At 69.4% G+C, this 55,996-nt stretch carries 49 protein-coding genes (2 of these 49 only partly in view); 35 read left to right on the forward strand and 14 right to left on the reverse strand.

The genetic code is table 11. The annotated features are described in order from the left end of the window. The 3 genes from ASF94_RS01180 to ASF94_RS01190 form a co-directional block, all read left to right on the forward strand. Positions 1 to 306, forward strand: partial view of an HPP family protein gene (locus tag ASF94_RS01180; protein WP_056660298.1) — the end only. 843 nt of this gene lie to the left of the window's left edge; the window shows 306 of its 1,149 coding nt (coding positions 844-1,149); its start codon lies beyond the left edge, outside the window; it ends in the stop codon at positions 304 to 306. Between the two features lie 63 nt (positions 307 to 369). Beyond that, positions 370 to 1,254, forward strand: coding sequence for an EamA family transporter RarD (rarD, locus tag ASF94_RS01185; RefSeq protein WP_056660300.1), 885 nt, complete (start codon positions 370 to 372; stop codon positions 1,252 to 1,254). Between the two features lie 320 nt (positions 1,255 to 1,574). Then, positions 1,575 to 2,933 (forward strand): carbohydrate porin, encoded by a 1,359-nt coding sequence (locus ASF94_RS01190; protein ID WP_082492883.1) that lies wholly within the window; start codon positions 1,575 to 1,577, stop codon positions 2,931 to 2,933. A gap of 93 nt (positions 2,934 to 3,026) precedes the next feature. On the opposite strand, the gene ASF94_RS01195 is transcribed toward ASF94_RS01190, so the two are convergent. Beyond that, the gene (locus ASF94_RS01195; RefSeq protein WP_056660304.1) at positions 3,027 to 3,509 is read right to left on the reverse strand and encodes a YqaA family protein; all 483 of its coding nucleotides are present in this window, start codon (positions 3,507 to 3,509) and stop codon (positions 3,027 to 3,029) included. A gap of 188 nt (positions 3,510 to 3,697) precedes the next feature. On the opposite strand from ASF94_RS01195, the gene dusB reads away from it, so the two are divergent. From dusB to ASF94_RS01230, 7 genes are all read left to right on the forward strand, one after another. Further along, a complete protein-coding gene (gene dusB, locus ASF94_RS01200; protein ID WP_056660779.1) occupies positions 3,698 to 4,750 on the forward strand; it encodes a tRNA dihydrouridine synthase DusB in 1,053 nt (350 codons plus the stop codon). Beyond that, a complete protein-coding gene (locus tag ASF94_RS01205) occupies positions 4,731 to 4,964 on the forward strand; it encodes a helix-turn-helix domain-containing protein (RefSeq protein ID WP_056660307.1) in 234 nt (77 codons plus the stop codon). Before dusB ends, ASF94_RS01205 begins: the two co-directional genes overlap by 20 nt. Positions 4,965 to 5,062: 98 nt before the next feature. Next, positions 5,063 to 6,664: a bifunctional phosphoribosylaminoimidazolecarboxamide formyltransferase/IMP cyclohydrolase gene (gene purH / locus ASF94_RS01210; RefSeq protein WP_056660310.1), complete on the forward strand. Its 1,602-nt coding sequence runs from the start codon at positions 5,063 to 5,065 to the stop codon at positions 6,662 to 6,664. A gap of 222 nt (positions 6,665 to 6,886) precedes the next feature. Then, positions 6,887 to 8,149, forward strand: a complete 1,263-nt coding sequence (locus tag ASF94_RS01215; protein ID WP_162244621.1) for a sigma-70 family RNA polymerase sigma factor — start codon at positions 6,887 to 6,889, stop codon at positions 8,147 to 8,149. Positions 8,150 to 8,226: 77 nt separating this feature from the next. After that, complete coding sequence (locus ASF94_RS01220; RefSeq protein WP_082492885.1) at positions 8,227 to 10,581, forward strand: TonB-dependent siderophore receptor; 2,355 nt, start codon at positions 8,227 to 8,229, stop codon at positions 10,579 to 10,581. Continuing rightward, the gene (locus ASF94_RS01225; protein WP_056660316.1) at positions 10,575 to 11,798 is read left to right on the forward strand and encodes a hypothetical protein; all 1,224 of its coding nucleotides are present in this window, start codon (positions 10,575 to 10,577) and stop codon (positions 11,796 to 11,798) included. The genes ASF94_RS01220 and ASF94_RS01225 overlap by 7 nt, the downstream gene beginning before the upstream one ends. Further along, entirely contained in the window at positions 11,798 to 12,220 is a 423-nt protein-coding gene (locus ASF94_RS01230) for a hypothetical protein (RefSeq protein ID WP_056660319.1), read from the forward strand. Before ASF94_RS01225 ends, ASF94_RS01230 begins: the two co-directional genes overlap by 1 nt. A 163-nt stretch (positions 12,221 to 12,383) precedes the next feature. Here ASF94_RS01230 and ASF94_RS01235 read toward each other — a convergent pair whose 3' ends face one another. The 3 genes from ASF94_RS01235 to ASF94_RS01245 are packed head-to-tail and all read right to left on the reverse strand — an operon-like array spanning position 12,384 to position 15,518. Beyond that, positions 12,384 to 13,277: an acyltransferase gene (locus ASF94_RS01235; protein WP_056660322.1), complete on the reverse strand. Its 894-nt coding sequence runs from the start codon at positions 13,275 to 13,277 to the stop codon at positions 12,384 to 12,386. 2 nt (positions 13,278 to 13,279) lie between these two features. After that, on the reverse strand, positions 13,280 to 14,593 hold the full coding sequence (gene hemL / locus ASF94_RS01240; protein WP_056660325.1) for a glutamate-1-semialdehyde 2,1-aminomutase: 1,314 nt from the start codon (positions 14,591 to 14,593) through the stop codon (positions 13,280 to 13,282). Further along, positions 14,577 to 15,518 (reverse strand): bifunctional hydroxymethylpyrimidine kinase/phosphomethylpyrimidine kinase, encoded by a 942-nt coding sequence (locus tag ASF94_RS01245; protein WP_056660328.1) that lies wholly within the window; start codon positions 15,516 to 15,518, stop codon positions 14,577 to 14,579. Before ASF94_RS01245 ends, hemL begins: the two co-directional genes overlap by 17 nt. 316 nt (positions 15,519 to 15,834) lie before the next feature. On the opposite strand from ASF94_RS01245, the gene ASF94_RS01250 reads away from it, so the two are divergent. The 5 genes from ASF94_RS01250 to ASF94_RS01270 are packed head-to-tail and all read left to right on the forward strand — an operon-like array spanning position 15,835 to position 26,347. Continuing rightward, entirely contained in the window at positions 15,835 to 16,233 is a 399-nt protein-coding gene (locus ASF94_RS01250; protein ID WP_056660331.1) for a PleD family two-component system response regulator, read from the forward strand. After that, a complete protein-coding gene (locus ASF94_RS01255; protein WP_056660334.1) occupies positions 16,233 to 16,598 on the forward strand; it encodes a PleD family two-component system response regulator in 366 nt (121 codons plus the stop codon). Before ASF94_RS01250 ends, ASF94_RS01255 begins: the two co-directional genes overlap by 1 nt. 19 nt (positions 16,599 to 16,617) lie before the next feature. Next, entirely contained in the window at positions 16,618 to 17,145 is a 528-nt protein-coding gene (locus ASF94_RS01260) for a chemotaxis protein CheW (protein WP_056660336.1), read from the forward strand. 21 nt (positions 17,146 to 17,166) lie between these two features. Beyond that, on the forward strand, positions 17,167 to 19,476 hold the full coding sequence (locus tag ASF94_RS01265) for a methyl-accepting chemotaxis protein (protein WP_056660339.1): 2,310 nt from the start codon (positions 17,167 to 17,169) through the stop codon (positions 19,474 to 19,476). Between the two features lie 52 nt (positions 19,477 to 19,528). Continuing rightward, positions 19,529 to 26,347, forward strand: a complete 6,819-nt coding sequence (locus ASF94_RS01270) for an Hpt domain-containing protein (RefSeq protein WP_056660342.1) — start codon at positions 19,529 to 19,531, stop codon at positions 26,345 to 26,347. A 162-nt stretch (positions 26,348 to 26,509) separates the two neighbouring features. Here ASF94_RS01270 and ASF94_RS01275 read toward each other — a convergent pair whose 3' ends face one another. Then, positions 26,510 to 27,976 carry a deoxyribodipyrimidine photo-lyase gene (locus ASF94_RS01275; protein ID WP_056660346.1) on the reverse strand — a complete coding sequence of 489 codons (1,467 nt, stop codon included), beginning with the start codon at positions 27,974 to 27,976 and terminating at the stop codon, positions 26,510 to 26,512. A gap of 21 nt (positions 27,977 to 27,997) precedes the next feature. Here ASF94_RS01275 and ASF94_RS01280 point away from each other — a divergent pair, with 21 nt between their 5' ends. The 6 genes from ASF94_RS01280 (at position 27,998) to ASF94_RS01305 (ending at position 32,944) form a co-directional block, all read left to right on the forward strand. After that, positions 27,998 to 28,615 (forward strand): YqgE/AlgH family protein, encoded by a 618-nt coding sequence (locus ASF94_RS01280; RefSeq protein WP_056660349.1) that lies wholly within the window; start codon positions 27,998 to 28,000, stop codon positions 28,613 to 28,615. Further along, positions 28,612 to 29,046 (forward strand): Holliday junction resolvase RuvX, encoded by a 435-nt coding sequence (gene ruvX, locus ASF94_RS01285; RefSeq protein ID WP_056660352.1) that lies wholly within the window; start codon positions 28,612 to 28,614, stop codon positions 29,044 to 29,046. The genes ASF94_RS01280 and ruvX overlap by 4 nt, the downstream gene beginning before the upstream one ends. After that, positions 29,043 to 29,594: a bifunctional pyr operon transcriptional regulator/uracil phosphoribosyltransferase PyrR gene (pyrR, locus tag ASF94_RS01290; RefSeq protein WP_056660355.1), complete on the forward strand. Its 552-nt coding sequence runs from the start codon at positions 29,043 to 29,045 to the stop codon at positions 29,592 to 29,594. Before ruvX ends, pyrR begins: the two co-directional genes overlap by 4 nt. A 2-nt stretch (positions 29,595 to 29,596) precedes the next feature. After that, on the forward strand, positions 29,597 to 30,559 hold the full coding sequence (locus ASF94_RS01295) for an aspartate carbamoyltransferase catalytic subunit (RefSeq protein WP_056660358.1): 963 nt from the start codon (positions 29,597 to 29,599) through the stop codon (positions 30,557 to 30,559). Positions 30,560 to 30,771: 212 nt separating this feature from the next. After that, positions 30,772 to 32,073, forward strand: coding sequence for a dihydroorotase (locus tag ASF94_RS01300; RefSeq protein ID WP_056660361.1), 1,302 nt, complete (start codon positions 30,772 to 30,774; stop codon positions 32,071 to 32,073). Positions 32,074 to 32,203: 130 nt separating this feature from the next. Continuing rightward, the gene (locus ASF94_RS01305; protein WP_056660364.1) at positions 32,204 to 32,944 is read left to right on the forward strand and encodes a 1-acyl-sn-glycerol-3-phosphate acyltransferase; all 741 of its coding nucleotides are present in this window, start codon (positions 32,204 to 32,206) and stop codon (positions 32,942 to 32,944) included. A gap of 244 nt (positions 32,945 to 33,188) precedes the next feature. Here the strand turns inward: ASF94_RS01305 and ASF94_RS01310 are convergent, their stop codons facing one another. Beyond that, a complete protein-coding gene (locus ASF94_RS01310; protein ID WP_056660367.1) occupies positions 33,189 to 34,256 on the reverse strand; it encodes an ABC transporter ATP-binding protein in 1,068 nt (355 codons plus the stop codon). 82 nt (positions 34,257 to 34,338) lie between these two features. Here ASF94_RS01310 and ASF94_RS01315 point away from each other — a divergent pair, with 82 nt between their 5' ends. From ASF94_RS01315 to mdtD, 8 genes are all read left to right on the forward strand, one after another. Beyond that, positions 34,339 to 36,081 (forward strand): iron ABC transporter permease, encoded by a 1,743-nt coding sequence (locus ASF94_RS01315; protein WP_082492917.1) that lies wholly within the window; start codon positions 34,339 to 34,341, stop codon positions 36,079 to 36,081. A gap of 55 nt (positions 36,082 to 36,136) precedes the next feature. Continuing rightward, positions 36,137 to 36,496, forward strand: a complete 360-nt coding sequence (gene arsC, locus ASF94_RS01320; protein WP_056660369.1) for an arsenate reductase (glutaredoxin) — start codon at positions 36,137 to 36,139, stop codon at positions 36,494 to 36,496. A gap of 192 nt (positions 36,497 to 36,688) precedes the next feature. After that, positions 36,689 to 37,120 carry a 50S ribosomal protein L13 gene (gene rplM, locus ASF94_RS01325; protein WP_056414298.1) on the forward strand — a complete coding sequence of 144 codons (432 nt, stop codon included), beginning with the start codon at positions 36,689 to 36,691 and terminating at the stop codon, positions 37,118 to 37,120. Positions 37,121 to 37,130: 10 nt separating this feature from the next. Next, on the forward strand, positions 37,131 to 37,523 hold the full coding sequence (gene rpsI, locus ASF94_RS01330; protein ID WP_056660372.1) for a 30S ribosomal protein S9: 393 nt from the start codon (positions 37,131 to 37,133) through the stop codon (positions 37,521 to 37,523). Between the two features lie 137 nt (positions 37,524 to 37,660). Further along, positions 37,661 to 38,371, forward strand: a complete 711-nt coding sequence (locus tag ASF94_RS01335; protein WP_056660375.1) for a DUF6776 family protein — start codon at positions 37,661 to 37,663, stop codon at positions 38,369 to 38,371. Between the two features lie 80 nt (positions 38,372 to 38,451). Beyond that, positions 38,452 to 38,853: a polymer-forming cytoskeletal protein gene (locus ASF94_RS01340; RefSeq protein WP_056660378.1), complete on the forward strand. Its 402-nt coding sequence runs from the start codon at positions 38,452 to 38,454 to the stop codon at positions 38,851 to 38,853. Positions 38,854 to 38,913: 60 nt separating this feature from the next. Continuing rightward, the gene (gene erpA, locus ASF94_RS01345) at positions 38,914 to 39,279 is read left to right on the forward strand and encodes an iron-sulfur cluster insertion protein ErpA (protein ID WP_056660381.1); all 366 of its coding nucleotides are present in this window, start codon (positions 38,914 to 38,916) and stop codon (positions 39,277 to 39,279) included. Between the two features lie 61 nt (positions 39,280 to 39,340). Then, a complete protein-coding gene (mdtD, locus tag ASF94_RS01350) occupies positions 39,341 to 40,795 on the forward strand; it encodes a multidrug transporter subunit MdtD (RefSeq protein WP_156382376.1) in 1,455 nt (484 codons plus the stop codon). Between the two features lie 50 nt (positions 40,796 to 40,845). On the opposite strand, the gene ASF94_RS01355 is transcribed toward mdtD, so the two are convergent. Both ASF94_RS01355 and ASF94_RS01360 read right to left on the reverse strand, forming a co-directional pair. Beyond that, on the reverse strand, positions 40,846 to 41,970 hold the full coding sequence (locus ASF94_RS01355; protein WP_056660388.1) for an anhydro-N-acetylmuramic acid kinase: 1,125 nt from the start codon (positions 41,968 to 41,970) through the stop codon (positions 40,846 to 40,848). A gap of 221 nt (positions 41,971 to 42,191) precedes the next feature. Further along, positions 42,192 to 43,559 (reverse strand): M23 family metallopeptidase, encoded by a 1,368-nt coding sequence (locus ASF94_RS01360; RefSeq protein ID WP_056660391.1) that lies wholly within the window; start codon positions 43,557 to 43,559, stop codon positions 42,192 to 42,194. A gap of 187 nt (positions 43,560 to 43,746) precedes the next feature. On the opposite strand from ASF94_RS01360, the gene tyrS reads away from it, so the two are divergent. Continuing rightward, entirely contained in the window at positions 43,747 to 44,982 is a 1,236-nt protein-coding gene (tyrS, locus tag ASF94_RS01365; protein ID WP_056660394.1) for a tyrosine--tRNA ligase, read from the forward strand. Between the two features lie 154 nt (positions 44,983 to 45,136). On the opposite strand, the gene ASF94_RS01370 is transcribed toward tyrS, so the two are convergent. After that, positions 45,137 to 46,147, reverse strand: coding sequence for a LysR substrate-binding domain-containing protein (locus ASF94_RS01370; RefSeq protein WP_056660397.1), 1,011 nt, complete (start codon positions 46,145 to 46,147; stop codon positions 45,137 to 45,139). Positions 46,148 to 46,379: 232 nt separating this feature from the next. Between ASF94_RS01370 and ASF94_RS01375 the strand changes: the two genes are divergently transcribed. Next, positions 46,380 to 46,766 carry a DUF2917 domain-containing protein gene (locus tag ASF94_RS01375; protein WP_082492886.1) on the forward strand — a complete coding sequence of 129 codons (387 nt, stop codon included), beginning with the start codon at positions 46,380 to 46,382 and terminating at the stop codon, positions 46,764 to 46,766. 160 nt (positions 46,767 to 46,926) lie between these two features. On the opposite strand, the gene ASF94_RS01380 is transcribed toward ASF94_RS01375, so the two are convergent. Continuing rightward, positions 46,927 to 47,334: a BLUF domain-containing protein gene (locus tag ASF94_RS01380; RefSeq protein ID WP_056660400.1), complete on the reverse strand. Its 408-nt coding sequence runs from the start codon at positions 47,332 to 47,334 to the stop codon at positions 46,927 to 46,929. Positions 47,335 to 47,412: 78 nt separating this feature from the next. Here ASF94_RS01380 and ASF94_RS01385 point away from each other — a divergent pair, with 78 nt between their 5' ends. The 3 genes from ASF94_RS01385 (at position 47,413) to ASF94_RS01395 (ending at position 50,671) form a co-directional block, all read left to right on the forward strand. Then, on the forward strand, positions 47,413 to 48,171 hold the full coding sequence (locus ASF94_RS01385; protein WP_056660403.1) for a Crp/Fnr family transcriptional regulator: 759 nt from the start codon (positions 47,413 to 47,415) through the stop codon (positions 48,169 to 48,171). A 191-nt stretch (positions 48,172 to 48,362) separates the two neighbouring features. Next, positions 48,363 to 49,778, forward strand: coding sequence for a bifunctional UDP-N-acetylglucosamine diphosphorylase/glucosamine-1-phosphate N-acetyltransferase GlmU (gene glmU, locus ASF94_RS01390; protein ID WP_056660787.1), 1,416 nt, complete (start codon positions 48,363 to 48,365; stop codon positions 49,776 to 49,778). Next, the gene (locus ASF94_RS01395; RefSeq protein WP_082492888.1) at positions 49,775 to 50,671 is read left to right on the forward strand and encodes an ATP-binding protein; all 897 of its coding nucleotides are present in this window, start codon (positions 49,775 to 49,777) and stop codon (positions 50,669 to 50,671) included. Before glmU ends, ASF94_RS01395 begins: the two co-directional genes overlap by 4 nt. A 134-nt stretch (positions 50,672 to 50,805) precedes the next feature. On the opposite strand, the gene ASF94_RS01400 is transcribed toward ASF94_RS01395, so the two are convergent. Both ASF94_RS01400 and ASF94_RS01405 read right to left on the reverse strand, forming a co-directional pair. Then, positions 50,806 to 51,903, reverse strand: a complete 1,098-nt coding sequence (locus ASF94_RS01400) for a diguanylate cyclase AdrA (RefSeq protein ID WP_056660405.1) — start codon at positions 51,901 to 51,903, stop codon at positions 50,806 to 50,808. A gap of 139 nt (positions 51,904 to 52,042) precedes the next feature. Beyond that, on the reverse strand, positions 52,043 to 52,534 hold the full coding sequence (locus ASF94_RS01405; protein ID WP_056660407.1) for an Lrp/AsnC family transcriptional regulator: 492 nt from the start codon (positions 52,532 to 52,534) through the stop codon (positions 52,043 to 52,045). A 155-nt stretch (positions 52,535 to 52,689) separates the two neighbouring features. Here ASF94_RS01405 and glmS point away from each other — a divergent pair, with 155 nt between their 5' ends. Next, the gene (gene glmS / locus ASF94_RS01410) at positions 52,690 to 54,612 is read left to right on the forward strand and encodes a glutamine--fructose-6-phosphate transaminase (isomerizing) (RefSeq protein WP_056660410.1); all 1,923 of its coding nucleotides are present in this window, start codon (positions 52,690 to 52,692) and stop codon (positions 54,610 to 54,612) included. Between the two features lie 158 nt (positions 54,613 to 54,770). Here the strand turns inward: glmS and ASF94_RS01415 are convergent, their stop codons facing one another. Both ASF94_RS01415 and ASF94_RS01420 read right to left on the reverse strand, forming a co-directional pair. After that, on the reverse strand, positions 54,771 to 55,070 hold the full coding sequence (locus tag ASF94_RS01415) for a hypothetical protein (protein ID WP_056660413.1): 300 nt from the start codon (positions 55,068 to 55,070) through the stop codon (positions 54,771 to 54,773). Between the two features lie 331 nt (positions 55,071 to 55,401). Further along, a protein-coding gene (locus tag ASF94_RS01420; RefSeq protein ID WP_056660416.1) for an alpha/beta fold hydrolase crosses the window boundary here: on the reverse strand, positions 55,402 to 55,996 show its 3' portion. Its footprint extends 281 nt past the window's final position; 595 of the gene's 876 nt are visible here — the last part of the coding sequence; the start codon falls outside the window, past its right edge; the stop codon is at positions 55,402 to 55,404.

Genomic DNA, 55,996 nt, shown 5'->3' on the forward strand with positions numbered 1-55,996 from the left:
GGCATCGTCACCACGGCCGACTTCATGCGGCAGATCGATCTGGACGTGCACCAGGGCATCGGCGAGCAGTTGCGCGCGCTGGTGCGCCGGGTGGGCGCGGTGCATTCCACCAAGCCCGAAGTGGTGGGCCAGATCATGACCCGGCAGGTTCGGGTGGTGAGCGAACACCGGCCGGCGCTCGACCTGGTGCCGCTCTTCACCGACGACGGCCACCACCACATCCCGGTGATCGATGCCGAGCGCCGGCTGGTCGGCATCATCACCCAGTCGGACCTGGTGCGCGCGCTGCACCGGGCCGTGCGCTAGCATCGCCGGGCCGCGTCCCGCGGCACGTCCCTCTCCCCACCCGCTTTTCTCTTTCCCCCTCTCATGCAGATCGGCATCCTCTACGCCACGCTCGCCTATGTGGCGTGGGGCATCTTCCCCCTGTACTTTCATCAGGTGGCCTCGGTGCCGGCGCTCGAGGTGGTGCTGCACCGCACGCTCTGGTCGATGGTGCTGCTGGCCGTGGTGCTGGCGGCGCGGCGGCAACTGGCCTGGGTGCTGGCGCTGCGCCGGCAGCCGCGGGTGGTGGCGGCCTTTCTGCTCTCCGCCTTGCTGCTGTCGGCCAACTGGGTGATCTATGTCTGGGCGGTGCACAACCAGCACGTCGTGGACGCCAGCCTGGGGTACTTCATCCTGCCGCTGGTGAATGTGGCCCTGGGCCTGGTGTTCCTGGGCGAGCGGCCCCGTCGCGGGCAGTGGATGGCGCTGGCCGTGGCTGCGGCCGGCGTGCTGTGGCTCACCGTGCAGACCGGGCGGCTGCCGTGGATCGCCCTGGTGCTGGCGCTCACCTTCGGCTTCTATGGACTGCTGCGCAAGACGGCGGTGCTGGGCGCCATCGAGGGGCTGGCGCTGGAAACCGCCTTGCTTGCGCCACTGGCCGCCGGCCTGCTGGCGTGGCTCACGCTGACCGGCCGGGCGGCCTGGCCCGAGGCCGACGCCGCCACCCAGGCCTGGCTGCTGGTGGCCGGGCCCATCACCGCCGTACCGCTGCTGCTCTTCGCCGCGGGTGCCCGGCGCATTCCGCTGGCGACCATGGGGGTGCTGCAGTACATCTCGCCCACGCTGCAGTTCGCGCTGGGCATCTGGCTGTTTGGCGAAACCGTGCAGCCCGCGCGGCTGGCGGGCTTTGCGGTGATCTGGGTGGCACTGGCGCTCTACACCGTGGAAGGCGCCTGGCAGCGCCGGCCCACGTCCTGGGCCCGCTCCTGAAGAAATATTGGAGCCAAAAGTGGCTCTAGCGCTTGATTTATAAGGGTATTGTGCTATATATTCGATAGCAATGCATGCGCCGCAGGCGTTGCACACGGTTTGTCATAAAGCCGGGCCAGAATGCGGTGCAGCCTGCACCCGATCCACCGGGCGGATGGGGCAGCACAGGGTGCGGGACAGCGGGCGTCAGCCCCCGGCCCGCGGGAGAGTGTGCCGCGCACGTCGGGGCACAGGGCGATTCGCCGTGTTTCATGGGGGCTGAGGGCACCCGGCGGCGGCAGAGGCAGGGCGTGCGGTGTGCGCGCCCGCCAGGAGATCACATGCGTTGGAATGGTTGGTTGGCGCGCCGCTGGGCGCTGGGGCAGGGGGCGGCGGCGCTGGCCGCCATGGCGTTCGCTCCCACCTGGGCGCAGGCCCAGGCGGCCGAAAGCGTGCAGGCGGAAGACTGGAACGCCCGCTTCCAGTCCACCTATGTCTGGCAGGGCAAGCGCCCCTTCCGGGCGGCGTATTCCGGGCCCAACAGCCTGTCGCCGGACAAGGAGCGCAGCTACTCGTTCACGGCGACCGCCTTTCTCGGCTGGCGCCCCTGGACGGGCGGCGAGCTCTACTTCAACCCCGAAGCCGCGCAAGGCGTGCCGCTGTCCGGCCTGACCGGGCTGGGGGGCCTAACGAACGGCGAGATGGCACGCACGTCCGGGGCGCAGCTGAAGGCCTACCGGGCCCGGCTCTTCCTGCGCCAGACCTGGGGAATGGGCGGCGAGCAGGAGGCCGTGGAATCGGGCCCCAACCAGCTGGCCGGCATGCAGGACAAGCGCCGGCTGGTGCTCACGGCCGGCAACCTGTCGGTCACCGACATCTTCGATGCGAACGCCTACAGCCACGACCCGCGCACGCAGTTCCTTAACTGGTCGGTGATGACGCACGGCGCCTACGACTTCGCGGCCGATGCGCGCGGATATACCTGGGGCGCCGCGCTGGAGTGGCACCACGACGACTGGGCCCTGCGCGCCGGCCGCTTCATCCAGCCACGGGAGCCCAACCAGCAGCAGCTGGGCCACGACATCTTCCGCCACTACGGCGACCAGATCGAGCTGGAGCACGCGCACACGCTGGCCGGCCAGCCGGGCACGGTGCGGCTGCTGGCGTTCCACAACCGGGCACGCATGTCGCGCTTTCAGGATGCGCTGGACCTGGCCGCACGCACCAGCGCCGTGCCGGACATCAACGCCGTGCGTACCGGCGTGCAGGGCAAGAGCGGCTTCGGCGTCAACATCGAGCAGGCGGCGACGGACGATGTGGGCGTCTTCCTGCGCGCCAGCCGGGCCGACGGCAAGACCGAAACCTACGCCTTCACCGAGATCGAGCGGTCGCTCTCGGGCGGGGTGCTGCTCAAGGGCACGGCCTGGGGCCGCGGCGGCGACACGCTGGGCGCGGCCTTCGCCCGCAACAGCCTTTCCGGCGTGCACCGCCGATATCTTTCGGCCGGCGGCACAGGCTTCTTCATCGGCGACGGGCGCCTGAACTACCGGCCCGAGACCATCTACGAGGCCTTCTACAACGTGCAATTGGCCAAGGCCGCCTGGGTCACGCTGGACTGGCAGTACATCCGTAACCCGGCCTACAACGCGGACCGCGGGCCGGTGAAGGTGGGGTCGGTGCGGCTGCACACCGAGTTCTGAGCTCGGACCTGTCCCATTCCTGCCAAAAATGACCTGCGGCGCCGACGGAGTCAGCGCGGGACGCTATTTTTTCAATAGCAATCCGCGCGGCGCTCAGTGCGGCACGGCGCCCGGCCAGAAATAGAGCAGGCCGGCCGTCATCACCAGGTAGCGGGCGAACTTCCCCACCGCCATGTAGGCCATGCAGGGCCAGAACGGCAGCTTGAGCCAGCCGGCCACCGCGCAGAGCGGGTCGCCCACCACCGGCAGCCAGCTCAGCAGGCAGGCCTTGGGGCCGAAGCGTTCCAGCCACTTGAGCGCGCGCGGTTCCTTGTGGAAGCCCCGGGCCTTGTCCACCGCCTTGTGCGCGCCCAGGCCCATCCACCAGCTCACCCCGCCGCCCAGCGTGTTGCCGGCGGTGGCGACCAGCACGGCGGGCCAGAACAACTCGGGGTTGAGCTTGATGAGGCCGAACACCGCCGGCTCCGAGCCCAGCGGCAGCAGCGTCGCCGAGATGAAGGACACCACGAAAACCGTGCTGAGGCCGAACTGGGGCAGGGCCAGCACGTCCATGAGGTGATTCATCCAGAGTTCCATAGCTGGGCGGGAGTGTAGGGCGGCCCGGTGGCCCGGCCGTGTAGCCCGGCGCCCCGTGCGGTGGTGCGCCGACCTCCGGCCGGCTGCGATGGCGCGGGGCTGGCTGCCATCCGGCGGCCGACATGGCGGGCGGCTACAATCCTGCCTCCTTTTTCAGCACGCGCTGCCTCCCCCTTCCCCCCGACCCCATGCACATCGGCCATATTCCTTTGGCGAATCGTCTGTTCGTCGCGCCCATGGCGGGTGTGACGGACCGGCCTTTCCGCCAGCTGTGCAAGGCGCTGGGGGCGGGCTATGCGGTCAGCGAGATGGTGACCTCGCGCAAGGATCTGTGGAACAGCCTCAAGACCTCGCGCCGGGCCAACCACGAGGGCGAGCCGGGTCCCATCGCCGTGCAGATCGCCGGCACCGACGCCGCCATGATGGCCGAGGCCGCGCTCTACAACGTGGATCGCGGCGCCGAGATCATCGACATCAACATGGGCTGCCCGGCCAAGAAGGTGTGCAACAAGTGGGCCGGTTCGGCGCTGATGCAGAACGAGGCGCTGGCCGTCGAGATCGCGCAGGCGGTGGTCGAGGCCTGCGCACCGCGCAACGTGCCGGTCACCCTGAAGATGCGCACCGGCTGGTGCCAGCAGCACAAGAATGCGGTGCAGCTCGCGCGCGCGTTCGAGGGCGTGGGCATCCAGATGCTGACCGTGCATGGCCGCACGCGCGAGCAGGGCTACAAAGGCCAGGCCGAGTACGACACCATCGCCGCCGTCAAGGCTGCGGTGGGCGTGCCGGTGGTGGCCAATGGCGACATCACCTCGCCCGAGAAGGCGAAGGCGGTGCTGGCCGCAACCGGTGCCGATGCGGTGATGATCGGCCGCGCCGCCCAGGGCCGGCCGTGGATCTTCCGCGAGATCGGCCACTACCTGGCCACCGGCGAGCACCTGGCGCCACCCCTGGTGGCCGAGGTGCGGCGCCTGCTGCTGGACCACCTGCACGACCACTACGGCCTCTACGGCGAGCCCACCGGCGTGCGCAGCGCGCGCAAGCACATCGCCTGGTACGTGCGGGCGCTGCCCGGCGGCGAGGCCTTCAGACAACACATCAACACGATCGAGGACTGCGCGGCCCAGTGGCAGGCGGTGGCCGACTATTTCGATGCCCTGGGCGCATCGATGGACCGGCTCCCCCCAGCCAGCGACGCCGACGCGGACCCGAGAGAGCGAATGCATGAGCAACAAACACATTGAGGAATGCGTGCGCGAGAACCTGCAGGGGTACTTTCGCGACCTGGGGGGCGAGGCGCCGGACGGCATGTACGACATGCTGGTGCGGCTGGTCGAGAAGCCGCTGCTGGAAGTGGTGATGACCCACGCCGAGAACAACCAGTCCCGCGCGGCCGAATGGCTGGGGCTGAACCGCAACACGCTGCGCAAGAAGCTGGTGGAGCACAAGCTGCTCTGACGCATCCCTCTGCTCGATTGCTATAAAAATAGTAGCTACCAGCGCCCATGCATCAAGCGCTGGAGCCCGATTTGATTCCAAAAACCTCCGTTGAATCCATGAACGCACTTCTTTCCGTCTCCGACAAGACCGGCATCGTCGAATTCGCGCAGGCGCTGCATGCCCTGGGCATCCGCCTGCTGTCCACTGGCGGCACCGCCAAGCTGCTGGCCGACAAGGGCCTGCCCGTCACCGAGGTGGCCGAGGTGACGCAGTTCCCCGAGATGCTCGACGGCCGCGTGAAGACGCTGCACCCCAAGGTGCACGGCGGCCTGCTGGCGCGGCGCGATGTGCCCCAGCACATGGCGGCGCTCAAGGAACACGGCATCGACACCATCGACCTGCTGGTGGTGAACCTCTACCCCTTCGAAGCCACCGTCGCCAAGCCTGGCTGCACGCTGGCCGACGCCATCGAGAACATCGACATCGGCGGCCCGGCCATGGTGCGCAGCGCCGCCAAGAACTGGCAGGACGTGGGTGTGGTCACCTCGGCCGACCAATATGGCGCCGTGCTGGACGAGCTGAAAGCCGCCGGCAAGCTCAGCGACAAGCTGCGCTTTCAGCTCTCGGTGGCCGCGTTCAACCGCATCGCGCAGTACGACGGCGCGATCAGCGACTATCTCTCGTCCGTCAGCTTCGACGCGGAAAAGCTGTCCGACACCTATGTGCCCGAGCGCAGCCAGTTCCCCGGCCAGAGCAACGGCCAGTTCGTCAAGGTGCAGGACCTGCGCTACGGCGAGAACAGCCACCAGCAGGCGGCGCTCTACCGCGACCTGCATCCCGCGCCGGGCTCCATCGTCACCGGCGAGCAGCTGCAGGGCAAGGAGCTGAGCTACAACAACATCGCCGACGCCGACGCCGCCTGGGAATGCGTCAAGAGCTTCGACGCGCCGGCCTGCGTGATCGTCAAGCACGCCAACCCCTGCGGCGTGGCCGTGGGCCTGGATGCCGCCAGCGCCTACGGCAAGGCCTTCCAGACCGACCCGACCAGCGCGTTCGGCGGCATCATCGCCTTCAACCGCCCGGTGGATGCCGCTGCGGCGCAACTGGTCGTCAAGCAGTTCGTCGAAGTGCTGATGGCGCCGGGCTTCACGCCCGAAGCGCTGGAAATCTTCCGCCCCAAGGCCAACGTGCGGCTGATGCAGATCGCGCTGCCCGGTCCACAGGGCTCGACCGCCTGGAGCCGTGGCCGCAACGCCATGGACGCCAAGCGCATCGGCTCCGGCATGCTGCTGCAGTCGGCCGACAACCACGAGCTGGCGCTGACCGACCTGAAGGTGGTCACCCGAAAGCAGCCCACGCTGGAAGAGATGGAAGACCTGCTCTTCGCCTGGAAGGTCGCCAAGTACGTCAAGAGCAACGCCATCGTCTTCTGCAAGGGCGGCATGACCATGGGCGTGGGCGCCGGCCAGATGAGCCGCCTCGACTCCGCCCGCATCGCCAGCATCAAGGCCGAGCACGCGAAGCTGTCGCTGCAGGGCACGGTGGTGGCGAGCGACGCCTTCTTCCCGTTCCGCGATGGCCTCGACGTGGTGGTGGATGCCGGCGCGACCTGCGTCATCCAGCCCGGCGGCTCGATGCGCGACCAGGAAGTGATCGATGCGGCCAACGAGCGCGGCGTGGCCATGGTGTTCAGCGGCGTGCGCCACTTCCGGCATTGACATCGTTCGGGGCGAAGGCTTGGCCGCCGCTCGACGACGGCCTCGTCTTGGCGGCGGAGCACCTCGCGGCCGCAGGCGCTTGTCTGGCAAGCACTGCCAGCTCTTTTTCAATGGCATCAGGCGCCTGGTGAGGGAGGCAGTAGGAGTCGGAGGGGGTAGGTCTGTCAGAAGGTGATGCGGTTAATGAGATTTATTATCATTTGTCCGCTATCCTTGGCGGTCATGTCCACGCCGCATCTCCTGCATGAATTCCCGCTGCACTACGAATCCCTGGTGCGTTTTCTGCGCCGCCGTCTTGGCTGCGACGAGCAGGCGCGCGATGTGGCGCATGACACCTGGATGCGCCTGGCCGAGCACCCGGCGACGGACGCCGAATCCATCGGCGATGCGCGCAGCTACTTCTGCACCGTGGCGGCCAATCTGCACCTGGACCAGCACCGGCGCGCGCAGTGGCTGCAACGCTATCTGGCCCAGTCGGTAGACACCGGGGCAGGGGCAGCCCACGTGCCCGACGTGGCAGATGGCGTGATGTACCGCCAGGCGCTGGCGGCCCTCGATGCCGTGCTGGCGGCCTTGCCTGCCCGGGCGCGCACGGTGTTCGAGGACCACCGCATCCACGGCGAATGCCAGGGGAGCATCGCTGCGCGGCTGGACGTGTCGCTGGCAACCGTCGAGCGCGACCTGGCCGTGGCGGGCGACCGGGTCGAGGCCGCCTTGCGGCACTGGCGCGGCGACAAGGGCGTGCCCGCCGCTGCCAGGGGGCGGCGCAAGAGTCTGGCATCGCTGCTGGGTCTCGGCGCGGTGGCCATGATGGGTTGGAAGGGCTGGCGCCACTGGCAGGCACAGGCGCTGCAATGGCAGGCTGCCTTCGCCACCCAGCGCGGCCAGCGCGTGAACCAGGCGTTGCCGGATGGCTCGCTCCTCGCCCTCGATGCGGCCAGCCGTGCCGAAGTGGCTTTCGACGCCCGCCGGCGTGCCGTGCTTCTGCTGCAGGGGGCGGCCTTCTTCCAGGTACGTGCGGAAGCGGCGCGCCCCTTCGTCGTCGATGCAGGCGACGTCACCGTCACCGTGCTGGGCACGCGCTTCAGCGTAGAGCTGGAACCGGCGGGCGGCGTGCTCGTGCAGGTGGAATCGGGCCATGTGCGCGTCGAGCGCGGCGGTCGGGTGCTGGCGGCTGAGCTCACCGCAGGCCAGGGGTTGGCCGTGCCGCTGGGCGGGGCTGCGGCACGCGCAATCAGCGGCCCGGTGGCCCCGTGGCGCGATGGCCGCCTGCACTTCGACGCCATGCCGCTCGCCGAGGCCGCGCAGCGCTTGTCGCGCTACAGCCGCATGGACCTGCGTGCAGACGCCCGCGCTGCCTTGCTGCGCGTGAGCGGCACGGTGGAAATCGCCCATGCCCACGACTGGCTCCAGGCCCTGCCTGCCGCGCTGCCCGTGCGCCTCGTGCGCGAGTCCGACGGCAGCCTGCTGCTCGCGGGCCGATAAAAAAGACGAGGGATTCCAGCACCCGGTTCGTCCTACAGAAGAAAGCCTTTCTTTCTTCCGCACAAGGACGCACCCGCATGCAACGTTCCACACTTCTCCGCGCCGCCATGGCCCTGGGCCTGGCGTTCCAGATCCATGCCGCCAGCGCGCAGTCCGTCCACTTCGACATTCCGGCGCAGCCGCTGGCGCCCGCGCTCGCTGCCCTGGCGAGCCAGGCACGCCTGCAACTGGCCTTCGCCGGCGAGTTGGCACAGGGCCGCTCGGCTCCCACTTTGCAAGGCACTCACGACTTGGCCGATGCCCTGCGCATCCTGCTTGCGGGAAGCGGCCTGCAGGGGCGCGTGCAGGGGCGCACGCTGGTGGTGGAGCGCGTCGCTTCGCCGGGCGCTGCTTCCACGCTACCCGTAGTGACAGTGAGCGCCTCCGCCCAGGCCGAGGCCGCCACGGGCCCCGTGACGGGCTACGTGGCCCGCCGCAGCGCCACGGCGGGCAAGGTGGACATGGCCATCATGGAGACGCCTGTGTCCATCCATGTCGTCGGTCGCGAGCAGATCGAGGCGCAGGGTGCCCAGCGCATCCAGCAGGCGCTGCGCTACGTCCCGGGCATGTCCGCAGACATCCGCGGCGACATCTCGCGCTTCGATCAGATGGCGTTCCGCGGCACCGGCTGGGTGCTGGACACCTTCCAGTATCTGGACGGCTTGCGCTTGCCGCGCGGCTCCTCGTACCTGATTCCGCAGATCGATCCCTACTTCCTGGAGCGTGTCGAGGTGCTCAAGGGGCCAGCCTCGGTGGTCTTCGGCCAGGCACCGTTGGGCGGTATTGTCAGCCTGGTGGGCAAGCGCCCGACGCAGGAGCGGTTCCATGAGGTGAACCTCGCCGTGGGCAGCCACAGCCGCGTCCAGACAGGGTTCGAGAGCGGTGGCCCGCTGGGGGACGACGGCACGCTTACCTACCGCCTCACCGCCCTGGCCCGCAAGGCGGATACGTCGGTGCAGATGACGAAGGAAGAGCGCATCGCCATCGCGCCCTCGGTCACCTGGCGCCCCGATGCCGATACCGCGCTCACGTTGCTGGCCTCATGGCAGCACGATCCGACCGGGGGCTACTACGGCGTGCTGCCCTCCAGCGGCACCATCCTGCCGAACCCCTATGGGCCGATACGGCGTGACTTCTTCGATGGCTCGCCCGATTTCAACCAGTACGACCGCATCCAGGCCAGCGCCGGCTACGAGCTGAGCCACCGCTTTGCCAGCGGCTGGCGCCTGCAGCAGAACATGCGTTACTGGCACATGGAGATGGACCAGAGCATGGCAGGCACTCTGCGGTTGCAGCCTGACCACCGGACGCTGACGCGGTTCGCCACCTGGTCTCAGGAGCGCATGAACGCCGTCAACCTGGATACCCGCATCGAGGGCGAGTCGGCCACAGGCCCCCTCGCGCATCGCATGGTGTTCGGTTTGGACCTGCAGCGCGACCGTTGGACGCAGCTACAGGCCATGGCGGGGGCGCCGTCGCTCGACCTCCTCAATCCCGACTACACCCAGCCCATCCCGCGCCCAGCAGCCAACAACAGCCCGGACCGGGTGCAGCGGCTGGCGGGCCTCTATGCGCAGGATCACATCCGCTGGGGCGCCTGGGGCCTGCTGCTCGGCCTGCGCGCCGACCACGCGGACATCAGCATTGACAACGCACTCACCCGTCGCGACACCCGGCAGAACTTCACCAAGTACACCGGCCGAGCGGGCCTGATGCACAACTTCAGCAACGGCGTGGCACCCTATGCCAGCTACTCCACATCATTCGATCCGGCGGTCGTCGTCAATCCCTATGGCGATCCGTTCAAGCCGACGACCGGCCGGCAGTACGAGCTCGGTATCAAGTACCAGCCACCAGGCACCCAGCAGCTTTACACGCTGGCTGCGTTCGACCTGACCCAGCGCAACGTGCTGACGCGCGACCCCAACTCGTCGCTGCCCAATGCGATGGTGCAGACCGGCGAGGTGAATTCGCGCGGCGTGGAGTTCGAGGCCAAGTTCAACCTAGCCCGGGGGCTGAACCTGGTGGGCGGCCTCTCCGTTCTCGATCCGAAGATCACCCGCAGCAACGGCGTGGACCTGAACCAGCGGCCCATCGCGGTAGCGCGCACCACGGCCTCGTTGTGGGCCGACTACCGCCTGCCCGCAGGCGTGACGCTGGGCGGTGGTGTGCGCCATGTCGGCGCGGCGTACGCAAACGCGGCGAACACCCAGCGCATCCCTGCCTACACGGTGGCTGACGCGATGCTGCGCTACGAACTGATCGCAGGCACCGCACTGTCCCTCAACGTAAGCAACCTGTTTGACAAGACCTATTTCACCTGCAACGCGGCCGACTTCTGCAACTATGGACAGAGCCGCACCTTGCTGGCCACGCTGAACGTCAAATGGTGAGCGTCGGTCTGGACGCGGGTGTGCGCCGGTGGCGCGTGTTCGCAGGCATCGGCGCGCTGTACCTGGGCTTCGGTGTCATCGTGGCGCTGCTGCAGGGCGGCCTGCCCCCCGTCCTGCGCGCGCGCGGCATGCCGGTGGCGCAGATGGTCTGGGTCTTCGCGCTGTATCTGCCGATCGGTCTGTCCTTCATTTGGGCGCCGCTGGTGGACCGGCTGCGGCTGCCGTTCCTTTCGCCGCGCATCGGCTGGATCGTGGCTGCCCAGGCTGTCGCCATGGCCGCGCTGGCAACGGTTGCGCTGATGGAACACGCTGCGCTGCCGCTGCTGTTCGCGCTGGGCCTGGTGGTGGCGCTGGCGGTGGCCACGATGGACCTGGCGCTTGATGCGTTGGCCGTGGAGGCGACCGGTGAGCAGGCCAAGCCCCTGGCTGCCGCGCTCAAGCTGGCAGCGCTGTCGCTGGGTGCGCTGATCGGCGGCGGCGTGTTCGTCGGCCTGCTGGCGCGCATCGGCTGGTCGTTCACCTTTGCGCTGGTGGTGCTGCTACTGGCACTGACGCTGGTGCCGGTGTTCGGCCTCGTGGATGTGGACCGCGCCGCGGGCGTCAGGCGCCCTGCCGCCGGCGGCGCGCGGCCCTATGGAGCGCTGCGCCTGGGTGTCATGCGGCGGCGGCTGGGCCTGCTGGTGCTCGTCGCCAGCGTCGTCTTTCCGCTGACGGCGCTCAACCGCGTGATGCTGGTCGACCTGGGCGTGACACTGGAGCGCATTGCCTGGCTGGTCGGCACCGCGCAGCCGGTGGGCATGCTGTTCGCTTCGGCCGTGGCTGGCTCTCTGATCCGCCGGCTGGGCAATGCCGGCGCATTCTCCGCCTTTGCCGTGCTGGGGCTGGGGTGCCTGGCCCTGCTGTGCTGGGGCGTCCGCATGCAGGTACAGGCCTCGGCGATCGCGGGCGCCATCGGCATGGCCGCGGTGGTGGGCGGGCTGATGGTGGTCTGCGCCTCGCTCACGCTGTCGTGGTCGGTGGGCGCGCAGGCAGCCACCAGTTATGCCGTGCTGTTCTGCGGCGCGCGGCTGGCCGGCATCCTCGCCACGATGGGCGCGAGCAGGCTCGCCGCGCTGATCGACTGGCCCACGTTCTACACCGCCGGCGCGGCTGCACTGGTGGCCGTCACGGCGTTGCTGCTGCTGTGGCTACCCTCCTTGGAAACGAGAGAACCCTGATGACAACCATTGAATTCGTCCCACCCCTACCCGATGCCGCACTGTTCGATATCGGTGAATGGCCCATCGTCTACGCGCGCTTCCCGGAGTTGGATGAAGTCGACCGCGTGCCACGCACCCTGCGCTCGCTCGACGCCGTCCTGGCACAGCGCCAGCGCTTCGTGATCGTCTGGACGCCTGCCCGTCACGACCACGACGACGAGCCGCACGAGGACGAACGGCAGTCCATGGTCTGGCTCAAGGCCCGCAAGGGCGACCTGCGCGAGTGGTGTGCGGGCTACGTCTATGTGACCACCGACCCGGCGTTGCGCACGCTGCTCACGTCACGCTTCGTCACCGTGAGCAAGCTGCTTCCATTTCCCAAGCTGTTGGCGGATGACCGGGACGATGCGCGGCGCCAGGCGCTCGAACTGCTGGTTTGACGCGGGACAGTCGCCGCATCTTCCGGGAACCCCTTGACGCTCTTGCGAGTGGAAGCCTCGAGAAAGCCATGGGGGAACGGCAGGCAGGTGCCGAGCAGCCGCTCGCTAGTCTTCCACAGTCCGCCATGCCGCGCCGCATCGGGGGGGGGCGTCAGGCGTCGGCCTAATCGTGTGAACTTCTCGACACGTTCTGAGGCTGCGTGGAGAGGGTTGGCTCTCTCAGCCACATGTCCAGCCGCGCGTCTTTTTCGCGCCAGAGGCCGTCCAGCCATTCCTGCATCGCATTGCGCGCGCCGGCCCGCGCAACGGCCGCCGGCACTGGGCGCCGCTCAACGTGCACGACGACGCGGCCCAGCCGGCCGGCCAGGGCGTCCGTGAAGCTGGGCACGCCGTCGGGATAGGCGATGGTCACGTCCAGCACGGAATCCAGCTCGCCCTGCAAGGTCTGCAGGGCGGTCGCCATGCCGCCGTACTTGGGTACCAGCAGGTGGCGATAGGGTGAGCCCTGCTCGGCCTGCTTCTCGGGGGTGAAGCGCGTGCCTTCCGAGAAGTTCATCACGGCGGTGGGCATGCGGCGGAATTTCTCGCAGGCGGCCTTGGCCGCGCGCAGGTCCTGCCGGGCGCTGGCGCCGCCGCTGCTGCGCCGCATGAAGGGAAAGTCCAGCGCCCACCAGGCCAGGCCGATCACCGGCACGTAGATCAGTTCGCGCTTCAGGAAGAACTTCAGGAGCGGAATGCGCCGGTTGAAGACGCGCTGCAGCACCACGATGTCCACCCAGGTCTGGTGGTTGCAGGTGACGAGGTACCAGTGGCGCGGACTCAAGCCCTCCAGGCCCGAGACCTGCCAGGGCGCGCGGTTGGCGGCACCGATCCAGAGGTTGTTGATGCCGATCCACAGCTCGGCCAGGGCGGCCAGGGCCCGGTCGGTCACCCGCCGCACGGGCGTGAACGGCAGCACCAGCTTGGCCAGTGCGAAAGGCATCATCAGGGAGAAGCAGCCCACGGTATTGAGCGCCAGCACCAGGCCACACGCCACCATCTTCAACAACGCGAACATCTTCAGCGGGCAGCCCAGGTCTGGAACACCTCGGCCGCGGCGGCCACCGTGGCCGCGATGTCGTCATCGGTGTGGGCCGCGCTCACGAAGCCGGCTTCATACAGTGCGGGTGCGATGTAGACGCCGCGATCCAGCAGGCCGTGGAAGAGGGCGTTGAAGCGCGCGCCGTCGGTGGTCATCACCGTGGGGTAGTTCTGCGGCAGCTCGGGCATCAGGAAGAAGCCGAACATGCCGCCTTCGCTGTCGGCGCTGAAGGGCACACCCGCCGCCCGCGCAGCACCGGCCAGGCCTTCGACCAGGCTGCGCGTGCGGGCCGCGAGCGTGTCGTAGAAGCCGGGGCGGCTGATCTCCTGCAGCGTGGCCAGGCCGCAGGCGGTGGCCACCGGGTTGCCCGACAGCGTGCCGGCCTGGTACACCGGGCCCAGCGGCGCCAGCTGTTCCATGATGGCGCGCGGGCCGCCGAACGCCGCCAGCGGCATGCCGCCGCCGATCACCTTGCCCAGCACGGTGATGTCGGGCCGGAAGCCGGGAATGTCGCGGGCGTAGAGGCTTTGCGCACTGCCCAGGGCCACGCGGAAGCCGGTCATCACCTCGTCGAACACCAGCAGCGCGCCGTGCTGCGTGCACAGCTCGCGGCAGCGGCGCATGAAGGGCACGCTCGCGCGCACGAAGTTCATGTTGCCGGCGATGGGCTCGATCATCAGCCCGGCGATCTCGCTGCCATGCAGCGCGAAGGCTTCTTCCAGCTGGGTGACGTCGTTGTATTCGAGCACCAGCGTGTGCTGCACCACCTCGGGCGGCACGCCGGCGCTGGTGGCATGGCCGAAGGTGGCCAGGCCCGAGCCGGCCTTGACCAGCAGCGCGTCGGCATGGCCGTGGTAGCAGCCATTGAACTTGATGATCCTGCTGCGCCCCGTGGCGCCGCGCGCCAGGCGGATGGCGCTCATGCCGGCCTCGGTGCCGGAGCTGACCAGGCGGATCATCTCCATCGACGGCACATGGCTGAGGATGGCTTCGGCCAGGTCGACCTCGCGCTCGGTGGGCGCGCCGAAGCTGAAGCCGTCGAGCGCGGCCTTCTGCACGGCCTCCAGCACGGCGGGGTGACCGTGGCCCAGGATCATCGGCCCCCAGGAGCCGATGTAGTCGATGAAGCGCTGGCCGTTGGCGTCCCAGAAATAGGCGCCCTGCGCGCGCTGCACGAAGCGCGGGGTGCCGCCGACCGCCTTGAAGGCGCGCACGGGCGAATTGACGCCGCCGGGAATGAGCGCCTTGGCGCGTTCGAAAAGGGGAAGATTCAGGTCAGTGCTGGGTGTCATGGGGAGGCATCACGAAGCCGTCGACGGCCGTGGGGTCTTGCGGGGTCTCGTCGTCGTCGGCTTCGTCGTCGTCGGGCTGCGCCCAGAACAGGCGGTCAGGCACCACATGGCCCATGCCCGGCCGAAAGCCGCCGTCCAGGCAGCTGTCCAGGTAGGTCAGCGCTTCCTTGGCGGCGTCGGCCAGGTCATCGCCGCTGGCCACCAGGGCCGTGAGCGCGGCCGACAGGGTTTCGCCCGCACCCGCGAAGGTCGCCTCGAACCGCTCGAAACGGGAGGAGCTCAGCACGGTCTGCGGCGAGGCCAGCACGTTGTCGATGAACTGGTCGGGCGCGGGAATGCCCGTCACCAGCACATAGGGCACGCCCATGCCGGACGCGGCCTGGGCGATGTCGCGCGCGGAAGGCGCCTTGTCGCTGCTCCAGTCGGGCAGCAGCCAGCGGCGCAGCGTGCTGTAGTTGCCGATCAGCACCGAGGTCTGCGGCAGCAGCAGCTCCTGGCAGGCGTCGAGGTACTGGTCGATCAGGTCGTCGCGCCACCAGGAGAGGTCGGGCATGTAGGCGATCACGGGCACGTCGCCGTAGTCGGAGGCCACGCTGGCCACCGCGCCGAGGTTTTCCGGCGTGCCGACGAAGCCGACCTTGATCGCCTGGACAGGCATGTCCTCCAGCACCGCGCGGGCCTGCTCGGCGACGGCTTCGTCATCCAGGGCGTAGTGGTCGAACACCTCGGCCGTGTCCCGGGCGTAGGCGCCGGTGACGATGGCGACCGGATGGCCGCCGACGGAGGCGATGGTGGCGATGTCGGCGGTGAGGCCGCCGGCGCCGCTGGGGTCGCTGGCGTTGAACACCATCACGCACACCGGGGCGGCGTCTTCAGCGTCCGCCGCTTCTTCGATTTCGGGGGGAAGGGAGGTAGGGAGAGTCATGGGCAGATGCGAGCCTAAACCGTGGCACGGAAGCTGCATCCCGCTGAGATGCCTGGATACAATCGTTGCATTCTATGTGAACGCACCTTAAGCTGCGATGGAGCTGGAACCCCCGAAGCGCCCGATGCGCGAACGGGTTCCGGACGCCTTGCGGAGCGCCCACCCACCCGGCTTGCCATGCCGTCCGTGTGGCGCCGTGCCCATGCGCCGAACAGGCTTCGGTGCGGGCGAGCGCAAGGCAGACTTCGAGATGGTCCGGATCTGACACGCGGCTTGCGCCAGCGTGGTTTCAACCAATCCCCCAGGAGCAGCAACATTGACTACGACGGGTGCAACCTTCAAGGTGCTGGTGGTGGACGACAGCAACACCATCCGGCGAAGCGCCGAGATTTTTCTCAAGCAGGGCGGCCACGAGGTTCTGTTGGCCGATGACGGCTTCGACGCCCTCGCCAAAGTCAATGACTATCAGCCGCAGCTGATCTTTTGCGACATCCTAATGCCAAAACTCGATGGTTACCAGACCTGCGCCATCATCAAGCGCAATGCGCGCTTCGCCGACACGCCGGTCGTGATGCTCTCCTCCAAGGACGGCGTCTTCGACAAGGCCCGCGGCCGCATGGTGGGCTGCCAGGAATACCTCACCAAACCCTTCACCAAAGACCAACTGCTGCAGGCCGTGCAGCAGTTTGGCAGTGCCCCCCAAGGAGCTATCTGATGCCGATCCGGAAAGTGCTGGTCGTTGACGATTCCAAGACCGAACTGATGTTCCTGACCGATCTGCTGCAGAAAAAAGGCATGCAGGTGCGCACCGCCGAGAACGCGGAAGAGGCCTTTCGACGTCTGGCCGAAGAAAAGCCCGACCTGATCCTGATGGATGTGGTCATGCCCGGCCAGAACGGCTTCCAGCTCACGCGGTCCATCTCGCGCGACCCGCAGTACGCCGACGTGCCGATCATCATGTGCACCAGCAAGAACCAGGAAACCGACCGGGTGTGGGGCATGCGCCAGGGCGCGCGCGGCTACATCACCAAGCCGGTCGACCCCGCAGAGCTGCAGGCCAAGATCAACGCCTTGAATTGAAGAAACGGTTGCGACGCCCATGGCCAATCGCGAAGCCCTGAGGGAGCTACAGACCCGTCTCGCGGCACGCCTGCAGGCGGCGCGGGGCGAAGGCTCGAACGTGTCGTCGTGGCTGGCGGTCGAGTCGGCGGGACACCGGTTTCTGCTGCCGCTCGAACAGTCCGGGGAGATCTTCTCCTGGCGTGGCGTGCAGCCCGTGCCCTACACCCAGCCCTGGTTCCTCGGCGTGGCCAACCTGCGCGGCGCGCTGATCGGCGTGGTCGACGTGGCGGGGCTGCTGGGCGAGACGCCGGCGCGCAGCGAAGCCGCGCTGGCCGAGTCCAGCCTGCTCGCGCTGAACGCGGCGCTCGACGTCAACGTCGCCCTGCTGGTGGATCGGCTGGCCGGCCTGCGGGGCACCGAGGCCTTCGTCGCATCCGAGCCTCCTGCCGAGGACGCACCGCCGTTCTTCGGCACCTCCTACCAGGACGCCCACGGCGCCCGCTGGCAGGAGCTCAATCTGCAGACCCTCTCGCAGGACCCTGCCTTCCTCAGCATCAGTGCTTGAATCTTTCTTCAAGGCCGCACCATGTCAGTCGTCAACCCTTTCGGAAAACTGTTCAACCGCAAGCCCGCTCCGCCGGATGCCGACCTGAACCTGTCTTCGGCGCAATCGGGGCCGGGCAGCATGGGGCGGGACAGCGATGCGCTGCTGAGCGAAGGCTACGCCGGCGACGGCCTGAGCAGCGTGCAGGGCGACCCGGGCGCCCCGGCCTATTCCGCGGCGTCGTCCTCCGGCGCGGCGGCGCATGAACTGGACGATGCGGGCGACGACCTCATCACGCTGCCGCTGCTCGGGCGGGCCACGGCGGCGCAGCACCAGCGGCGCCTGCTGATCCTGCTGGCCGCCGGCCTGGTGGTGCTGGCCACCATCGCCGGCTGGGTGCTGCAGCAGGCGGACCGCTCCGCGCAGCAACTGGCTGCCACCGGGCAGTCGCTGATGCAGTCGCAGCGCCTGGCCAAGTCGGTGTCGCAGGCGCTGGTGGGCAGCCCGCAGGCCTTTCCCGACGTGGTGGAAAGCTCGGGCGTGCTGGCGCGCAACGTGCGCGCCCTCAACGGCGGCGACCGTGAACTGGGCGTGCAGGCACTGGGTGAGGCCTACCGCCCCGAGCTGGAAGCCGTGACCCCGCTGGTGGACCGCGCCGAGCGCAACGCCGCGGTGGTGATGGGCCAGCAGAAGATCCTGACGCAGGTGGGCGACGCGCTGCGCACCATCAACCGCCAATCGTCCGATCTGCTGGAGATTGCCGAAACCGTGTCGTCGCTGAAGCTGCAGCAGAACGCGGGCGCGGCCGAGATCTCCGCCGCCGGCCAGCTGGTGATGCTGACCCAGCGCATCGGCAAGTCCGCCAACGAATTCCAGACCATGGAAGGCGTGAGCCCCGAGGCCGTGTTCCTGCTGGGCAAGGACTTGAACTCGTTCAAGGAAATTGCCCAGGGCATGCTGGACGGCAGCACCGATCTGCGCCTGGCCGCCACGCGCGACCCGCAGACGCGTGAGCAGCTCGGCAACCTGATCCAGCTGTATGAGCAGACCCGCACGCAGGCCGGCGCCATTCTGGGCAACCTGCAGGGCCTGGTGTCGGCACGTGAGGCGCAGACCGCGATCATCGTGGACAGCGAGCCGATGCGCCGCCAGCTGGAAGCGCTGCAAGAGCGCCTCTCCGCCCAGACCGGTCTGGGCGCCGGGCAGTTCGCGGCCCTGGCCGTGGCCGGCCTGTTCGTGCTGCTGTGCGGCGTCGGCATTTCGCGGGTGCAGCTGATGGACAGCCGCACGCGCCAGACGGCGGCCGAGACGCTGCAGCAGGACGCCAAGCGCCAGGAACAGGAAGCCAAGCGCGTAAACGATGCCAACCAGGCGGCCATTCTGCGGCTGATGAACGAATTGCAGTCGGTGGCCGAAGGCGACCTGACGCAGGAAGCCACCGTGACCGAAGACATCACCGGCGCCATCGCCGACTCGGTGAACTACACGGTGGAAGAGCTGCGCCAGCTGGTGGGCAGCGTGCAGAACACGGCGGCCCGCGTGGCGCAGACGACGGCCCAGGTGGACAGCACCTCCACCGAACTGCTGGCCGCATCAACCGAACAGCTGCGCGAGATCCGCGAAACCGGCCGCTCGGTGCTGGACATGGCGACCCGCATCAACGACGTCTCCACCCAGGCGCAGGAATCGGCGTCGGTGGCGCGCCAGTCGCTGCAGGCGGCGGATTCCGGCCTGCAGGCCGTGCAGAACGCCATCGGCGGCATGAACTCGATCCGCGACCAGATCCAGGACACCTCCAAGCGCATCAAGCGCCTGGGCGAGTCGTCGCAGGAGATCGGCGAAATCACCGAGCTGATTTCCGACATTACCGAACAGACCAACGTGCTGGCGCTGAACGCTGCCATCCAGGCCGCGTCGGCCGGTGAAGCGGGCCGGGGCTTTTCCGTCGTGGCGGAAGAAGTGCAGCGGCTCGCCGAGCGCTCCGCCGACGCGACGCGCCAGATCTCGGCGCTGGTGAAGGCCATTCAGACCGACACGCAGGACGCCGTGGCCGCCATGGAGCGCTCCACGCAGGGGGTGGTCGAAGGTGCCCGCCTGTCCGACTCCGCCGGTACCGCGCTGACCGAGATCGACCGCGTGTCGCGCCGCCTGGCCGAGCTGATCGAGCAGATCTCGTCATCCACCTCGCGCGAAGCCGAGCTGGCCAACGAAGTGGCCGGCAACATCCAGCACATCTTCGCCGTGACCGAGCAGACGGGGGAGGGCACCCGCACGACCGCCCAGCAGGTGCGCGAGCTCTCGCACATCGCCGAAGAACTGCGGCAGTCCGTGTCGCGCTTCAAGATCGCCTGACGCGCCTTTTTCTCCGATCAAACACTGGCTGGAGGCAGCCGGGGACGAACTCATGCCATCTTTGGACGCCGCAATCGCAACAGCCGCCGATGGCACGCATGGCGAGCAGGACCTGGGGCCGCTCGCGTGGGTGCTCGACGAGCTGCGCAAGTCGCTCGATGGTGCCGTCAAGTCGCTGCGCCGCTTCGTGCGCGAAGCCGACCTGGCACGCGATTCCGACCTGGCTTCGCTCGATGCCGGCGCCCTGCGGGTCGCGCGCCAGCAGCTGCACCAGGCCAGCGGTGCGCTGGAGATGGTGGGCATGGCGCCCGCGGCGCTGGTGCTGCGCTCGATGGAGGCGGCCGTCCAGCGCTTCGTGCAGCGCCCCGAACACTGCGGCGACGACGCCGTATCGGTGCTGGAGCGCGCCAGCTTCGCCCTGATCGAATACCTCGACAACGTGCTCGCGGGCAAGAAAACCTCGCCCGTGGCGCTCTTCCCCCAGTACCGCGAGGTGCAGGCGCTGACCGGCGCCGAGCGCGTGCACCCGGCGGACCTCTGGCCCACCGAGCGCCGCCTGCGCGAGCCCGAGCTGGCCGTGGAGGCCGCGCCCCTGCCTTACGGCCCGCAAGCGCGCGCACGGCTCGACCAGGCCGTGCTGCGCATCGTCAAGCTCGGCGACCAGGCAGCGGCGGGCCAGTTGCGCGACGCCTGCCTGGGGTTCGTCGCCTCCCAGGCCGATCCGCAGGCGCGCTCCTTCTGGAAGATCGCGGCCGGGTTCTTCGATGCGTTCGCGCACGGCCTGCTCACGCCCGACGTGTATGTGAAGCGGGTGGCCTCGCGCGTGCTGATGCAGTACGCCACGCTGGCCAAGGGCAACCCGGCCATCGCCGACCGGCTGCTGCAGGATCTGCTGTTCTTCTGCGCCCAGGCCCGTGAAGCGGCCAGCCCGGAGGGTGCCGCCCCCGCCGCGCCGGCGCTGCAGGCCGTGCGCCAGACCTTCGATCTGGGCCGCTTCAAGCCGGTGGATTACGAAACCCCGCGCTACGGCCTCTACGACCCCGCAGTACTGGCGCAGGCCCGCAGGCGCATCGCGGCGGCCGCCGAAACCTGGTCGGCCCTCGCCGGGGGCGACCGCAACAAGCTCAAGCCCTCGGCCGACCAGTTCAGCCTGGTCTGCGATTCGCTGGGCCGGCTGCACCCGGGCAGCGACGTGCTGGCCCGCGCCTTGACGCGCGCCGTGGAGACCACCGTGGCCTCGGGCGAGCCGCCTTCGCCGGCGCTGGCGATGGAAGTCGCCACGTCGGTGCTTTATCTGCAGGCGGCGTTCGAGGAGCTGGATACCGCGCAGGACTACATGGCCGAGCGCGCCGCGCGCCTGGCCGAGCGGCTGGACCGCGTGGTCGCAGGCAGCGATCCGGAGCCTCTCGAACACTGGATGGAGGAGCTGTACCGCCGCGTCAGCGACCACCAGACCATGGGCAGCGTGGTGGGCGAGCTGCGCGCCACGCTGGGCGAAGCCGAGAAGGCCATGGACCAGTTCTTCCGCAACCCGGAAGATCTCTCGGTGTTGATGCCCGTGCCGCACCGGCTCGCCCAGATGCGCGGCGTGCTGTCGGTGCTGGGGCTGGAGCAGGCGTCGCTCGCCGTGCTGCGCATGCGGGACACCGTGGAGCGGCTGCTGACGAACGACGTCGATCCGGCAGACCGCCAGGCCGTGTTCGAGAAGCTGGGCAACAGCCTGGGCGCGCTCGGTTTCCTGATCGACATGCTCAGCTACCAGCGCAGCATGGCCCGCAAGCTGTTCGTGTACGACGAGGACGCAGGCGAGCTGCGCCTGCTGACCGGCCGCGCCCGCAGCCGCGCCGACGATGCGCCGGACGAGGCCGCCCACTGGCCTGCCGCTGGCGCTGCGGGGGCCGGTGGCGCGCCCGCTGCCGACGAGCCGCCCGTGTCCCTGCCGGCGCCGGTGCCGGCCCTGGCTGACGAGCTGCCGCAGCCCGCTCCGGTGCTCGATCCGGAGGCGGCCCTGGACGCCGAGCCCTCCGGCCTTCCGCAAGAGCGCTCCAAGGTCGATGCCGATTTCGACTTCGATTTCGATGTGGATGCCGATGCCGATGCCGGGCAGGGCGCCACGCCGGCCCGGGTGCCCGCCGCCGAACCGATCTTCGATTTCGACCTGGATCTGACACCGCAGGAACTGCATCCCGCCGAGTCGCTGGCTGCCGCCGTGCCGCCCGAGCCCGTCGCCCTGCCGGCCGCCGTGCCGTTGCCGGCGCCCGATGACGAAGACCAGGAACTGCTGGACATCTTCCTGGAAGAAGCCCGCGAGGTCGTGGGCAGCGGCACCGCCGCCGTGCAGGCGCTGCGGGCCTCGCCGGGCGATCTGAGCGAGCAGACGACCCTGCGCCGCGCGTTCCACACGCTCAAGGGCAGCTCCCGCATGGTGGGCCTCAACCCCTTCGGCGACGCTGCCTGGGCGATGGAGCAGGCGCTCAATGCCTGGCTGGCCGAGCAAAAGCCCATGCCGCCCGCGTTGCTGGATCTGTCCGAGCAGTCGTTGCAGGCGTTCGGCCGCTGGGGCGACGCCATCGCCCGCGGCGACGACGGCGCGTGGAGCCCGCAGCCCTTCCAGCAGGCGGCCGAGGAAGCCCGCTCCGGCACGTGGACCGGCCCGCTGCGGGTGCCAGACGACCCAGCCCCAGCCCCAGCCCCTGCACCGGTGCAGGCAGACGACGCTCTGGTCGAGGCCGTCGATGGGCCGCTGGACGACACGGCGGAAGCGTCGCCGGCATTGCTCCCGGAAGACAGCGCGCAAGGGCGCGAGCTGCCTGAGGAGGCCGCCGACTTTGCCGACACCACCCTGTCCGACGATTTTGCCGATTGGCCTGTGGCACTGGATGCCGAAGGCGCCGTGCCGATGGCGGCCCCCGAGATGGCGGAAGACATCGACTTCGCCGCCTTCGCCCGCGCGCTGGAGGATGCCGATGCGGCGGCCAAGAGCCGGCTGGCCGGCGGTGAGCGTGATCCGATCCAGGGCGACGATGACCGGGCGCTGCATTCCTTGCCGGCGGAATCCGCCACGCCGCCGGAGGTGCAGACCATCGACGCGCTGCCGCTCGATGCCTGGCCCGACATGGTGCTGGATCTGCCTGGAACCGACCCCGGCACCGCGCCGGAGGCCGAAGCGGATGGTGAACCGGCAACGCAGCCGCACGCAGAAGCAGAGGCCGAGCCGGACGCCCGGCCTGCGCTGGGCACCGTCCTGCCCGCAGCCGCAGCTGCAGCCGCCGCCGATGCAGAGACCGACGCAGAAGCAGCTGCACCCGCTGTCGCTGGGCCGAAGACGGATGAGCCTCCGGCCGGCGCCGCAATGGATGAGCCCTTGGCGGCAATAGAGCCCGAGCCCGAGCCCAAACCCGAGCCCGACGCCAGCGACACCCTCGAAGGCTTTGACGACCTCGGCGCCTCGCCGGAGGCAGCGGGTGATACCGACGGCCAGCTCCCTGCCGATGCGGCCGAATCTTCGGGGGACGTCGTCGAGGCGGAGGCGGAGGCCGAAGCCGAAGCCGACCCAGGCGCCGATGCGGATCCGGGCGCGGCGCAGCCCGACCCGATCGGTGCGTTGGAGCGCGCCGATGCCGACGGTGCCGACGCCGATGCCGCCGATGAACCGGCCGCGCTTTCCGCGTCTGCCTCCGCCTCGGCCGACGAAGCGGTCAAGGTGATCGACACCCTGCGTATCGGCATTCCGCTCTACAACGTCTACCTGAACGAAGCGGACGAATGGTCGCGCCGCCTCGCCACCACGCTGCAGGAATGGGCGCTGGAGCTGCATGAGCCGCTGCCCGATGTGGCGGTGGCGCTGGCGCACTCGCTGGCGGGCAGCTCCGCCACCGTGGGCTTCACGGCGCTGTCGGAAATGGCGCGCACGCTGGAACATGCGCTGCAGCACGTGCAACTGCAGCGGCACGGCATCGTGGAGCAGGCGGCCGTGTTCAATGCGGCGGCGGACGACATCCGCCGCCTGCTGCACCAGTTCGCGGCCGGGTTCCTGAAAGAGCCGAACGCCCAGGTGCTCGAGCAACTGCGCGCCATCCTGCAGACCGAGGTGGAAACCGGCAGCGCGCCGCTCGGCCACAGCGAGGCCGCTGACGGGGAGGACCCGTTCGCCGATGCCTTCGGCCATCCCGACGCGATGGAGCCGACCGAGTTCCTGCCCCTGTCCGATCTGCCCGCCCCTGCGACGGAACGGTTCGGGTTCCACGAAACTGCGGAGCCTGCGGACAGCGTCCCTCCTTCCGATCTGGAGGCCCCGGAGCCCGAAGCGCCCGCCGAGGCCGCTATCCCCGGCATCCCCGGCACCCCCGGCATGTCCGGCCCCGTCGCGCCCGCGCTGTCGGTACCCGCCGGCCTGGACCAGGCTGATCCTGCGGACGGCGCTGCGCCCACCCTGCTGCCCCACGGCAGCGACATCGACGACGACATCGACGCGCTCGACGTCATCGATCCGGACCTGTTCCCGATCTTCGAGGAAGAAGCCATCGAACTGCTGCCCGGCCTGGGCGGCGCGTTGCGGCAGTGGGTGGCGCGGCCCGACAACCTGGGTGCCCGCAGCGAACTGCTGCGCGGCCTGCACACGCTCAAGGGGAGTGCGCGGCTGGCGGGGGCCATGCGCCTGGGCGAAATGGCGCACCGCATGGAATCCGCCGTCGAGCAGATCGACACGGAGGCGCCGCGCAGCCAGGACATCGAGCCCCTGCTGGCGCACCTGGACGGGCTGCAGGCCAACTTCGCCGCGCTGCGCGCCATTGGCGCCCAGCCGCTGACCGAACCCGTTGCCGTGGTGCCCGGCACCGTGGCGCTGGCGGAGGACACCTCCGCCGACGCCGCGGCGCCGGACGGCGTGGATGCCGCCGCGCTCTCGGCCGTGCCCGCTGCGCAGCCGGTACGCCGCGTGCCGTTGTCGACCGGGCCGCTGTCGGCGCGCGGGTCTGCCGCCGGGCAGTCGGTGCGGGTGCGCGCGCAGCTGCTCGACCGGCTGGTGAACCAGGCGGGCGAGGTGATGATCGCGCGGTCCCGGCTGGATGTGCGGGTGGGGCAGATGCGCACCTCGCTGGACGAGCTGTCGGGCAACCTGGAGCGGCTGCGCCAGCAGCTGCGCGACATCGAGGTCCAGGCCGAGTCGCAGATGCAGTCGCGGCTGGCGCTGTCCAAGGACAGTGGCGCGGGCTTCGATCCGCTCGAATTCGACCGCTTCACCCGCGTGCAGGAGCTGACCCGCATGATGGCCGAGTCGGTCAACGACGTGGCTACCGTGCAGCGCAACCTGCAGCGCACCGTCGAGTCGGCCGAGGACGACCTGATCGCCCAGGGCCGGCAGGCGCGCGAACTGCAGCGTGACCTGCTGCGCACCCGCATGGTGGAGTTCGAGGGCATCGCGGAGCGGCTCTACGCCGTGGTGCGCCAGGCCTCCAAGGACACCGGCAAGCAGATCAAGCTCGACATCGCCGGGGGCTCCATCGAAATGGACCGCGGCGTTCTCGACCGCATGACGCCCGCCTTCGAACACCTGCTGCGCAACTGCGTGGCGCACGGCATCGAAGGGCCGGAGCAGCGAGCGGCCGCCGGCAAGCCCGCGGCGGGCACCATCACCGTCGCGCTGCGCCAGGAAGGCAACGACGTGTCGGTGGACTTCCGCGACGACGGCGCCGGCCTGGACCTGGACCGCATCCGCCAGCGCGCCGTGGCGCAGGGCCTGGTGCCGGACGCTGCCGAGATCGGCCCCGACGAAGCGGCCCAGCTCATCTTCCTGCCGGGTTTCTCCACGGCCGGCGAGGTGACCGAGCTGGCGGGTCGCGGCATCGGCATGGACGTGGTGCGTGCCGAGGTGCAGGCGCTGGGCGGACGCATCGAAACCGCATCGGAGCCTGGCCGGGGCACGTCGTTCCGCATGGTGCTGCCGCTGACCACCGCCGTCACGCAGGTGGTGATGCTGCGGGCGGGCCACCAGTCGATCGGTGTGCCGGCCAACCTGGTGGAGATCGTGCGCCGCACCACCGTGGCCGAACTGGACGAGTGCTACCGCAGCGGCCAGTTCAAGGACGGCGCCGAAAGCATCCCGTTCTTCTGGTCGGGCGCGCTGCTGCAGTCATCCGCTGCCAGCAACGAGCCGGCCAGCCGCATGCGGCCCGTGGTGGTGCTGCGCAGCGCCGCGCAGCGCATCGCCCTGCATGTGGACGAAGTGCTGGGCAACCAGGAAGTGGTGGTGAAGAACCTCGGGCCGCAGCTGTCGCGGCTGCCCGGGCTGGCCGGCATGTCCGTGCTGGCCTCCGGCGCCGTGGTGCTGATCTACAACCCGGTGGCGCTGGCCACGGTGTACGGCGATCAGGTGCGGGCCGCGACGCAGGCCCGCCTGGAGGCGCCGGTGCCCCTGCAGGGCGCAGTCGCCCGGGGGGGCGGGACTTCCGGCGCTGCCGCGCTGCCCGCAGCGGAAGCGCACAGCGTGCCCCTGGTGCTGGTGGTGGACGATTCCATCACCGTGCGTCGGGTCACACAGCGGCTGCTGCAACGCGAAGGCTACCGGGTGGCCCTGGCCGCCGACGGCCTGCAGGCGCTGGAGCGGCTGCAGGAGGAGCGGCCGACCCTGGTGCTGTCCGACATCGAGATGCCGCGCATGGACGGCTTCGATCTGGCGCGCAACATCCGGGGCGACGCCGCGCTGCGCGATCTGCCGATCGTGATGATCACTTCGCGCATCGCGCAGAAGCACCGCGACCACGCCATGGAGCTGGGCGTGAACCACTACCTGGGCAAGCCGTATTCCGACGAGGAACTGCTGAGCCTGGTGAAGCACTACGCGCAAAAGGCCGCGCAGGCGCAGGAAGCCTGATCGCCCCGCTGCGCGCCCCGCCGCAGGCCGCCGTGTGCGGCCTGTGTTTTTCTTGCGGTTGAAAGCGGGCTGCAACTCGCGAGGGCGGGCGGCAGAGCCTGAAGGGATGGGGCGAGGAACCCGAGCCCGCGGAATGGCGAACCCCGGTTTCGCCCCGCCTGATCAACCGCCCTTGACCACTGCGTAGCGCTTCAGTGTCCGCTCACGCGCCGCGTCATGCTCCACCAGCGGTTCCGGGTAGTCCCGTCCCAGCACCACGCCTGCGGCTGCCAGCTCGATCGGCTTGGCCAGCCAGGGCGCATGCAGGGCCGCATTCGGCAGGCGTGCCAGTTGCGGCAGGTAGCGGCGGATGAAGCTGCCGTCCGGGTCGAACTTCTTGCTCTGGCTGACCGGGTTGAAGATGCGGAAGTAGGGCTGGGCGTCGCAGCCGCTGGAACTGGCCCACTGCCAGCCGCCGTTGTTCGCCGACAGGTCGTAGTCGTTGAGTTTTTCGGCGAAGTAGCGCTCGCCCCAGCGCCAGTCGATTCCCAGGTCTTTCATCAGGAAGCTGGCCACCACCATGCGCAGCCGGTTGTGCATGTAGCCCGTCTGGTTGATCTGGGCCATGGCGGCATCCACCAGCGGGTAGCCGGTGCGGCCCTCGCACCAGGCGGCGAAGTGCTCGTCGGCCTTCTTGCCTTCTTCCCAGGCGATGGCGTCGTAGGCGGGCCTGAAGCTCGAGCCTGCCACGTGCGGGTGGTGCGCCAGCACCTGGAAGTAGAAGTCGCGCCAGATCAGCTCGCTCAGCCACGTCGCGGCGCCGGTGCTGCCCTGGCGGCTGCGCTCGTGCGCGAGGCGCGCCGCGTGCCGGATCGACAGCGTGCCGAAGCGCAGATGCACGCTGAGGTAGCTCGGCCCCTTGATGGCCGGGAAGTTGCGCGCGTCGTCGTATGCGTCGATGCGCTCCAGGAAGTCCTTCAGCAACTGCTGCGCGCCGCTCATGCCGGTGGGAATGCGCAGTTGCGCCAGCGCGGTCTTCTCGAAGCCGATGGCTTGCAGCGACGGCACCGGGCCGCGCATGCCCTCGGGCCGGGGCGCCAGCCGGCGGGCGTGCCGCTCCACCGGATAGGCGCTCAGGTAGAAGTCGTCGACCTTGCGCAGCCACGCGTTCTTGTAGGGCGTGAAGACGGTGTAGGGCGTGCCGGACTGGGTCAGCACCTCGGCGCGCTCGAACACCGTATGGTCCTTGAAGGTCAGGAAGCGGATGCCGAGCGCCAGCAGCAACGCGCGCACCTGGTGGTCGCGCTCCAGCGCCTGCGGCTCGTCGTCGTGGTTGGTGAAGACGGCCTGCACGCCCAGGGAGCGGGCCAGGGCGGGGACGTCGTCGCGCGCGACGGCATGGCGCACGATCAGCCCGCCATGTTCGTCGCCGGAGAGCCGGTGCAGGGAGTCGTGCAGTTCCACCAGCGATTCCCGGATGAACTCCACGCGCTGGTCGGCGCGGGGCAGGGGGTCGAGGATCTCGCGGTCGAAAACGAACACGCAGTGCACCTGGCGGCACTGCCGCAGCGCGTGGTAGAGCGCGGCATGGTCGTCCGACCGCAGGTCGCGCCGGAACCAGACCAGCCCGGAAGAAAAAGTGGAGTCCATGTTCACCGTTAAAATTGCGGAATGCCTGCCGATTCTGCGCCCATGAACCTGACGCACCACTTCCTGATCGCCATGCCGGGGGTGGAAGACGCGTCTTTCTCGCGCAGCGTGGTCTACGTGTGCGAGCACAGCGAACGCGGCGCCCTCGGCCTCATCATCAACAAGCCTTCCGACATCAGCCTGAGCGGCCTTTTCGACAAGGTCGATCTGTCGCTGCGGCGCGACGACCTCACCGAAGAGCCGGTCTACCAGGGTGGCCCGGTGCAGACCGAACGCGGCTTCGTGCTGCACGAGCCCATGGTGGCGGCCTCGGCCGACACGGGCACGCCCATCGATCCGGACGAGTCGATCTACGCCTCCACCATGACCATCCCGGGCGGCCTGGAAATGACCACCTCCAAGGACGTGCTGGAAGCCATGGCCACGGGCGCGGGCCCGCGCCGGGTGCTGGTCACGCTGGGTTATTCCTCCTGGGCGCAGGGCCAGCTCGAATCCGAGGTGGCCGAGAACAGCTGGCTCACCGTGGGGGCCGATCTGTCCGTCATCTTCGACACGCCGGTGGGCCAGCGCTACGACCGCGCCCTGGGCCTGCTGGGCCTGCAGGCGTGGACCCTGTCGCCCGAGGCCGGGCGCGCATGAGCAGCACGCCTGCTCCAGCCCCCGCCGTTACTGCTGCCGTTCCCGCGCATTTCCAGTCGTTCCTGGCGATCGACCTGGGGCTCAAGCGCACGGGGGTGGCCGTCGGCAACCGCATGCTGGGCACCGCCACGCCGCAGCCCACCATCCGCGCCGAGGGCGATGCCCGCTTCGCCCAGGTGGCCGAGCGCATCCGCGAGTGGCAACCCGACGCCTTGGTGATCGGCGTGCCTTACCACCCCGACGGCGCCAGCCACGAGAACACGGCCCGCGCCTTGAAGTTCGCCCGCCAGCTGCGGGGCCGCTTCGGCCTCTCGGTGTTCGAGGTGGACGAGCGCTACAGCACCACCGAAGCCCATGCCGCCGGCGCGCGCGATGCCGACGCCGCCTCCGCCTGCATCATCCTGGAACAGTTTTTGAGGAATCTTCCATGAGCGCTCCCCCATCGCCTTCCACCGCCTCGCGTGCCCCGGGCACGCTGTCGCTCGACGCCGAGGCGCTCTATGCCGAGCTGCTGCGCGGGGTGCGCTCCCTGCGCAGCGGGCAGACGCAGCTGGCGGGCATCGCCTCGGGCGGCGCCTGGCTGGCCGAGCGGCTGCAGAACGACCTGGGCCTGCCGGGCGACGCCGCAGTGCTGTCGTCGGCCATGCACCGCGACGACTTCTCGCAGCGGGGCCTCGCGCAGAGCGCGCAGACCACGCTGCCTTTCGAGGTGAACGGCGCCGACATCCTGCTGCTGGACGACGTGCTCTACACCGGCCGCACCATCCGCGCCGTGCTGAACGAGCTGTTCGACTACGGCCGCCCCGCCAGCGTGCGGCTGGCCGTGCTGGTGGACCGGGGCGGGCGCGAATTGCCGGTGCAGGCGGACTTCGCCGCCGCCCGCGTGGCGCTGCCGGCCAGCCAGTCGCTGGCGCTGGCCCGCACCGACGCGGGCGCGTTCCATTTCGACGTGAAAGACGTGAACATCCAAGAGGCCTGACGGTGCTGTACAAGCGCAACCCCCAACTCAATGCCAACGGCGAGCTGATCCACCTGCTCTCCATCGAGGGCCTGCCCAAGAGCATCCTCACCCACATCCTCGACACCGCCGGCAACTTCGTCAGCGTGAACGACCGCGAGGTGAAGAAGGTGCCCCTCCTGCGCGGCAAGAGCGTGTTCAACCTGTTCTTCGAGAACAGCACCCGCACGCGCACCACCTTCGAGATCGCGGCCAAGCGTCTCTCGGCCGACGTCATCAACCTGGACATCGCGCGCAGCTCCGCCAGCAAGGGCGAATCGCTGCTCGACACCATCGCCAACCTGTCGGCCATGGCGGCCGACCTCTTCGTGGTGCGGCACAGCGAATCGGGCGCGCCCTACCTGATCGCGCAGCACGTGGCGCCGCATGTGCACGTCATCAACGCGGGCGACGGCCGGCATGCGCACCCCACGCAGGGGCTGCTCGACATGTACACCATCCGCCACTACAAGAAGGATTTCTCCAACCTGACGGTGGCGATCGTGGGCGACGTGCTGCATTCGCGCGTGGCACGCTCGGACATCCACGGCCTGACCACCCTGGGCTGCCCCGAGGTGCGCGTGGTCGGCCCGCGCACGCTGGTGCCCGGCGACCTGTCGCAGATGGGCGTGCGCGTCTGCCACACGCTGGAAGAGGGCATCAAGGACGCCGACGTGGTCATCATGCTGCGGCTGCAGAACGAACGCATGAGCGGCGCGCTGCTGCCCTCCAGCCAGGAATACTTCAAGAGCTTCGGCCTCACGCCCGAGAAGCTGCAGCTGGCCAAGCCCGACGCCATCGTCATGCACCCCGGCCCGATCAACCGCGGCGTGGAGATCGACTCCGCCGTGGTGGACGGCAAGCAGAGCGTGATCCTGCCGCAGGTGACCTTCGGCATCGCCGTGCGCATGGCCGTCATGTCCATCGTTGCCGGGAATGAGGCGTGACCCCCCTGAGTCGCTTCGCGCCATCCCCCCAGGGGGACGCCACCAGTGGCCCGGCAAAGCCGGTTCCACGGTGTCTGCTGGCTTGGGCCGCTCCCAGGTCAACGGTGTTTGGCGGTAGCGAAGCAGCGGACGTGCACTCTCTGAGTTGCTCTGATTTTGATAGCTTCAGGCGCTTATAAATCAAGCGCTGGAGGCATATTGGGCTTGAAACCATGAAGATACTGATCCAGAACGGCCGCGTGATCGATCCGGCCAGCGGCTTCGACCAGACCTGCGACATCGCCCTGGCGGCCGGCCGCATCATCGCGCTGGGCAGCGCGCCGCGCGACTTCGCGCCCACCCGCGTGATCGACGCCGCCGGCTGCCTGGTGCTGCCGGGCCTGGTGGACCTGGCGGCGCGCCTGCGCGAGCCCGGCCACGAGCACGAGGGCATGCTCGAATCCGAGATGGCCGCGGCCGTGGCCGGCGGCGTGACCAGCCTGGTCTGCCCGCCCGACACCGACCCGGTGCTGGACGAGCCCGGCCTGGTCGAGATGCTGAAGTTCCGCGCCGAGAAGCTGCACCAGTCGCGGCTCTTTCCCCTGGGCGCGCTCACGCGGGGCCTGGCCGGCGAGGTGCTGACCGAGATGGCCGAACTCACCGAGTCGGGTTGCGTGGGTTTCAGCCAGGCCGAGGTCGCGCTGCAGAGCACTCAGGTGCTGCAGCGCGCCCTGCAGTACGCCGCCACCTTCGGCTACACGGTGTGGCTGCGCCCGCAGGAGATGTACCTGGGCCGGGGCGTGGCCGCCAGCGGGCCGCTGGCCACGCGGCTGGGCCTGTCGGGCATTCCCGTGGCGGCCGAGACCATCGCGCTGCACACCATCTTCGAGCTGCTCAAGACCACCGGGGCGCGCGTGCACCTGTGCCGCCTGTCCAGCGCGGCCGGCGTCGATCTGGTCCGCCAGGCCAAGGCGGCCGGCCTGAAGGTGACGGCCGACGTGAGCATCAACTCGCTGATGTTCACCGACACCGACATCGGCTTCTTCGACAGCCGCGCGCGCCTCTCGCCCCCCTTGCGCCAGCAGCGCGACCGCGATGCGCTGATGGCCGCGCTGGCCGACGGCACCATCGACGCGCTGGTGTCCGACCATACGCCGGTCGATGAAGACGAGAAGGTGCTGCCGTTCGCCGAGGCCGAGCCCGGCGCCACCGGCCTGGAGCTGCTGCTGAGCGTGGCGCTCAAGTGGTCGCAGGACGCCGGCGTGCCGTTGGCGCGCGCCCTGGGCGTGGTGACCGCCGAGCCCGCCCGCGTGCTGGGCAGCGCCCTGGGCACGCTGCAGGCCAGCGTCGGCCAGATCGTCGAAGGCGGCGTGGCCGACCTCTGCGTGGTCGATGCGCAAGGCGCCTGGACGGTGGAAGCCGCCGCGCTGCGCAGCCAGGGCAAGCACACGCCGTTCTCGTCCTATGAACTGCCGGGCCGCGTGCGCTGCACGCTGGTGGGCGGGCAGGTCGCGTTCGAGCGGCAGGCCGGCTGAGAGGCGCAACCGACCCCCGTCTTCAGCGCCGCTGCTGCAACTGCTGCTGCGCCTGACCCGGCCCGGGGCTGGCGGCAGCGCACCGTCTCCCTTCCGACTGCTCCGATTCCCTTTCTTCGAGCCGCCCACCATGAGACGCCAAGTCCGAGCCTGCCTGCGCCTGGCGCGCATGCTGGCCCACATCGCCACCGGCCTGGGCACCGTGCTGCTGCGGTTTCGCGGCCTGTCCGTCGAGGAGCAGCACGCCCGCGTGCAGGCCTGGGCGCGCCAGATGCTGCGCCATGCCGGGGTCGAACTGCAGGTGCGCGGCACGCCGCCCGCGCACGGGCCGGTGCTGCTGGTGGCCAACCACATCTCCTGGCTCGACATTCCGGTGATGCACGCGGCGCGCCACTGCCGCTTCATCTCCAAGTCCGACGTCAAGGCCTGGCCCGTGCTGGGCCGGCTGGCCACTGCGGCGGGCACCCTCTACATCGAACGCGCCTCGCGCCGCGACGCGTTGCGCGTGGTCCAGACCATGCGTGAAAGCCTGGAGCGCGGTGAGATCCTGGGGGTGTTCCCCGAGGGCACGACCAGCAACGGCATCGCGCTGCTGCCCTTCCACGCCAACTTGCTGCAGGCGGCCATCAGCGCCGATGCGCCCGTGCAGCCGGTGGGCCTGCGCTTCATCGACCCCCGCACCGGCGCGCCCAGCCAGGCCGCGAGCTACGTGGGCGACGAGACGCTGGTCGGCTCGCTCTGGCGCACGCTCTGCGCCGACGGCCTGGTGGCCGTGGTGCATTACGGCCTGCCGCAGCGCGCCGACGGGCGCGACCGCCGCACCTGGGCGGATGACCTGCGGGGCGTGGTGGACGGCCTGCGGCGCGGCTGACGCGGGCGCACTGCCCGCCCCGCGCGCCGGGTGAGCGAAGAGCGGCATCCGTTCGGGTGGGGGGCTGGCCGAAGCCGGGGCAGGGGGCAGCAAAGCCACGGGGCCGGCTGATGAAGGGCGAATGCGCCGCCCTTTGCCGACGGGGGAGGCAACCCGTTCACGTCGCCGTTTGCTATTAAATTAATAGCATAAAACCCTTGCATTACGGGCGCTCGTGGGCGAAATGGCTTGAGTTTTTGGTGCCTCAGGCCCTCGGAAACGTCACCACGTGCTGCACCTGCGGCCGGATGCCGATCCAGTCGCCCACCGCATGGTCGTGGTGGCTGGGGACATGGGCCATCACCGTGAGGCCGTTCGCCAGCTGCAGGGTGTAGAGGAATTCCGATCCCCTAAAGGCCTTGCGCACGATGCGCGCCTGCACCGGCGCATCGTCGTCGTGCACCACGTCGTCGGCGCGCAGCAGCACGTCGCATTCCCCGCCGGGGTAGGCGCCGGGCAGCGAGCATTCCTCCAGATCGGTCAGGTCGCCCAGGGGGGTGCGGGCGACCACTCCGCCGCCGGGCTGGTGCTGCAGCGTGGCCGGGGCGAACACGCCGTGGCCGATGAAGTCCGCCACGAAGCGCGTGGCGGGCCGGTGGTAGAGCGCATAGGCGGCGTCCCACTGGTGCAGGGTGCCCGATTCCACCACGCCGATGCGGTCGCCGATGGCAAAGGCCTCCAGCTGGTCGTGGGTGACGAAAAGCGCCGTGGCGCCAGCCGCCTTCAAGATGCCGCGCACCTCGTGCGCGAGGCGTTCGCGCAGATCCACGTCCAGATTGGAAAACGGCTCGTCCAGCAGCATCAGCTGCGGGCGCGGGGCCAGCGCCCGGGCCAGCGCCACGCGCTGCTGCTGGCCGCCCGAGAGTTCGTGCGGAAAGCGCCCGGCGCTGCCTTCCAGCCCCACCAGCGCCAGCACCTCGGCCACGCGGGCAGCCTGCTCGGATCGGGGCGCGGAATGGATGCCGAAGGCCACGTTGCGGCCGACGGTGAGGTGCGGGAACAGGGCGTAGTCCTGGAACACCATGCCGATGCGGCGGCGCTCGGGCGGCACGCTGCGGCCCACGCCGCCGACCACCGCGCCATCGAGCCGGATCTCGCCGCCCGTCACCGGCTCCAACCCGGCCACGGCGCGCAGCAGCGTGGTCTTGCCGCAGCCCGACGGGCCTATGAGCACGCCGATCTCGCCGGCTGCCAAGCCCAGGCTCACGCCGCGCACGGCCGGTTGCGGGCGCCCGGCGTAGCGCACTTCCAGTTCGGAGACTTCAAGAAACATGGTCGGATTCTAGAAGGCGCGGATGCGTAGAATTCGCATTTGCATTGCAGCTGTCCGGGGTCGCCCCGCTGCGATGGTGCCGATGGCGGTCGTCCCGCCGGGGCCAGGCAGGTCCGCAGGGCCGCCGCCGGCCGGCTGCGCGCCCCTTTCGTTGGCTGTTCCTCTTTCTACGGGTTCCCCTTTCTTGTCCTCGCCCCGCATCGCCCGCTCCGTCCTGCGTTCCCTGCCGCTGATCGCCCTGGCCGCCCTGCTCACGCTGCCCGTGCTGGCCGTGCTGGGCTCATGGCTGCCCTGGGGGCCGGGCGGCGAGGCGGCAGGCGCCATCCTGCGCGAGATGGCGTCCACCGCGCTGCCCGGCTACCTGGGCACCACCGTGTGGCTGGGGCTCGCCGTGGCCCTGGGTGCCGCGGCGGTGGGCACGGCCACGGCGGCGGCTGTCACGCTGTTCGACTTCCGCGGCCGGCGCACCATGGAATGGCTGCTGCTGCTGCCCCTCGCCATGCCGGCCTATGTCACGGCCTATGCGTACACCGACTTCCTGCAGTTCAGCGGCCCGCTGCAGGTATGGCTGCGCGCCACCTACGGGCTGGAGGGCCGGCTGCTGCCCGAGGTGCGCAGCCTGGGCGGCGCGGTCGGCGTGTTCATCTTCTCGCTCTATCCCTACGTCTATCTGCTGGCGCGCACCGCGCTGGGCGAGCGCGCCGCGCACCTGATGGAAGCCGCGCGGCTGCTCGGCGCACCCCTCTCGCGGCGCATCCGCACCGTGGCGTTGCCGCTGGCGCGCCCGGCGGTCGCAGCCGGCGTGGCCCTGGTGCTGATGGAGACGCTGGCCGACTTCGGCGTGGCCAGCTACTTCGGCATCCAGACCTTCACCACCGGCATCTACAAGGCCTGGCTCTCGATGGACAACCGGCTGGCAGCGGCGCAGCTGGCCACCATCCTGCTGGTGCTGGTCGCCCTGCTGCTGCAGCTGGAGCTGCGCGCGCAGCGCCGCATGCGCTTTGCCACCGGCAGCGCCGGGCGTGCCGGCTCGGCCGAGGCGCAGCCGCAGCGCCTGACGGGATGGCGCTGTGCGGGTGCCTGGGCCGTGTGCCTCGCGCCGGTGCTGCTCGGTTTCGTGGCGCCGGTGGCCTTCATGCTCCGGCCGCTGGCGGCCGACTGGTCGGTGCTGCCCTGGAACCGCTTCGTGGAATGGGCCGGCAACAGCGTGCGGCTGGGCGCCATCACGGCGGCGCTGGCGGTGGCCATCGCCCTGGCGCTGGCCTTTGCGGTGCGCCGCCGGCCCGATGCGCTGACCCGCGGCGTGGTGCAGCTGGCCAGCCTGGGCTACGCGGTGCCGGGCGCGGTCATCGTGGTGGGGCTGCTGCTGCCGGTGGGCTGGGCGCAGAGCGTGGCGCCGCAGTGGGGCTTGCCCGCGCTCATCACCGCGACGGCCGTGGGCATCGTCTGGGCGTACCTGGTGCGTTTCTGCGCGGTGGCGCTGCAGTCGCTGCAGAGCGGCTATGCGCGCATCCCCGCCAGCCTGGACGAGTCGGCGCGCATGCTGGGCGCGAACGGGATCGGTCTGCTGGCGCGGGTGCACTGGCCGCTGCTCAGGCGGTCCACCGCCGCTGCGGCGCTGCTGGTGTTCGTCGACGTGATGAAGGAATTGCCCGCCACCATGGTGCTGCGGCCTTTCAACAGCGACACGCTGGCCGTCGTCGCCTATCAGCTGGCCCGGGACGAGCGGCTGGGCGAGGCCGCGCTGCCTTCGCTGGCGCTGGTCGCCGTGGGACTGGTGCCGGTGATCCTGCTGAGCCGCACACTGCGCGCATCGGGCCGCTGAGCCGCAAGCGCCCGTGCCTCAGGTTCGTGCAATCGCACCCGTAGACTCCTGCGCCATGACCGATTCCGCCATCACCATCTATCACAACGCCCGCTGCAGCAATTCGCGCGGCGCGCTGGCGCTTTTGCAGGAGCGCGGCATCGAGCCGCGCATCGTCGACTACATCGCCAAGCCGCTGGACCCCGCCCAGCTGCGGGCGCTGGTGGCCCGGCTGGGCGTGCCCGTGCGCGAGCTGATGCGCACGAAGGAGGCGGTGTATGCCGAACTGGGGCTGGCGCATCCGGACGTGGGCGACGAGCAGCTCATCGACGCCATCGCCCGCCACCCGGTGCTGCTGAACCGGCCCATCGTGGTCACGCCCAAGGGTGCCTTGCTCTGCCGCCCGCCGGAGCGGGTGCTCGGTCTGCTGGACTGAGATTCGCGTGGGGGAGGGCCCCGAAAACGGTCCGGTTGCGTCCACGAGCCACCACTTTGTATAATGGCGGGCTTCGCAGCGATTGACAGGTTCCGCGGCGAAGTCTCACTCCCACCTAAGAGGCTTCCTTCAGAGAAGCACCGACCGTGGAAAAGAACCGACCAAACCCCTCTTTTCTTCAGAGAGAAACTCATGACTACTACTTTCAGCGCAAAGCCCGCTGAGGTCGTGCACGAGTGGTTTGTGATTGACGCGACCGACAAGGTCCTCGGACGAGTAGCCAGCGAAGTTGCTCTCCGTTTGCGCGGCAAACACAAGGCCATTTACACGCCTCACGTCGATACCGGCGATTTCATCGTCATCATCAACGCAGCCCAGCTCAAGGTCACCGGCACCAAGTCGCTCGACAAGGTGTACTACCGTCACTCGGGCTATCCCGGCGGTATCACGGCCACGAACTTCCGCGACATGCAAGCCAAGCACCCCGGCCGCGCGCTGGAAAAGGCCGTCAAGGGCATGCTGCCCAAGGGCCCGCTCGGCTACGCCATGATCAAGAAGCTCAAGGTGTACGGCGGCGCGGAACATCCGCACACCGCTCAGCAGCCCAAAGCGCTGGAAATCTAAGGAGCCTTGAATGATTGGTGAATGGAACAATGGCACCGGCCGTCGCAAGTCCAGCGTCGCCCGTGTGTTTCTGAAGAAGGGTTCCGGCAAGATCACTGTGAATGGCAAAGACATTCAGCAGTACTTCGGCCGCGAAACCTCCATCATGATTGCCAGGCAACCGCTGGTGCTGACCAACCATGTCGAAACCTTCGACATCCAGGTCAACGTGCACGGCGGCGGCGAATCCGGCCAGGCCGGTGCAGCCCGTCACGGCATCACCCGCGCCCTGATCGACTACGACGCAACGCTGAAGTCCATGCTGAGCCAAGCCGGCTTCGTGACCCGCGACGCTCGTGAAGTCGAACGTAAGAAGGTCGGTCTGCGTTCCGCACGCCGCGCCAAGCAGTTCTCGAAGCGTTAATCCGCCTCGCCGTATCTGCCGCCATGCTGCCCGGGCCGGTCACATCCGACTCGCAGCGTGCCGCGAAAACCGCCTTCGGGCGGTTTTTTCGTTTCCGGACTGCCGCTTTCTGATTCCGCACCGAGGAGCCACCCGCCATGCGATTACGCCTGCTGCGCCGCCGCCTGACCATCAGTGCGCCGCGCGTGTCCATCCGCAGCGCCTTGCCCTGGCCCCTGCGCTGGCTGGTGGCGGCCGTGCTGCTGGGGTTCTCGGCCGCGCTGGCGCTCTGGGCGTTCGAGTTCGGCAAGAGCATCGCCGGGCTGGACACGGGTTCGCGCGAGGAGCTGGTGCGCCTGCGCGAAGACGTGACGCGGCTACGCGCCGAAATCCGCCAGCAGCAGGAGGCGGCCAGCACGGCCACCAGCCTGCTCACGGCCGAGCGTGCCGCGCTGGAGCGCGTGCAGGCGCAGATGCGCCAGCTGCAGGCCGACAACCAGGCGCTGCGCGATGACCTGGGCTTCTTCGAGAAGCTCATCCCCGCCGCCCGTGCGGACGGTGTCTCCATCCGCGCGCTGCAGGCGGAGCGGCAGGGCGCACGCCAGCTGCGCTGGCAGGTGCTGGTGCTGCAGCCGGTGCGCAACGCGCCCGAATTCAAGGGGCGGCTGGAAGTGCTGCTGTCTGGCACGCAGAACGGCCAGCCCTGGTCCGGCGCGCAGCCGGCGGCGGCCCAGGCGCTCCAGTTGCAGCAGTACCGCAGGGTGGAAGGCCTGGTCGATCTGCCCGAAGGCGTCGTGGTAAAAACCGTCACCGCTCGCGTGCTGGAAGGCACTGCCGTGCGCACCGTCCACAGCGTGGAGGTCGAATAAGGTCGGCCGTCACCCTTCCACGCCGATCCACAGCGCGGCCCTCCCGCAGCGCTGCCTGCAGCCCTCCAGGAGTCCATCCCATGTTTTCACGCAAGAAGCAGCCACCCATCAAGAGCCTGATCGCCCAGGGCACGCGCGTGGAAGGCAATGTGCAGTTCAGCGAAGGCCTGCGCATCGACGGCGAGGTGGTGGGCGAGGTGCGTGCTGCGCCGGATCTGCCGAGCATCCTGGTGGTGTCGGAATCCGGTCGCGTGGAGGGCGCGCTGCATGCGGTGCACGTGATCGTCAACGGCGCGGTCGAGGGCCCGGTCCATGCCACGGAACTGCTGGAGCTGCAGCCCAAGGCGCGCATCACCGGCGCGGTGCACTACAAGGCGCTGGAAATGCACCAGGGCGCCACCATCACCGGGCAGATGTCGCCCACGGCGGTGCCGCTGCTGGAGGAAAAGCCCACACTGAAGCTGGCGTCAAACGCGAGCTGACCTGAATGAACCGGGGGATTGCAGTAGCATCCCCTGCAAACCCTCCCGAAGGAGCACCCGATGAGCGCCGTAGCCGACAATATCCAGACCGACATGCCCACCCCGATCCTCTTCACCGACAGCGCCGCTGCCAAGGTGGCGGATCTGATCGCCGAAGAAGGCAACCCTGACCTGAAGCTGCGCGTTTTCGTGCAAGGCGGCGGCTGCTCGGGCTTCCAGTACGGCTTCACGTTCGACGAGATCACCAACGACGACGACACCACCATGACCAAGAATGGCGTGTCGCTGCTCATCGATGCGATGAGCTACCAGTACCTGGTTGGCGCCGAGATCGACTACAAGGAAGACCTGCAGGGCGCGCAGTTCGTGATCAAGAACCCGAACGCCACCACCACCTGCGGTTGCGGATCGAGCTTCTCGACCTGACACCCCGCCAGACCACCGCAAGCCGCCATCAGGGCGGCTTTTTCGTTCCTGCCTGCAGCCTATGCCTTCCTCTGCTCCCACGACGCCGCAGCCCCCCGAGCATGCCCCCCAGAGCGCCGATCGCCGCATCCTGCTGTGGATCGTGGCGGTGGGCTTCTTCATGCAGACGCTGGACGCCACCATCGTCAATACGGCACTGCCGGCGATGGCGGCCAGCCTGGGCGAGAGCCCGTTGCGCATGCAGTCGGTGATTGTGGCCTATTCGCTGACCATGGCCATGCTGATTCCCGCGTCGGGCTGGCTTGCCGACCGGTTCGGCACGCGCAAGGTCTTCCTCTTCGCCATCGCGGTGTTCTCGCTCGGCTCGCTGGCCTGCGCGCTGTCGCGGCATGTGAACGAGCTGGTCGCGGCGCGGGTGCTGCAGGGGCTGGGCGGCGCACTGCTGCTGCCCGTGGGGCGCCTGGCGGTGCTGCGCACGTTTCCCCGGGGCGAGTTTCTGGAGGCGATGAGCTTCGTGGCCATTCCCGGGCTCATCGGCCCGCTGCTGGGCCCCACGTTGGGCGGCTGGCTGGTGCAGAGCGCGTCGTGGCACTGGGTGTTCCTCATCAACCTGCCGGTCGGCCTGCTGGGCTTGGTGGCCGCCTCGCGCTTCATGCCGGATCTGCGGCCGCCCCGGGTGGACGGTTTCGATCTGGGCGGCTACATGCTGCTGGCCTTCGGCATGGTGGCCATTTCGCTGTCGATCGAGGCAGCCGGCGTGGTCGGCCGGGCGGGCGCCGCGGCCCTGGGCATCAGCGGGCTGGTGGCGCTGGTGGTGTACTGGTTGCACGCGGTGCGGCACGAGCGGCCCCTCTACTCGCCGCAGCTCTTTCGCGTGCGCACGCTGTCGGTCGGGCTGCTGGGCAATCTGTTCTGCCGCCTGGGCAGCGGCGCCATGCCCTTCCTCATTCCCGTGTCGCTGCAGCTGCTGCTGCAGTATTCGCCGCTGCATGCCGGGCTGATGATGCTGCCGGCCGCGCTGGCGGGCATGGCCGTCAAGCGGATCGCCGCGCCGCTGATCCGGCGCCACGGCTACCGCAACACGCTGGTGACCAACACGGTGGTGCTGGGTCTGCTGATGGCCAGCTTCGCGCTGCGCCAGCCGGACTGGCCGCTGGCCTGGCAGGTGCTGCAGCTGGCTGCGTTCGGCGCCGTCAACTCGCTGCAGTTCACGGCGATGAACACCATCACCCTGAAAGACCTGGACGGGGCGAGCGCCAGCAGCGGCAACGGCCTCCTGTCGATGGTGCAGATGCTCGCCATGAGCCTGGGCGTGGCGGTGGCCGGGGCGGTGCTGTCGGAATGGAGCCAGGCCTATGGCGGCGCGGAAGTGCCGGGGGCCGTGCTGCACGCCTTCCAGTCCACGTTCCTGACGGTGGGCTTCATCACCGTCGCCTCGGCCGCGGTCTTCTGGCAATTGCCCAAGGAGGCGCGCACCCCGCCGCGGGAAGGCCCGGAAGTGTCCGGACAAGGCTGATCGGCTGGATGGCAGCGCCGCTGCGGGCCGCTGGGCCCGCGAACGGCGCGTCAGGCGGGGTAGAGCGCGCCCAGAATCCGCAGCCCGGCGGCGCCGGTCACCTGGGGCAGGTTGCCCGGTTCGCCACGGAGGGCACGGCGGGCCAGCCAGGCGAAGGCGGCGGCCTCGACCTGCTGGGACGGCAGGCCGAACGCATCGGTGGGACGCACATCGACTTCCGGCAACGCGGCAGCCATGCGCCGCATCAGGTGGCCGTTGCGCGCACCGCCGCCGCACACCGCAAGCTGTGCGCTATTTTTTCCATAGCTGACGACGCTGGCGGCGCATGCGCGTGCAGTCAATTCGGTCAGGGTGGCCTGCACGTCCTGGGGGGCTGCGCCGGGCCGGGCTTGCAGATGGCCGTTCAGCCATGCCGGGTGGAACAGATCGCGCCCCGTGCTCTTGGGCGGGGGCTGGTGCAGAAAGGGCTCGGCCAGCAGCCGCTCCAGCAGGTCGGGCAGCACGTGGCCCTGCGCCGCCCAGGCGCCGTCCGCGTCGTAGGGCTGGCCGGTGTGGCGCTGGCACCAGTGGTCCATCAGGGCGTTGCCCGGGCCGCAGTCGAAGCCCAGCACGTCGCCCTCGGCGCTCAGCACGCTCAGGTTGGCGATGCCGCCGATGTTCAGCACGCAGACCGTGGCCTCCGCCTGCCCGAACACGGCCTGGTGGAAAGCCGGCACCAGCGGCGCGCCCTGGCCGCCGGCGGCCACGTCCCGGCTGCGGAAGTCGGCCACCACCGCGATACCGGTGCGCTCGGCCAGCAGCGCCGGGCTGTTCAGCTGCAGGGTGTAGCCCACGCCATCGAACAGCCCCGGGCGGTGCCGCACAGTCTGCCCATGCGCGCCGATGGCCTGCACGTCGGCGGGCGCAAGCCGGGCCTCCTCCAGCAGGCGCTGCACCACATCGGCATAGATCGCCGTCAGCGCATTGGCGGCGAGCGCGGCGCGGTGCAGCTCGTCCGCCCCGCTGGTGTTGAGCGCCAGCAGCTCCGTTTTCAGCGCATCGGGCAAGGGTGCGGACTCGAAGCCGGCGACCCGCAGCGCTCCGGAAGCGTCGAACTCGACCAGCGCCCCATCGACACCGTCGAGCGAGGTGCCCGACATGAGCCCGATATAGCGTTCAGGAGCGGCAGTGTTCATGGTGGTCAGAGGCTGGGGCAGGGGGCGGGGCCGAAGCCAGCAAACGCTACGGAAGCGGCTTTGCCGGGCCGTCTGCGTCCGGTCCCTCGCCTGAGGCGGGGGTGTTCGTCCCGTCCAGACCCGCGCGGGCGGACTTGGAGCCTCCGTCCTTCCCCCATCGCGCAGCGAGCCCGAGAGAAGGGGGAGAGGCGGTGCAGCCGCTCAGCGGGATGAACGAACCGTTACTGCGCGCTGGCCACGTCCACCTGGGCGGCGGAGGCCAGTTGCACGCGCATGTTCGATGCCAGGCGGTTGAAGGCGGCGCGCGATGCGGCCGACACGGGCTGCGCGGCTTCGCTCTGCTGGGCGATGGTCATCGGGTCCTGGTGCTGGCCGTTGACGCGGAACTCGAAGTGCAGATGCGGGCCGGTGGCCCAGCCGGTGGCGCCCACGGCGCCGATCTTCTGGCCTTGCTCCACCGACTGGCCCTGGCGCACGTCGATGCGGCTCAGGTGGGCGTACACGGTGACGTGCTGGTTGCGGTGCTTGACGTAGATCACGTTGCCGTAGCCGTTCTGCACGCCGGCGAAGTCCACCACGCCGTCGCCCACGGTGCGCACGGCGGTGCCGGTGGGGGCGGCGAAGTCGGTGCCCAGATGGGCGCGCCACTTCTGCAGGATGGGGTGGAAGCGCATCTGGAAGCCGCTGGAGATGCGCGAGAACTCGACGGGCGAGGTCAGGTAGGCGCGGCGCATGCTCTCGCCGTTCAGCGTGTAGTAGGCGCCCTTGGATGCGTTCGGCTCCTGGAACCACACGGCGTCGTGCGTCTTGCCGTTGTTGTGGAACTCGGCGCTCAGCACGCGGCCGCTGCGCAGCGGCTCGCCATCGGCTTCTAGCGTTTCATACACCACCGAGAAGCGGTCTTCCTTGCGCAGTGAGCGGTGGAAGTCGATGTTGCTGGAGAAGACCTCGGCCAGCTGGATGGCGACGCCGTCGGGAATGTTGGCCGCATCGGTCGCGGCGAAGAGGGAGCTGCGGATGACGCCGCCGGCCAGGCGTGCGCCCACCGTCAGCGGGGCGGTCTCGATGCGCGAGGCGAAGGTGCCGGTGCCCTCCGCGCGCTCGACCACCAGGCGTTTGAAGCTGCCGCTGTCGTCCGGGGCCCAGCGGGCCGTCATGCGCACCAGCCGGTGGTCGTCGGTGGCCTCGATGCTCACCGAACGGCCGCCGCGGCCCAGCAGGTTCTGGCGCACCAGGTTGTCACCACGCAGGAAGGCGGCGGCAGCCGGATCGGCCACGCCCATCCGCTGCAGGATGCTTTCGGCCGAGTCGTTGGCGCGCGTCTGGTCGGTGCGGTAGAGCGAATAGCTGGGGATGTCGAGCAGGGCCGTGAGCGGGGTGTCGCTGGCCAGCGATTCCACCGGGTAGGACACGGTGCGCACCGGCAGGTCCGACGCGTCGGGGGCCAGGTTGGCGACGGCGAAAGCGCCACCCCCGGCGGTGAGCAGCAGCGTGGCGATGGCGGCGGTGATGCGCTTCGGATGCTTGCTGGCGATGGTGGACAGGCGATCCAGCACGCGCAGGCAGGCAGTGGTCAAGCCGTTGGTCAAAAGGTGGTCCCCAAATGGTGCAGCCAGGCCCTTCCGGCCGGTGAGCGTGCCGGGCGGGCGAGGGCGGGATGCACGGATGTCAGTGCGCAGCAGCGCGGCCGGCTGTGAGCGGGCCACTAGAATCAGCCACTGCGAAGTGGGCCGAAGTATAGCGATGCGCCTACGGATAGACCTCCGAAAAACCCTTATGAATCAATCTGCTGTTACAACATTCCCCGTCACCGATGGTGTAGGACGCGCGCTGGAGGTGACCTTGCGGGGGGTGGAAGAACTGCTGCCTCGCGACGAATGGACGCGCAAGCTGGCGCGCTCCGAAGCCACTGGCCAGCCGCTGCGCATCAAGCTGGGCCTGGACCCGACGGCGCCGGACATCCACATCGGCCACACGGTGGTGCTCAACAAGATGCGCCAGCTGCAGAACCTGGGGCACCAGGTGATCTTCCTGATCGGCGACTTCACCACGCTGATCGGCGACCCTTCCGGCCGCAACACGACGCGCCCGCCGCTCACGCCCGAGCAGATCAAGGCGAACGCCGAGACCTACTACACGCAGGCCGCCAAGGTGCTCGACCCGGCGCGTACCGAGATCCGCTACAACAGCGAATGGAGCGAGCCGCTGGGCGCCGCCGGCATGATCCAGCTGGCCGCCAAGTACACCGTGGCCCGCATGATGGAGCGCAACGACTTCCATCAGCGCTTCACCGATGGCAGCTCGATCAGCCTGCACGAGTTCCTCTACCCGCTGCTGCAGGGCTACGACTCCGTCGCCCTGAAGAGCGACCTGGAGCTGGGCGGGACCGACCAGAAGTTCAACCTGCTGATGGGCCGCCACCTGCAGCAGGAATACGGCCAGGAGCCGCAGTGCATCCTGACCATGCCGTTGCTGGTGGGGCTGGACGGCGTGGACAAGATGTCCAAGTCGAAGAACAACTACATCGGCATCACGGAAGACGCCAACAGCATGTTCGCCAAGGTGCTGTCCATCTCCGACACGCTGATGTGGGACTGGTACACGCTGCTGTCGTTCCAGAGCCTGGCCGAGATCGAGGCGCTGAAGCGCGAAGTGGCCGGCGGCCGCAATCCCAAGGACGCCAAGGTGGCGCTGGCCAAGGAGATCACCGCCCGCTTTCACAGCGCCGCGGCGGCCGATGCGGCCGAGCAGGACTTCATCAACCGCAGCAAGGGCGGCGTGCCCGACGAAATTCCCGAGGTGCAGCTCGCCGGTGCGCCGCTGGGCATCGGTGCGCTGCTGAAGCAGGCCCAGCTGGCGCCGTCGAGCAGCGAAGCCAACCGGCTGATCGACGGGGGCGGCGTGCGCGTGGACGGCACGGTGATCAGCGACAAGGGCCTGAAGCTGGAAGCCGGCACCTTCGTCGTGCAGGTGGGCAAGCGCAAGTTTGCCCGGGTGACGCTGGGCGCCTGAAGTCGATCGGGGTGCTCGGGTGTTCGGAGGCACTCCAGGGTGCCATCGAGGTCCGAATTTCAATGAAATAGGCCGTAAGCGCCCGTATTCATTGGGTCTGTTGCTATGAAAATAATAGCAAACCGATGTATCGACGCATCGATGCAGCGCTTGCTCAGTCGACCGATGACCCGTCCAGATCGTCGTTCAGGTCCGGATCGGGCACCTCGCCGATCGCCTGGCGCGTGGCGTCGGCCTGCCGCATCAGCCAGGCGCAGAAAGCCTTGATCTCGGGCCGCTGGCCGCTGCGCGGGCCGACCATCATCCAGTAGGCCAGGGGCGAGTCGAGCCGGTAGCCGGGCAGCACCTCCACCAGGTCGCCCGCGGCCAGGCCGTCGGCGATCAGCGGCATGCGCGCCAGCGCCAGGCCCTGGCCGGCCAGCGCCGCCTGCACGATCTGCTGGGCATAGTTGAAATACAGCCAGCGCTTGGGCTGCAGCTTGCCGTGGCCGTGCAGCTCGAACCAGCGGCGCCAGGTCAGCCATTCCAGGTTCTGCGTGCGGTGCGCGTCGCCGGCCTCGATCAGCGTGAACTGCGCGATGTCTTCCGGCCGGCGGATGGGCGGCCCGCTTTTCAGCAGCCAGGGGCTGGCCACCACCGCCAGCTGCTCGCCGAACAGCCGGTGCGCGCCGTGCTCCACGCCGCCGGGCAGGCGGTAGCGCAGCGCCAGGTCCACGTCGGCGGTGTCCAGGTCCACCACCGTGTCGGTTGCGTCGATGCGGATGTCGATGTCGGGGTTGTCGCGCTGGAATTCCTCCATCCGCGGGATCAGCCACATCGACGCGAAGCTGGCCCAGGTGGTGATGGCCACACTCTTGCGTCCGGCCGTCTGCCGCACCAGCCGCACGGCAGCGTCCATCCGCTCCAGCGCGGGGCCGACGGCGCGCTGCAGCTGCGCGCCGGCGCTGGTCAGCTCCACCGCCCGCGTGTGGCGCAGAAAGAGCGGCACGCCCACCTCGTCTTCCAGCGACTGGATCTGCCGGCTGACCGCCGACTGGGTGAGCGACAGTTCCTCGGCCGCCGCGCGGAAGTTCAGGTGCCGTGCCACGGCCAGGAAAGCGCGCCAGTGGCCGGCGGCCACCGGGCGGGTGCGCAAATGGGCGGTGGGAGCGGGAGTGGGACTCATGGCGCCGGGTATTGATGCGAAATGAACATTAAAAATGCAGACGCGCCGCATCAATGCGCGCGCCTGGGCCGGTTTAGGGCGGCAAAATGCGATCCGCCATTTCCTTCCGGATTCTGCCATTGATGCGAATCAGGAATCGTTGGCAAGCTTGCTTTTCATTGGACGGACACAGCCCGTTTTCGCACCATCGAGGCCTGGATCCACCACGGGTCCTTCACCCGGAGCCCGCATCATGAAACCGATCAATGTCCTGAATTCGCCGTCGTCTTCCAGCCCTGCCGGCGTGGCCGCGCAGGATATCCAGACCCTCGCCGCAGGCCAGGCCCGCAGCCTGCATGCCCGCACGCCCATGGCGCTGCGCGTGATGCGCGGGCGCGCGTGGGTCACCATCGAGGCCGAGCCGGAGGGTGCCGGGGGCCAGGCGGCAGGTGACGTGTTCCTGCATGCCGGGCAGACCTTCTGGGTCGGCGCCAGGCAGCATCTGGTGCTGGAGCCGCTGGGTCAGGGCGCGCTGCAGTTCTGCTGGCGTGCCGCCGGTGCGGTGCGCCACGATGTGGCAGAAAACGATGCACGGGCCGGCTGGCCTGCGGCCCAGGCCAGCGGTACCTGCGGAGCTTGAGCGCGGGCTGGAGCCGACGAGGCCTGGCGCGAACCCACGGAAAAAGCCTGCAGCGCACGTGCAAGCGGCGCGGCAGGCATTGTTTCGGTGGCAGTCCAGAGAGTCCGGCCGGCCTGGAGGGCCGTGCCGGTGCCGCCCGCAGGGCGAACGCCGGCGCGGCCTATTCGGGCTCTACCGCCAGATTCACGAACGCCCGTACCGCAGCCGCGCCGCGCAGGGCTTCCAGCCGCTCGAGCGCGGTCTCGTCTTCCAGCGTGCTGAAGCCCAGGCTGAAGTTCTGAAAGCGCCGTGCCGCCAGCGGTGCATCGTGCAGCACCTCGACATAGATGTGGCGCGGGTCCTTGCGGATGCGCTCCAGCAGGGCGCGCACTTCGATCTCCGGCCCTTCCAGCTGCTGGCCGAAGCGCTGGCCGTCGAACACCAGCAGCCCGGTGATGCCCGACATCTGGTTGTGGCGCCTGGCGTAACCGGCAATGCTGGCCACGGTGCTCAGCGGCTGGCCCTCGGACAAGGTGCTGACGTAGAGGACTTCGTAGAGGGGCGACGACATGGGCGAGGCTGCGGACATTGCGGCCGATCCTGCCTCCGGCAAGCTGCCCGCGCAATGTCAAAAGACATAGGATTTCCCACCTAGAATCGCGCCGCCATGAACGCTGCCGCCGCCCACACCGTGTGCCCCCGTCATTGCGACGAATGCGGTCTGCGCCGCACCGCCGCCTTCTCTCCAGTCAACCCGGAGACGCTCTCGTCCATCGAGCGCTTGCGCAGCGGCACGCACATGGTGCCTGCCGGCGGCACGCTGATCCGCGAGCGCCAGCCCAACGCCCGGCTCTACACCGTGTATGCCGGCTGGGCGTTCCGCTACAAGACGCTGTCCGACGGGCGCCGGCAGATCCTGAACTTCCTGCTGCCCGGCGATCTGGCGGGCCTGCAACAGCAGTTCGGCGAGACCTCCCTGCACGGCGTGGACGCCATCAGCGACTGCCACTTCTGCGTGTTCGAGGAAGACACGCTCTGGAATCTCTACAAGGACCATTCACGCCTGGGTTACGACGTGACCTGGCTGGCCGCGCGGGAGGAAAGCCTGGTGGACGAGAACCTGCTGACCGCAGGCCGCCGCACCGCGCCCGAGCGCGTGGCCGTCCTGCTGCTGCAGCTGCACCGCCGGCTGGAGCGTCTGGGCATGCTCGATGCGGACGGCTCGGTGGCCTTCCCGCTCACCCAGCAGCACATCGCCGATGCGCTGGGCCTGTCGCTGGTGCACACCAACAAGACGCTGCGGCGGCTCGCGCAACTGGGGCTGCACGACCTGTCGGGAGGGCGGCTGCGCATCCTGAACGCACGGGTGCTGGCGCGCATCGCCGAGGTGTACGACACGGTGCCGCGGCCTGCGCCGTTGCTGTAGTCGGCAGCGCTGCGGGCGCGGCAGCGCTGGCTGCGCGCGTCCGGCTGGATAATCGCCGCAGACCCGTTTCCGCGTTCTGCGCCTTCTTCCACCGTCCCGCCATGACCGCTGCCTTTGCCTCCCCTTCCGCCCCGCTTGCCTCCCCCGCTTCAGATCCGACCTCCGGCGGCGATGCGCTGGACGTCGTCGTCATGGCGGCCGGCAAGGGCACCCGCATGAAGAGCCGCACGCCCAAGGTGCTGCAGCGCCTGGCCGGGCGGCCGCTGCTCTGGCATGTGCTGGACCAGGCGGTCAGCCTGGCCGCACGCCGCGTCGTCGTCGTCACGGGCCATGGTGCTGCGGAGGTTGAAGCCTCCACCGCAGGCGCGGCGGGCGCTGGCGGCGGTCTCGATCTGCAATTCGTGCGGCAGGAGCCGCAGCTGGGTACCGGCCACGCCGTGCAGCAGGCGGTGCCCGCGCTGGCCGGCGACGGCACCGTGGTGGTGCTGTCGGGCGACGTGCCGTTGACCCGGGCCGACACGCTGGCCGCGCTGGTCGCCGCCTCGCGTCCCGACCGGCTGGCCCTGCTGACCGTGACGCTGCCCGACCCCACCGGCTACGGCCGCATCGTGCGCGGCGCCGACGATGCGGTGCAGGGCATCGTCGAACACAAGGACGCGAGCGACGCCCAGCGCGCCATCGACGAGGTCTACAGCGGCATCATGGCCGTGCCGGCGCGCCTGCTGGCCGCCTGCCTGAGGCGCCTGTCCAACGACAACGCGCAGGGCGAGTACTACCTCACCGACATCGTCGCCATGGCCGTGGCCGACGGCGTGCCGGTGGTGGCCCACCGCATCGCCGACGCGCTGCAGGTGGCGGGCGTCAACAGCCCCCTGCAGCTGGCCGAGCTGGAGCGCGCCCACCAGCTGCGCCAGGCCCGTGCGCTGATGGAGCAGGGCGTGCGCCTGGCCGATCCGGCCCGCTTCGACGTGCGTGACGATCCGCGCAGCGGCGCGCGCGGCCAGCTGGTCTGCGGGCAGGACGTGGAGATCGACGTCAACTGCGTGTTCACCGGCCGGGTGGAGCTGGGCGAGGGCGTGCAGATCGGCGCGCATTGCTGCATCGCCAACGCAGCCATCGCTGCGGGTGCGGTGATCCATCCGTTCACCCACATCGACGGCGAGAAGGCCGGCGTGTCGGTCGGCGCAGGCGCGCTGATCGGCCCGTTCGCCCGGTTGCGGCCCGGCGCGCAGCTGGGCAGCGAAGTGCACATCGGCAACTTCGTCGAAGTGAAGAACTCCACGCTGGCCGACGGCGCCAAGGCCAACCACCTGGCCTACCTGGGCGACGCCACGGTGGGCGAGCGGGTGAACTACGGTGCGGGCAGCATCACCGCCAACTACGACGGCGCCAACAAGCACCGCACGGTCATCGAGGCGGACGTGCACATCGGCAGCAACTGCGTGCTCGTGGCACCCGTCACCATCGGCGCGGGCGGCACCGTGGGCGGCGGCTCGACCATCGCCAAGAGCACGCCGCCGGGCGCCCTGAGCGTGGCACGCGGCAAGCAGATCGTGAAGGAAAACTGGCAGCGCCCGGCCAAGCAGCCACGGGTGCCCGAGGCATGACGAACGCCGGGCACGCCGGTCGCGCCGCGCACGCCGGGCACGCCGGGCACGCCGGGCACGCCGGTAATGCGGGGCAGGGCGGGGCGCTTTCCGCCGGTGACCCGTACCACGCGCTGGATGCCCCCGCCCTGCGCACGCTGCTGGCCGCGCGCGACCAGGCCCTGTCCGATTCGGCTGCGGCGCAGGAAGAGTTCCTGCGCGCCGTCTCGCACGACCTGCGCGCGCCGCTGCGGCACATCACCTCCTACATCCCGCTGGTGCGGGAACTGGTCGAAGACGGAGAGCAGGGGCTACAAGGCGAAGCGCGGGCGGAGGCCGGCAGTTTCCTGGACACGCTGGACCAGGCCGCGCGCCGCATGGGAAAAATGCTCGACGGATTGCTTGCGCTCTCCCGCATCGCCCAGGCGCCGCTGCAGCCGGCGCCCGTGGATCTGAACGCCCTGCTGGCCGATGTGCAGCGCACTTGCGCCAGCGCCAGCGCCGGTGCCGCTGCGGGCCGCAACGTGGAATGGCTGGTGGCATCCGGCCTGCCCGCCGTGATGGGCGACGCCGCACTGCTGAGCCTGCTGATGGCCGAAGTGCTGGGCAATGCGGTCAAGTTCACGCGGGGCCGTACGCCCGCCCGCATCGAGGTGCGGGGAGGCGTGGCTGAGGACGGCAAAGCCTGGCTGTCGGTGCGGGACAACGGCACCGGCTTCGACCCCGCGCGCGCCGGCACGCTGTTCGGCGTGTTCCAGCGGCTGCACCGCGATGCCGAGTTCGAGGGCATGGGGGTCGGGCTGGCCAAGGCACGCGCCATCATGCAGCGCCACGGGGGCCACATCGGCATCACGGCGGTGCCTGGCGAAGGCTGCACGGTCGAACTGGTCTGGCCTGCAGCCGTTGCTGCCTGAGCGGCCCCCGGCCCCCGGCGCATCGGCGTGGACGGGCTTCGCCGCAGCAGGACTTCTTTCTTCAGGCAATGGATCGCGCCAGCGCGCCGGGCAGCGCACGGACTTCGCTCACCGTCCTGATCGCCTGGGCGGGCTCATGCCACCCGCGCGGGCGACGCAGCGGCCGGTAGCGGTGCGCCCGCCCTCCCGCTGCCCGGGTGAATGGAAATGCCATTGCGGCCGTCATGCTTGGTCTGGTAGAGCGCGGCGTCGGCGGCGTCCACCCAGTCACGCACGCGCTGGTGCGCCGGGTCGGTGGCGGCAATGCCGATGCTGCAGGTCAGGCGCAGCTCGGGCAGGCCGGGCAGCCGGGTCTCGAACGCCTGCGCGCGGATGCGCTCGGCCACCGCATGCGCTGCCGCCAGATCCTGCGCCGGCAGCACCACCGCGAATTCGTCGCCGCCATAGCGGCCCGCGCAGTCGGTGGCGCGCACGTTGGCCCGCACCAGCTGCGCCATCGAGCGGATCACTTCGTCGCCGACGCTGTGGCCCCACTGGTCGTTGATGTGCTTGAAGTGGTCGATGTCGAGCATCAGCAGGCTGGTGACGGTGCCCTCGGCCTGGAAGCGGGCCAGCGCCGCCTCCGCCTGTTCCTGCCAGTGATGGCGGCCGTAGAGTCCTGTCAGCGCATCGATGCGGCGCAACTCGTCGAGCTGCTGGTTCTGGTGCGACACCTTGCGGATCAGCCGGTAGCTGGTCACGCTCACTGCCAGCGAGTGCATCACCAGCACCGGCAGGCAGGCCACGGTGACCCAGAGCGACGACTCGGGCTCGAAGCCCGGGCGCAACAGCAGCGTGGCCGCCAGCCCGGCGGCCATCATGCCGGGCAGCGACCGGGCCCACAGCCCCTGGATGCCGGTGGTGATCTTGTCCTGCATGGTGAGCGTGCACAGCAGCACGCTGGGCAGCAGCGCGAAGTGCATGAGGGGCACCAGCACCGCCGTCAGGGCCGAATCGATCACCAGGTTGCGTATCTCGGCACGGTAAGGGTCGGCGCTGCGGCGGGCCAGCCAGAACGCCACTTGCGGCCACACCAGGCAGATCAGCACCAGCACGGTCCAGTCGACGGGGGAAACGCTGCGCTCCCACAGGACCACCCCCGTGACCACGCCCCCCAGACCCATGCCCAGCATGCGCAGCGGATAGATGCTGCGGTACATGTCGTGGGTGGGGTGGCGTTTCGGGCGGGGCATGGCGGTGTGGCAGGGTGGCGCGCGCGACTCTACCGCACGGCTGTTGGTTGCGCGATGCGTGCTTTCCCAGCGCCAGGCTGCGGCGTGGAGGCGGAGCGCTGCGCGGCACGTCGCGGGCGGGCCCGGGCCGGCCGGCGGATCACCGGCTTGGCGTGAGGGCGATGCGCGTATCGAACTTGGCGCGCTTGACCCCGAAAAAGGCCTTGACGTTGCGCACGTTCGCATCCGACGTGAAGAGCCGCTGCGTCAGGGCCAGATAGCCGGGCATGTCCCGCGCATGCACCGCCAGCATGAAGTCCGGCCCCGGCGCGACCCGCCAGCACTGCTGCACGGCGGGCTCGGCCACGGCGCGGTCCTCGAATGCCTGGAGCTGTTCCGCGCCCTGGCGGTCCAGGGTGACCTCGACGAACGCCGTGAGCCCATGGCCCTGCAGCTCGGCCAGCCGGTCGGGCCGCAGAATGGCCACTTGCCGCTCCACCAGCCCGGCATCGTGCAGCCGCTTGATGCGCCGCAAACACGTGGGCGGCGACACATGCACGGTGGCCGCCATCGCCTGGTTGCTCAGACTGGAGTCCGTCTGCAACAGCTCGAGCAAGCGCAAATCGATCAGATCAAGCTCATTTAATTCCATAAGCGGGCGGTATTTGAAATTTCATTTCGGCGGTCAGATTGAGTGAAAGATAAATCCACATTCTGGCTGAAATAGAAATGAAGTTTCGTTGACCTTTTTCTACCATGCCTCCTATTGTTCGGTACCCCTCTTCGACTTCTTGAAGGAATCTCCCCATGTGCGGCATCGTCGGCGCGGTCTCCACGCGCAACATCGTTCCCATCCTCGTGCAGGGCCTGCAGCGGCTGGAATACCGCGGCTACGACTCCTGCGGTGTGGCCGTGCACGAAGCCAGCCTGGGCAGCCCACCCGCAGGCGGCTTGCGGCGCGCGCGCAGCACGGCCCGTGTGGCCGAACTGCTGGAACAGGTGGCGGTGGACCATGTCGAAGGCGCGACGGGCATCGCCCACACCCGCTGGGCCACGCACGGCGCGCCTGTCGTGCACAACGCCCATCCGCATTTCAGCCATGGTGCCGGCGTCGGGGCCGACCCGGACGTGGGCGAGCCGCTGCGGCTGGGCCGCGTGGCGCTGGTGCACAACGGCATCATCGAAAACCATGAAGAGCTGCGCACGGCGCTGCAGGCGCGCGGCTACATCTTCACCAGCCAGACCGACACCGAGGTCATCGCGCACCTGGTGGAAAGCCTGTACGAAGGCGATCTCTTCCAGGCCGTGCAGGCGGCCGTGCGGCGCCTGCACGGCGCCTACGCCATCGCCGTGATCCACAAGGACGAGCCGCACCGGGTGGTGGGCGCGCGGGCCGGCTCGCCGCTGATCCTGGGGGTGGGGCAGAACGAGCACTTTCTGGCCAGCGATGCCATGGCCCTGGCCGGGGTGACCGACCAGATCGTCTACCTGGAAGAAGGCGACCTGGTGGATCTGCAGCTGGGCCGGTACTGGATCGCCAGCAAGAACGGCCAGCCGCTGGACGCCGCCGCGCGCCCGGTGCGCACCGTGCTGGCCCACAGCGGCGCTGCCGAACTGGGTCCGTATCGCCACTACATGCAAAAGGAAATCTTCGAGCAGCCCCGCGCCATTGCCGACACGCTGGAAGGCGTGCAGGGCATCGTGCCCGAGCTGTTCGACGGCCAGGGCCTGCACGGCGAGCCCGGCACAGCCGCCTGGCGCGTGTTCAAGGAGATCGACTCCGTCCTCATCCTCGCCTGCGGCACCAGCTACTACAGCGGCTGCGCTGCCAAGTACTGGCTCGAATCGATTGCGGGCATTGCCACACAGGTCGAAGTCGCCAGCGAATACCGCTACCGCACCAGCGTGCCCAACCCGCGCACGCTGGTCGTCACCATCAGCCAGTCCGGCGAAACCGCCGACACGCTGGCCGCCTTGAGGCACGCGCAGAGCCTGGGCATGCAGCAGACGCTGACCATCTGCAACGTCGCCACCAGCGCCATGGTGCGCGAATGCAAGCTGGCCTACATCACGCGGGCGGGCGTGGAGATCGGCGTGGCTTCCACCAAGGCCTTCACCACGCAACTGGCAGGCCTCTTCCTGCTGACCCTGGCGCTCGCGCAGGCCCGGGGACGCCTGAGCGAAGAGCAGGAAGCCGCCCACCTCAAGGCCATGCGCCATCTGCCGGTGGCCCTGCAGGCGGTGCTGGCGCTCGAACCGCAGGTCATCAGCTGGGCGGAGGACTTCGCCCGCATGGAAAACGCGCTGTTCCTGGGCCGTGGCCTGCACTACCCCATCGCCCTGGAAGGCGCGCTGAAGCTCAAGGAAATCAGCTACATCCATGCCGAGGCGTATCCGGCCGGCGAACTGAAGCACGGCCCGCTGGCCCTGGTCACCAGCAGCATGCCCATCGTCACCGTGGCGCCCAACGACACCCTGCTGGAAAAGCTCAAGAGCAACATGCAGGAAGTGCGCGCACGCGGCGGCATGCTCTACGTGCTGGCCGATGCCGACACCCGCATCGAAAGCAGCGAAGGCGTCAACGTCATCCGCATGCCGGAGCACTACGGCGCGCTGTCGCCGCTGCTGCACGTGGTGCCGCTGCAGCTGCTGGCCTATCACACGGCCTGCGCGCGGGGGACGGACGTGGACAAGCCGCGGAACCTGGCCAAGAGTGTGACGGTGGAGTGAAGCGGGGCGGAGCGGGGGCTGCGTGCGGTGGCAGCGGTGTTGACGACCGACCCGTGCGGCGTCGGCCGATCGGCGCAGCGCCCGCGTCGTCGCCCGGCGCTGCAGCGTCTCATCGAAGCGCGCCGTGTTCGCCACGGCGTGGCTTCGCAGCCTGCGGGCTAGCAGCGAAGCCGGTACTGCTCATCCCTTGCCGACTTGCGCTCGCGCCGGACCCAATCGAGGTCGTAGTGCAGGCTGCCCGCACGGCCCATGCTGTCCAGGCTTTTGACCCGCTCGTCCAGCGCCGCGCAAGCCTCGCGGCGGCCGGGCACGGGCGCGGGCTGGGGCGTTGGCGCGGTGTTGTACGTGACGGGGGGCGGCGCCAGCAGCGCCGCCGTGGCATCGCGCTGCGAGCGTGCGATGCGGACCTGCTCATCCCAGCCCAGGCCACTGGCACGGTTTCCGTCCGTTCGATCCACGCGTCGTGCTGGTGGCAGTGCTGTTGTGCCCAGAACTGCCCGCCGCCCTTGCTGCTGCAGAGATAGATCTTCTGCCTTCCCGGAGGCGATGCGCTGCCGTGGCTGGTCACCGGCGGCGCGGTGTCGATCACCCGGGCGCCCTTGCAAGGCTCTTGCGTGTAGGTATTGCCGCAGCGATAGACCTGCGCGGTGGCTGACGCCGCCGACCAGGAGAGGGCGCAGAGAAGTGCGGCGTGCGGAATGGGGGACATGCGCGCGATGGTAGGGGCGCACCCTTGCAGCGAGCTTGCGGCGCTGCGAGGTCGCTGGCGCAGGCTGTCTCCCAACCTCCCTATCGAAGCCGCGCCCGCATCCACTCCACGACGTCGGCCGTCACCTCGTCCCGGTTCGTCTCGTTCACGATCTCGTGGCGCGCGCCCGGGTAGAGCTTCACGGTCACATCGCGCAGCCCCGCGTCGCGGTAGCGCTGGCCCAGCACCCGCAGCCGCTCGCCGCCCGCTGCGAGCGGGTCGGCGTCGCCCGAGGCGATGAGCACCGGCAGGTCGCTGGGGATGCGCGCAAGCTCGGCCGGGTCGGCCAGGCGGTGGGCGGGGGCGAGCAGGGCGGGGAACACGTCGGCGGGCACTTCCCATCCGCACCACGGGTCGGCCATGTAGGCGTCCACCTCGGCCGCATCGCGCGACAGCCATTCGTAGCCCGTGCGGTGCGTGAAACCGGCGTTGAGTGCGGCCAGGCCCGCTGGCGCGCCGGCGGGCGGGTGGGCCAGGTCTGCCGCGAAAAGGTCGAGCGCGGTCGAGCCGGACAGCACCACGCCTGACCAGACCGCGGCGTGGTCGAGCAGGGCCGCCTGCGCTGCGAAGGAGCCCATCGAATGGGCGAACAGGAAGAGCGGCAGGCCCGGGTGCTGGGCGCGCAGCAGGGCGCCG

Origin of the sequence: Acidovorax sp. Leaf160 (assembly GCF_001424265.1) — a bacterium.
In the GTDB taxonomy this organism is placed as follows: domain Bacteria; phylum Pseudomonadota; class Gammaproteobacteria; order Burkholderiales; family Burkholderiaceae_C; genus Paracidovorax.

What these genes read in the sequence shown, in the direction of transcription:
- rarD (WP_056660300.1), top strand. Translation starts at nt 370, where the DNA reads ATGCAGATCGGCATCCTCTACGCCACGCTCGCCTATGTGGCGTGGGGC.
- ASF94_RS01190 (WP_082492883.1), top strand. Translation starts at nt 1,575, where the DNA reads ATGCGTTGGAATGGTTGGTTGGCGCGCCGCTGGGCGCTGGGGCAGGGG.
- ASF94_RS01195 (WP_056660304.1), bottom strand. Translation starts at nt 3,509, where the DNA reads ATGGAACTCTGGATGAATCACCTCATGGACGTGCTGGCCCTGCCCCAG.
- dusB (WP_056660779.1), top strand. Translation starts at nt 3,698, where the DNA reads ATGCACATCGGCCATATTCCTTTGGCGAATCGTCTGTTCGTCGCGCCC.
- ASF94_RS01205 (WP_056660307.1), top strand. Translation starts at nt 4,731, where the DNA reads ATGAGCAACAAACACATTGAGGAATGCGTGCGCGAGAACCTGCAGGGG.
- purH (WP_056660310.1), top strand. Translation starts at nt 5,063, where the DNA reads ATGAACGCACTTCTTTCCGTCTCCGACAAGACCGGCATCGTCGAATTC.
- ASF94_RS01215 (WP_162244621.1), top strand. Translation starts at nt 6,887, where the DNA reads ATGTCCACGCCGCATCTCCTGCATGAATTCCCGCTGCACTACGAATCC.
- ASF94_RS01220 (WP_082492885.1), top strand. Translation starts at nt 8,227, where the DNA reads ATGCAACGTTCCACACTTCTCCGCGCCGCCATGGCCCTGGGCCTGGCG.
- ASF94_RS01225 (WP_056660316.1), top strand. Translation starts at nt 10,575, where the DNA reads ATGGTGAGCGTCGGTCTGGACGCGGGTGTGCGCCGGTGGCGCGTGTTC.
- ASF94_RS01230 (WP_056660319.1), top strand. Translation starts at nt 11,798, where the DNA reads ATGACAACCATTGAATTCGTCCCACCCCTACCCGATGCCGCACTGTTC.
- ASF94_RS01235 (WP_056660322.1), bottom strand. Translation starts at nt 13,277, where the DNA reads ATGTTCGCGTTGTTGAAGATGGTGGCGTGTGGCCTGGTGCTGGCGCTC.
- hemL (WP_056660325.1), bottom strand. Translation starts at nt 14,593, where the DNA reads ATGACACCCAGCACTGACCTGAATCTTCCCCTTTTCGAACGCGCCAAG.
- ASF94_RS01245 (WP_056660328.1), bottom strand. Translation starts at nt 15,518, where the DNA reads ATGACTCTCCCTACCTCCCTTCCCCCCGAAATCGAAGAAGCGGCGGAC.
- ASF94_RS01255 (WP_056660334.1), top strand. Translation starts at nt 16,233, where the DNA reads ATGCCGATCCGGAAAGTGCTGGTCGTTGACGATTCCAAGACCGAACTG.
- ASF94_RS01260 (WP_056660336.1), top strand. Translation starts at nt 16,618, where the DNA reads ATGGCCAATCGCGAAGCCCTGAGGGAGCTACAGACCCGTCTCGCGGCA.
- ASF94_RS01265 (WP_056660339.1), top strand. Translation starts at nt 17,167, where the DNA reads ATGTCAGTCGTCAACCCTTTCGGAAAACTGTTCAACCGCAAGCCCGCT.
- ASF94_RS01270 (WP_056660342.1), top strand. Translation starts at nt 19,529, where the DNA reads ATGCCATCTTTGGACGCCGCAATCGCAACAGCCGCCGATGGCACGCAT.
- ASF94_RS01275 (WP_056660346.1), bottom strand. Translation starts at nt 27,976, where the DNA reads ATGGACTCCACTTTTTCTTCCGGGCTGGTCTGGTTCCGGCGCGACCTG.
- ASF94_RS01280 (WP_056660349.1), top strand. Translation starts at nt 27,998, where the DNA reads ATGCCTGCCGATTCTGCGCCCATGAACCTGACGCACCACTTCCTGATC.
- ruvX (WP_056660352.1), top strand. Translation starts at nt 28,612, where the DNA reads ATGAGCAGCACGCCTGCTCCAGCCCCCGCCGTTACTGCTGCCGTTCCC.
- pyrR (WP_056660355.1), top strand. Translation starts at nt 29,043, where the DNA reads ATGAGCGCTCCCCCATCGCCTTCCACCGCCTCGCGTGCCCCGGGCACG.
- ASF94_RS01300 (WP_056660361.1), top strand. Translation starts at nt 30,772, where the DNA reads ATGAAGATACTGATCCAGAACGGCCGCGTGATCGATCCGGCCAGCGGC.
- ASF94_RS01305 (WP_056660364.1), top strand. Translation starts at nt 32,204, where the DNA reads ATGAGACGCCAAGTCCGAGCCTGCCTGCGCCTGGCGCGCATGCTGGCC.
- ASF94_RS01310 (WP_056660367.1), bottom strand. Translation starts at nt 34,256, where the DNA reads ATGTTTCTTGAAGTCTCCGAACTGGAAGTGCGCTACGCCGGGCGCCCG.
- ASF94_RS01315 (WP_082492917.1), top strand. Translation starts at nt 34,339, where the DNA reads ATGGCGGTCGTCCCGCCGGGGCCAGGCAGGTCCGCAGGGCCGCCGCCG.
- arsC (WP_056660369.1), top strand. Translation starts at nt 36,137, where the DNA reads ATGACCGATTCCGCCATCACCATCTATCACAACGCCCGCTGCAGCAAT.
- rplM (WP_056414298.1), top strand. Translation starts at nt 36,689, where the DNA reads ATGACTACTACTTTCAGCGCAAAGCCCGCTGAGGTCGTGCACGAGTGG.
- rpsI (WP_056660372.1), top strand. Translation starts at nt 37,131, where the DNA reads ATGATTGGTGAATGGAACAATGGCACCGGCCGTCGCAAGTCCAGCGTC.
- ASF94_RS01335 (WP_056660375.1), top strand. Translation starts at nt 37,661, where the DNA reads ATGCGATTACGCCTGCTGCGCCGCCGCCTGACCATCAGTGCGCCGCGC.
- ASF94_RS01340 (WP_056660378.1), top strand. Translation starts at nt 38,452, where the DNA reads ATGTTTTCACGCAAGAAGCAGCCACCCATCAAGAGCCTGATCGCCCAG.
- erpA (WP_056660381.1), top strand. Translation starts at nt 38,914, where the DNA reads ATGAGCGCCGTAGCCGACAATATCCAGACCGACATGCCCACCCCGATC.
- mdtD (WP_156382376.1), top strand. Translation starts at nt 39,341, where the DNA reads ATGCCTTCCTCTGCTCCCACGACGCCGCAGCCCCCCGAGCATGCCCCC.
- ASF94_RS01355 (WP_056660388.1), bottom strand. Translation starts at nt 41,970, where the DNA reads ATGAACACTGCCGCTCCTGAACGCTATATCGGGCTCATGTCGGGCACC.
- tyrS (WP_056660394.1), top strand. Translation starts at nt 43,747, where the DNA reads ATGAATCAATCTGCTGTTACAACATTCCCCGTCACCGATGGTGTAGGA.
- ASF94_RS01370 (WP_056660397.1), bottom strand. Translation starts at nt 46,147, where the DNA reads ATGAGTCCCACTCCCGCTCCCACCGCCCATTTGCGCACCCGCCCGGTG.
- ASF94_RS01375 (WP_082492886.1), top strand. Translation starts at nt 46,380, where the DNA reads ATGAAACCGATCAATGTCCTGAATTCGCCGTCGTCTTCCAGCCCTGCC.
- ASF94_RS01380 (WP_056660400.1), bottom strand. Translation starts at nt 47,334, where the DNA reads ATGTCCGCAGCCTCGCCCATGTCGTCGCCCCTCTACGAAGTCCTCTAC.
- ASF94_RS01385 (WP_056660403.1), top strand. Translation starts at nt 47,413, where the DNA reads ATGAACGCTGCCGCCGCCCACACCGTGTGCCCCCGTCATTGCGACGAA.
- glmU (WP_056660787.1), top strand. Translation starts at nt 48,363, where the DNA reads ATGGCGGCCGGCAAGGGCACCCGCATGAAGAGCCGCACGCCCAAGGTG.
- ASF94_RS01395 (WP_082492888.1), top strand. Translation starts at nt 49,775, where the DNA reads ATGACGAACGCCGGGCACGCCGGTCGCGCCGCGCACGCCGGGCACGCC.
- ASF94_RS01400 (WP_056660405.1), bottom strand. Translation starts at nt 51,903, where the DNA reads ATGCCCCGCCCGAAACGCCACCCCACCCACGACATGTACCGCAGCATC.
- ASF94_RS01405 (WP_056660407.1), bottom strand. Translation starts at nt 52,534, where the DNA reads ATGGAATTAAATGAGCTTGATCTGATCGATTTGCGCTTGCTCGAGCTG.
- glmS (WP_056660410.1), top strand. Translation starts at nt 52,690, where the DNA reads ATGTGCGGCATCGTCGGCGCGGTCTCCACGCGCAACATCGTTCCCATC.